49 protein-coding genes, 1 tRNA gene and 2 pseudogenes (2 of these 52 running past the window's edge) are annotated in these 57,671 nt (G+C 58.7%); 24 read left to right on the top strand and 28 right to left on the bottom strand.

Going from position 1 to position 57,671, the window contains the following annotated elements:
* The 10 genes from E2K80_RS11310 to E2K80_RS11265 all read right to left on the bottom strand — a co-directional run.
* Nucleotides 1-6, bottom strand: the beginning of a protein-coding gene (locus E2K80_RS11310) for a peptidoglycan-binding domain-containing protein (protein WP_135375102.1). Its footprint begins 690 nt before the window's first position; the window shows 6 of its 696 coding nt (coding positions 1-6); the start codon lies at nt 4-6; the stop codon falls past the left edge of the window.
* Nucleotides 3-1,340, bottom strand: coding sequence for a DUF3131 domain-containing protein (locus E2K80_RS11305; RefSeq protein WP_238475503.1), 1,338 nt, complete (start codon nt 1,338-1,340; stop codon nt 3-5). Before E2K80_RS11305 ends, E2K80_RS11310 begins: the two co-directional genes overlap by 4 nt.
* Before the next feature lie 5 nt (nt 1,341-1,345).
* On the bottom strand, nt 1,346-3,172 hold the full coding sequence (locus tag E2K80_RS11300) for a glycosyltransferase family 2 protein (RefSeq protein ID WP_135375100.1): 1,827 nt from the start codon (nt 3,170-3,172) through the stop codon (nt 1,346-1,348).
* An 8-nt stretch (nt 3,173-3,180) separates the two neighbouring features.
* Nucleotides 3,181-4,329, bottom strand: coding sequence for an acyltransferase (locus E2K80_RS11295; RefSeq protein WP_135375099.1), 1,149 nt, complete (start codon nt 4,327-4,329; stop codon nt 3,181-3,183).
* Nucleotides 4,330-4,332: 3 nt separating this feature from the next.
* Nucleotides 4,333-6,066: a DUF3131 domain-containing protein gene (locus E2K80_RS11290; protein ID WP_238475502.1), complete on the bottom strand. Its 1,734-nt coding sequence runs from the start codon at nt 6,064-6,066 to the stop codon at nt 4,333-4,335.
* A 354-nt stretch (nt 6,067-6,420) separates the two neighbouring features.
* Nucleotides 6,421-6,837, bottom strand: coding sequence for an ATP-binding protein (locus E2K80_RS11285; protein WP_135375098.1), 417 nt, complete (start codon nt 6,835-6,837; stop codon nt 6,421-6,423).
* Nucleotides 6,837-7,181 carry an STAS domain-containing protein gene (locus E2K80_RS11280; protein ID WP_135375097.1) on the bottom strand — a complete coding sequence of 115 codons (345 nt, stop codon included), beginning with the start codon at nt 7,179-7,181 and terminating at the stop codon, nt 6,837-6,839. The genes E2K80_RS11285 and E2K80_RS11280 overlap by 1 nt, the downstream gene beginning before the upstream one ends.
* Nucleotides 7,178-8,350 carry a PP2C family protein-serine/threonine phosphatase gene (locus E2K80_RS11275; RefSeq protein ID WP_135375096.1) on the bottom strand — a complete coding sequence of 391 codons (1,173 nt, stop codon included), beginning with the start codon at nt 8,348-8,350 and terminating at the stop codon, nt 7,178-7,180. The genes E2K80_RS11280 and E2K80_RS11275 overlap by 4 nt, the downstream gene beginning before the upstream one ends.
* 155 nt (nt 8,351-8,505) lie before the next feature.
* A complete protein-coding gene (locus tag E2K80_RS11270) occupies nt 8,506-8,844 on the bottom strand; it encodes an Hpt domain-containing protein (protein WP_135375095.1) in 339 nt (112 codons plus the stop codon).
* Nucleotides 8,841-9,050: a hypothetical protein gene (locus E2K80_RS11265; RefSeq protein WP_135375094.1), complete on the bottom strand. Its 210-nt coding sequence runs from the start codon at nt 9,048-9,050 to the stop codon at nt 8,841-8,843. The genes E2K80_RS11270 and E2K80_RS11265 overlap by 4 nt, the downstream gene beginning before the upstream one ends.
* A gap of 476 nt (nt 9,051-9,526) precedes the next feature.
* On the opposite strand from E2K80_RS11265, the gene E2K80_RS11260 reads away from it, so the two are divergent.
* Nucleotides 9,527-11,974: a calcium-binding protein gene (locus E2K80_RS11260; RefSeq protein ID WP_168193167.1), complete on the top strand. Its 2,448-nt coding sequence runs from the start codon at nt 9,527-9,529 to the stop codon at nt 11,972-11,974.
* Between the two features lie 210 nt (nt 11,975-12,184).
* Here E2K80_RS11260 and E2K80_RS11255 read toward each other — a convergent pair whose 3' ends face one another.
* On the bottom strand, nt 12,185-16,219 hold the full coding sequence (locus E2K80_RS11255; protein ID WP_135375092.1) for an ExeM/NucH family extracellular endonuclease: 4,035 nt from the start codon (nt 16,217-16,219) through the stop codon (nt 12,185-12,187).
* 311 nt (nt 16,220-16,530) lie between these two features.
* Nucleotides 16,531-17,676, bottom strand: coding sequence for an alpha-D-ribose 1-methylphosphonate 5-triphosphate diphosphatase (locus tag E2K80_RS11250; protein WP_135376585.1), 1,146 nt, complete (start codon nt 17,674-17,676; stop codon nt 16,531-16,533).
* A 47-nt stretch (nt 17,677-17,723) separates the two neighbouring features.
* Here E2K80_RS11250 and E2K80_RS11245 point away from each other — a divergent pair, with 47 nt between their 5' ends.
* A complete protein-coding gene (locus E2K80_RS11245; protein WP_135375091.1) occupies nt 17,724-18,410 on the top strand; it encodes a DUF1045 domain-containing protein in 687 nt (228 codons plus the stop codon).
* A gap of 330 nt (nt 18,411-18,740) precedes the next feature.
* Here the strand turns inward: E2K80_RS11245 and E2K80_RS11240 are convergent, their stop codons facing one another.
* Together E2K80_RS11240 and E2K80_RS11235 are read right to left on the bottom strand one after the other, a co-directional pair.
* Nucleotides 18,741-19,964: an AGE family epimerase/isomerase gene (locus E2K80_RS11240; RefSeq protein ID WP_135375090.1), complete on the bottom strand. Its 1,224-nt coding sequence runs from the start codon at nt 19,962-19,964 to the stop codon at nt 18,741-18,743.
* An 11-nt stretch (nt 19,965-19,975) separates the two neighbouring features.
* Nucleotides 19,976-20,821 carry a sugar phosphate isomerase/epimerase family protein gene (locus tag E2K80_RS11235; protein WP_135375089.1) on the bottom strand — a complete coding sequence of 282 codons (846 nt, stop codon included), beginning with the start codon at nt 20,819-20,821 and terminating at the stop codon, nt 19,976-19,978.
* A gap of 205 nt (nt 20,822-21,026) precedes the next feature.
* Between E2K80_RS11235 and E2K80_RS11230 the strand changes: the two genes are divergently transcribed.
* From E2K80_RS11230 to E2K80_RS11200, 7 genes are all read left to right on the top strand, one after another.
* Nucleotides 21,027-22,280: an ABC transporter substrate-binding protein gene (locus E2K80_RS11230; protein WP_135375088.1), complete on the top strand. Its 1,254-nt coding sequence runs from the start codon at nt 21,027-21,029 to the stop codon at nt 22,278-22,280.
* 92 nt (nt 22,281-22,372) lie between these two features.
* Nucleotides 22,373-23,308 (top strand): carbohydrate ABC transporter permease, encoded by a 936-nt coding sequence (locus tag E2K80_RS11225; protein WP_135375087.1) that lies wholly within the window; start codon nt 22,373-22,375, stop codon nt 23,306-23,308.
* The gene (locus tag E2K80_RS11220; protein ID WP_135375086.1) at nt 23,301-24,155 is read left to right on the top strand and encodes a carbohydrate ABC transporter permease; all 855 of its coding nucleotides are present in this window, start codon (nt 23,301-23,303) and stop codon (nt 24,153-24,155) included. The genes E2K80_RS11225 and E2K80_RS11220 overlap by 8 nt, the downstream gene beginning before the upstream one ends.
* Before the next feature lie 4 nt (nt 24,156-24,159).
* Nucleotides 24,160-24,768: a DUF624 domain-containing protein gene (locus E2K80_RS11215; protein WP_135375085.1), complete on the top strand. Its 609-nt coding sequence runs from the start codon at nt 24,160-24,162 to the stop codon at nt 24,766-24,768.
* A complete protein-coding gene (locus E2K80_RS11210; protein ID WP_135375084.1) occupies nt 24,765-25,847 on the top strand; it encodes an ABC transporter ATP-binding protein in 1,083 nt (360 codons plus the stop codon). The genes E2K80_RS11215 and E2K80_RS11210 overlap by 4 nt, the downstream gene beginning before the upstream one ends.
* Nucleotides 25,848-25,911: 64 nt before the next feature.
* A complete protein-coding gene (locus tag E2K80_RS11205) occupies nt 25,912-26,454 on the top strand; it encodes a glycoside hydrolase family 2 protein (protein ID WP_135375083.1) in 543 nt (180 codons plus the stop codon).
* A complete protein-coding gene (locus tag E2K80_RS11200; RefSeq protein WP_135375082.1) occupies nt 26,447-27,466 on the top strand; it encodes a LacI family DNA-binding transcriptional regulator in 1,020 nt (339 codons plus the stop codon). Before E2K80_RS11205 ends, E2K80_RS11200 begins: the two co-directional genes overlap by 8 nt.
* A gap of 434 nt (nt 27,467-27,900) precedes the next feature.
* Here E2K80_RS11200 and E2K80_RS11195 read toward each other — a convergent pair whose 3' ends face one another.
* The 7 genes and pseudogenes from E2K80_RS11195 to E2K80_RS11165 form a co-directional block, all read right to left on the bottom strand.
* Entirely contained in the window at nt 27,901-28,644 is a 744-nt protein-coding gene (locus tag E2K80_RS11195; protein ID WP_135375081.1) for a ribonuclease activity regulator RraA, read from the bottom strand.
* Nucleotides 28,645-28,670: 26 nt separating this feature from the next.
* Nucleotides 28,671-29,636, bottom strand: coding sequence for a mannonate dehydratase (locus tag E2K80_RS11190; protein ID WP_135375080.1), 966 nt, complete (start codon nt 29,634-29,636; stop codon nt 28,671-28,673).
* Between the two features lie 527 nt (nt 29,637-30,163).
* Nucleotides 30,164-30,238, bottom strand: a tRNA-Glu gene (locus E2K80_RS11185).
* A 178-nt stretch (nt 30,239-30,416) separates the two neighbouring features.
* Nucleotides 30,417-32,161 (bottom strand): annotated as a pseudogene (gene recJ / locus E2K80_RS11180) (single-stranded-DNA-specific exonuclease RecJ).
* A gap of 372 nt (nt 32,162-32,533) precedes the next feature.
* On the bottom strand, nt 32,534-33,499 hold the full coding sequence (gene glpX, locus E2K80_RS11175; protein WP_135375079.1) for a class II fructose-bisphosphatase: 966 nt from the start codon (nt 33,497-33,499) through the stop codon (nt 32,534-32,536).
* A 205-nt stretch (nt 33,500-33,704) separates the two neighbouring features.
* Complete coding sequence (locus E2K80_RS11170) at nt 33,705-34,991, bottom strand: homoserine dehydrogenase (RefSeq protein WP_135375078.1); 1,287 nt, start codon at nt 34,989-34,991, stop codon at nt 33,705-33,707.
* Nucleotides 34,992-35,075: 84 nt separating this feature from the next.
* Nucleotides 35,076-35,402: a hypothetical protein gene (locus E2K80_RS11165; protein ID WP_238475501.1), complete on the bottom strand. Its 327-nt coding sequence runs from the start codon at nt 35,400-35,402 to the stop codon at nt 35,076-35,078.
* Between E2K80_RS11165 and E2K80_RS11160 the strand changes: the two genes are divergently transcribed.
* Nucleotides 35,403-35,987, top strand: coding sequence for a TetR/AcrR family transcriptional regulator (locus E2K80_RS11160; RefSeq protein ID WP_135375077.1), 585 nt, complete (start codon nt 35,403-35,405; stop codon nt 35,985-35,987).
* Nucleotides 35,988-36,383: 396 nt separating this feature from the next.
* Here E2K80_RS11160 and E2K80_RS11155 read toward each other — a convergent pair whose 3' ends face one another.
* Complete coding sequence (locus E2K80_RS11155) at nt 36,384-37,421, bottom strand: fatty acid desaturase (protein ID WP_135375076.1); 1,038 nt, start codon at nt 37,419-37,421, stop codon at nt 36,384-36,386.
* A gap of 235 nt (nt 37,422-37,656) precedes the next feature.
* Between E2K80_RS11155 and E2K80_RS11150 the strand changes: the two are divergent.
* Nucleotides 37,657-38,465, top strand: a pseudogene (locus tag E2K80_RS11150) (IS5 family transposase).
* On the opposite strand, the gene glyA reads toward E2K80_RS11150, so the two are convergent.
* Nucleotides 38,462-39,781, bottom strand: coding sequence for a serine hydroxymethyltransferase (gene glyA / locus E2K80_RS11145; protein WP_274379212.1), 1,320 nt, complete (start codon nt 39,779-39,781; stop codon nt 38,462-38,464). The pseudogene E2K80_RS11150 and the gene glyA sit on opposite strands and share 4 nt — an antisense overlap.
* Nucleotides 39,782-39,952: 171 nt before the next feature.
* Here glyA and E2K80_RS11140 point away from each other — a divergent pair, with 171 nt between their 5' ends.
* The 5 genes from E2K80_RS11140 (at nt 39,953) to E2K80_RS11120 (ending at nt 48,431) form a co-directional block, all read left to right on the top strand.
* Nucleotides 39,953-40,720, top strand: coding sequence for an NAD kinase (locus E2K80_RS11140; RefSeq protein WP_135375074.1), 768 nt, complete (start codon nt 39,953-39,955; stop codon nt 40,718-40,720).
* A 176-nt stretch (nt 40,721-40,896) separates the two neighbouring features.
* Complete coding sequence (locus E2K80_RS11135) at nt 40,897-43,176, top strand: NADP-dependent malic enzyme (RefSeq protein ID WP_135375073.1); 2,280 nt, start codon at nt 40,897-40,899, stop codon at nt 43,174-43,176.
* A gap of 126 nt (nt 43,177-43,302) precedes the next feature.
* Nucleotides 43,303-45,201, top strand: coding sequence for a propionyl-CoA synthetase (locus tag E2K80_RS11130; protein ID WP_135376583.1), 1,899 nt, complete (start codon nt 43,303-43,305; stop codon nt 45,199-45,201).
* 343 nt (nt 45,202-45,544) lie between these two features.
* Nucleotides 45,545-45,958 carry a DUF4864 domain-containing protein gene (locus tag E2K80_RS11125; RefSeq protein WP_135375072.1) on the top strand — a complete coding sequence of 138 codons (414 nt, stop codon included), beginning with the start codon at nt 45,545-45,547 and terminating at the stop codon, nt 45,956-45,958.
* 178 nt (nt 45,959-46,136) lie between these two features.
* Nucleotides 46,137-48,431 carry a glycosyl hydrolase family 28-related protein gene (locus tag E2K80_RS11120; protein ID WP_135375071.1) on the top strand — a complete coding sequence of 765 codons (2,295 nt, stop codon included), beginning with the start codon at nt 46,137-46,139 and terminating at the stop codon, nt 48,429-48,431.
* Nucleotides 48,432-48,499: 68 nt separating this feature from the next.
* Here the strand turns inward: E2K80_RS11120 and E2K80_RS11115 are convergent, their stop codons facing one another.
* Together E2K80_RS11115 and E2K80_RS11110 are read right to left on the bottom strand one after the other, a co-directional pair.
* The gene (locus tag E2K80_RS11115) at nt 48,500-48,997 is read right to left on the bottom strand and encodes a hypothetical protein (RefSeq protein ID WP_135375070.1); all 498 of its coding nucleotides are present in this window, start codon (nt 48,995-48,997) and stop codon (nt 48,500-48,502) included.
* 155 nt (nt 48,998-49,152) lie between these two features.
* Nucleotides 49,153-49,635, bottom strand: a complete 483-nt coding sequence (locus E2K80_RS11110) for a HugZ family pyridoxamine 5'-phosphate oxidase (protein ID WP_135375069.1) — start codon at nt 49,633-49,635, stop codon at nt 49,153-49,155.
* 321 nt (nt 49,636-49,956) lie between these two features.
* On the opposite strand from E2K80_RS11110, the gene E2K80_RS11105 reads away from it, so the two are divergent.
* The 5 genes from E2K80_RS11105 (at nt 49,957) to E2K80_RS11085 (ending at nt 52,632) form a co-directional block, all read left to right on the top strand.
* Nucleotides 49,957-50,799 (top strand): DUF6206 family protein, encoded by an 843-nt coding sequence (locus tag E2K80_RS11105; protein ID WP_135375068.1) that lies wholly within the window; start codon nt 49,957-49,959, stop codon nt 50,797-50,799.
* Nucleotides 50,792-51,265, top strand: coding sequence for a tRNA (cytidine(34)-2'-O)-methyltransferase (locus tag E2K80_RS11100; protein ID WP_238475500.1), 474 nt, complete (start codon nt 50,792-50,794; stop codon nt 51,263-51,265). The genes E2K80_RS11105 and E2K80_RS11100 overlap by 8 nt, the downstream gene beginning before the upstream one ends.
* A gap of 186 nt (nt 51,266-51,451) precedes the next feature.
* Nucleotides 51,452-51,922 (top strand): hypothetical protein, encoded by a 471-nt coding sequence (locus E2K80_RS11095; RefSeq protein WP_135375067.1) that lies wholly within the window; start codon nt 51,452-51,454, stop codon nt 51,920-51,922.
* A gap of 113 nt (nt 51,923-52,035) precedes the next feature.
* Complete coding sequence (locus E2K80_RS11090; RefSeq protein ID WP_135375066.1) at nt 52,036-52,359, top strand: antibiotic biosynthesis monooxygenase family protein; 324 nt, start codon at nt 52,036-52,038, stop codon at nt 52,357-52,359.
* A gap of 6 nt (nt 52,360-52,365) precedes the next feature.
* Nucleotides 52,366-52,632: a DUF5665 domain-containing protein gene (locus E2K80_RS11085; RefSeq protein WP_135375065.1), complete on the top strand. Its 267-nt coding sequence runs from the start codon at nt 52,366-52,368 to the stop codon at nt 52,630-52,632.
* Between the two features lie 21 nt (nt 52,633-52,653).
* Here E2K80_RS11085 and E2K80_RS11080 read toward each other — a convergent pair whose 3' ends face one another.
* Nucleotides 52,654-52,935: a hypothetical protein gene (locus E2K80_RS11080; protein ID WP_135375064.1), complete on the bottom strand. Its 282-nt coding sequence runs from the start codon at nt 52,933-52,935 to the stop codon at nt 52,654-52,656.
* Nucleotides 52,936-53,263: 328 nt separating this feature from the next.
* On the opposite strand from E2K80_RS11080, the gene E2K80_RS11075 reads away from it, so the two are divergent.
* On the top strand, nt 53,264-54,940 hold the full coding sequence (locus tag E2K80_RS11075; protein ID WP_135375063.1) for a formate--tetrahydrofolate ligase: 1,677 nt from the start codon (nt 53,264-53,266) through the stop codon (nt 54,938-54,940).
* Between the two features lie 72 nt (nt 54,941-55,012).
* Nucleotides 55,013-55,912 (top strand): bifunctional methylenetetrahydrofolate dehydrogenase/methenyltetrahydrofolate cyclohydrolase FolD, encoded by a 900-nt coding sequence (gene folD, locus E2K80_RS11070; protein ID WP_135375062.1) that lies wholly within the window; start codon nt 55,013-55,015, stop codon nt 55,910-55,912.
* Nucleotides 55,913-56,096: 184 nt separating this feature from the next.
* Here folD and E2K80_RS11065 read toward each other — a convergent pair whose 3' ends face one another.
* Entirely contained in the window at nt 56,097-56,513 is a 417-nt protein-coding gene (locus tag E2K80_RS11065; RefSeq protein ID WP_135375061.1) for a PaaI family thioesterase, read from the bottom strand.
* A 110-nt stretch (nt 56,514-56,623) separates the two neighbouring features.
* On the opposite strand from E2K80_RS11065, the gene E2K80_RS11060 reads away from it, so the two are divergent.
* The gene (locus tag E2K80_RS11060) at nt 56,624-57,397 is read left to right on the top strand and encodes a LytTR family DNA-binding domain-containing protein (protein ID WP_135375060.1); all 774 of its coding nucleotides are present in this window, start codon (nt 56,624-56,626) and stop codon (nt 57,395-57,397) included.
* On the opposite strand, the gene pdeM is transcribed toward E2K80_RS11060, so the two are convergent.
* Nucleotides 57,394-57,671 carry the end of a ligase-associated DNA damage response endonuclease PdeM gene (pdeM, locus tag E2K80_RS11055; RefSeq protein ID WP_135375059.1) on the bottom strand. Its footprint extends 385 nt past the window's final position, so the window shows 278 of its 663 coding nt (coding positions 386-663); its start codon lies beyond the right edge, outside the window; it ends in the stop codon at nt 57,394-57,396. The two genes, E2K80_RS11060 and pdeM, sit on opposite strands and share 4 nt — an antisense overlap.

The raw sequence follows: 57,671 nt of genomic DNA, 5'->3' as shown, positions 1-57,671 counted from the left end.
CCTCATGGTGCACGCATGAGAGGGCCGCTGGTTCTGAACGAGAGAGCCGCGAGGATCACCGCATTGGTATTGGCCGTGATCGAGTCATTAATGGTGCCACCCTGTTCATAGATACCCTCGGCCCAGCCTTGTTCCGGATCGCCTAAAACAGAAATGGCCTCAACCAGTTGCGCAGTGTATTCGGTTCCGAACAACGCATCCCAGCCGAAGGACGCTTTGGTGCTGATGGTGCGGCGGCTGTCGAGACGTTCGGCCTGAAAGCTGAGCACAGCCCATTCAGACCCACCGCCCCAGACCGAGGAATACGCGAAATAAGGCGGCTGGTTCAGGTGCCCCTCGCTGACGGCGGTCAATTGGCCGGTCCGCTCGAAACGTGCCTCCTGCGCGCCGTAGATTGTGCTGGCAAACCGCCAGGATCGCGCGTCAAATCCAAATTCAAGCCCGTCGAAAAGGTAGGGTTCGCTGACGACAAAGGCCGGTGTTGCGCCCCGGAACATGCGGCTATCCACCGGAATTGGCAGGCCTTCAACCTCGCGGATCATCACATTGTCTTCGATATTATAGGCGCGATACACGTCAAAACCGAACATCATCATCGCCCTTGCGGCATATTGTTCATAGCCGACCCGACCCTCCTGGTTCAGGCGTGTCTCACCATCGACGACATTGGTGCCGATCAACTCGCCATCATTGACCATCTGGTCAAGTTGCCAGATTTGCATCAACGCCTCCACTTCGGGAGCCAGTTCAGGATGATTGCGTTCCACAAGGGCAAAGCTTGCAATGATGCGCGCGACATCAAGCGCGGACCATCCAAGCCCCCGCTCGGAGGGTTGGTTGGAATAGTCGACAAGTTCCAGGGTTGCGGTGTGATACGCCTTGTTCGGCAACACCCCCTCAAAAAGCCGAAGCTGTGCAAGCGACGTCAGCACAGCCTCGATCCGATCCGTGCCCTCCTGCGCCTCGATAAGCCCCAGACGCTCGGCGGATAAGATCGCGACCAGGTAGGAGCCGGTCTCCCACATGGTGGTCGAGGGGTAGTTGTTCACGGAATTTACAAGACCGGTGTCGGGGTTCGTATTGTTGACAAAATAGGTCCACGCGATGTCTGCGTATTCAAGCTCCTGCGCGGTGGAGGGGCGCGGTTGGGTCAGTGGCAATGGTGTAAGATTTGCGAAAGCATCCATGGTTCCCGCCCCGGTGGCGACCTGTTCGCTCCCGGATGTTGTATCGACGATTGCGTCATTATCCAGCGTGTCGAGCCATCGCACTAGGAAGAAACCCGCAATAAGCGCCAGAAGAAAGATGATATGCCCGCGTGCGCGCACCAAATTCTGCATAAAACTCATGTGTCCTTCCCCTGATCTGACTCGGGCGGCTGCCAGAGAGCGGCGGCGACAATGCCTGACATTGCAATGCAGTTATTCAGCCCCCACAGCATATTGGTGACGACCGCCGTAAGCTCATGCCCGGTGCCGCCGATGGCCAGCGCGCCCAGTGCCCAGACTGACCCGATAACTGTCAGTCCGATCACCGCAAGCTGTGGGCGAACAAGCCGCAGGAACTTGCCCGTTTGGCGTGTCTTTGGGGTGACGGGAAACGCAATCTTCTTGCCGCGCAACACCGTGAAGAACGCCCGAATGCCAAGCGGGAAGAACGACAGGTAACTCGCCTTTGCCGCATATCCTGATATCCCCCAGGTGCCGACCATCATAGCCAGTTCCAGTAAAATTAGGAACGGCAGAATGTGAATAAAAAAAGCTGCGGAATAGGCTGAAACAGGTGAAATGCCGAGAAAGAGATAGAGAACAGGTGCCGCGAGGAAAATCACATTCCACAGCGAACCAAGATAGGAATAGAATGTCGCGCCATACATCATCCGCTGTGAAAATGTCAGGCCGCGGCGGAACAACGGGTTGTCATGGATCAGGATGTCGAAGCTGCCACCTGCGTATTTGAAACGCTGTATCTGCCAGGTCAGAAGATCCTGGGGCGACAGCATCCGCGATTCGACAAACGGATGCTGCACCGATTTCCAGCCGCGCGCGCGGTCGGAATGCAAAACGATGGAGGTGTAAATATCCTCGGAGACGTGAAACCGGTAGGGTGTCAGGATTTCAGTGGTCACGGCCTCCGTTCTGATTGCCTCCAGAAGGGCCGGGGCCACCTGCCTTTCCTTGCTTTCAAGCGTGATCTCTTCCTCGGTCGCCAGGACACGCTTTTCGACGGATAATCCAAAGGCGCGCAGCGCGGCTTCCAGCACAGCCTCCCTCCGGTGGATCGAGCCTGCACCGCAACAGAAGGCCGCATTGGCGTGGTTTCGGCGGCGCTGGATCACGTCGTAGAACATTTGCGGATCATTGACGAAAGGATCCTGGCCGAAGCGTACCGGGCCGGTCACCTTTTCAATCGCCGCCGCGATCTTGCCTGCCATGGGGCCGAAACGGCGCAGGGCGCGGTCGGTCAACCGCTCGCCTTCTGGCAGGTCATAGAACCATTGGGGGGTTTGCACCCAGGCAACCTTCGGGTCGCGGAAATGGCCAAGCGTGCGGGCCAGCAAGGTCGGAAAGGGCCGCGTGTCGGCGTCACAGATCACGATGAAGCTGCCGGAGGTCTGTTCCATAGCGTGCCGCAGGTTACCGGCCTTGAAACCCTCATTCGTCATCCGCGTTATGTAGTTGACACCCTCCGCTTCGGCGAGGGCCCGCATATCGTCCCGTCGCCCGTCGTCAAGCACATGAATCCGCACATCAATTGGATAGGGATAGTCGAGCGCTTTGGCGTCCTTGATGCCAAGGCGGACCAGTTCAGGCTCTTCGTCATAGGTGGTGAACATCACATCAACGCTGAGGGGAAAATCCCCCTCTGGCGAGATCGGATCCACGTCGCCTATATTCTCTGGCGGATCGGGTATTGTGACGGGCTGATCCTGCCACAGGTTCACCACGAAAAGTATCAGGCCCAGATATGCCAGCGTTTCCGCTGTCACCAGGGGCAGCGCGAACCACATCGCATCGGGGTTAAGCGAATACTGCCAGCGCCATGCAAGATACCATGCGCCGATCACGAGGGTCAGGGTGGCAAGGAACTGCCACAGCATTTCACGCGGGATAGAATAGGTCAGGGGCGCGGGGGGGCGACGGTTCTCAAACCGGCTAAAGTAATCGCTCATGATGTCCCTCAGTTCGCCGCGCTGCGGGAGGATTTCCCCCAGGTCCAGGGTGCGGGGCCAAGGCCGATTGTCCAGGCCAAAAGCCGTATCCGGCTGATCGCGACTGTCACGCCGAACGTGGCGGGCAAAACGATCACATAGCGCAATATGACAATGGCGGTGGGCGACATGCCCGAGGCCGCCCCCGATTGTGCAAGCGCGATGTCGTAGAGATCAATCAAAATCGGATGCAGAAGATAGACCCCGAAGGAATATTTCGCCAATTCCGACCAGCGCGGCGACCAGGTGAAATGCTGTCCGCCAAGGAACAGGCAGAACATGAATACCGGCATCAGAAAATGACCGAAATAGCTCCAATCCGCGCGCACACCCCAGCCGCCAGAGAAAAGAGCCGCCCCGAAAAAGGGAAGTGTGGCGACATAGGCCATCGCTGCAAAATAAAGCGCACCTCGCTGGATCAGGCGGGATTCACCGCGCGGGATACCGTCTTTCCACAGGCTGTAAAGTGCGAAGGCGGCAAAGCCGTAGCCGACATATCCCATGACCTTGATCGCGCGGATCAGGTAATCAAGCAGATCGCCGTTGATTGGCAGGGACCATAAATAGCCCTGCGCATGTTCCATCGCGCCCAGGGTCGCGAAAAGGGTCAGCCCAAGGATCGGATAGCGCAGCGCCAGGCGCATGACCGGATAAAACAGGAAAAGCAGAAACAGGGTTGGCAGGAAGTGCATGTGATATTGTGATTTCCCAAGCACGAAATAGCCGATCCATGTCTGCCAGTCTGTCAGCTGTTCCAGATACTGGGGCGCATAGTTGAATGTGCCCGCCTTCAGCAGTCGGAAGAAGGCGTAGAAAACCGTCCAGAACGCAAAGGGCACCAGAAGGCGCTGGGCTTGCGAGGCGATGGCCGCGCCATAGGTCGGGCGGCCGCGGTCGATGCGCATTGCCATCAGGAAAAGCGAGAAAAGAAAGAACATCTCGGAGCCGGAGAACTCCGCGATTGAGCGAAGAAATACCGGGATGGCGCGATCCGCAACAGATGCGTCAGGAAACGCCCCGCCGTTGAAGTCGGCGGTTGAGTGGATCAGGACGACGCCAAGTGCTGCGCAGACACGGTTGGCGTCAAACCAGACGAGACGTGGTTTGGAGGCGGCCAAGGCTTAGCCGCCCGGGCGCCGGCACGATTGCGGCAGCACTGGTTGTGGGGTGGGAAGCTGGAAGCTCTGAACCTCAAGGCCGCATTGCGTGGCGGCGATGCCATGTTCCGTCTGGATCGGGCGGCAATATTGGAAATCGGCCATGCCGACGGTTGGTTCCGGCTGAACCAGTTCATTGCAGGCGCAGCATGCCACTTCTTCGGCCATGGGTTCCGGCAGGCATCGGTTGACGCGGATGTCGCTGCCGGAATAGGCCATGTCCCAGTGCTGCGTATTGCTGTTCAGATGTTGTAGAATAGGTCCATGCGCCCGGTACAATAATGCCGCGAGGATAATCCCGTTATTGTTCGCGGTCTGAAGCGGGATTGCACCATTGCCGTTCTCGTAAACGCCCTCGTAGAACCCTCCCACCTCCGCCGAGAGGTCGGCGACCGTCTCAAAAAGCAGATCGGTATAGGGCGTATCCCAAAGGGCCCACATGCCAATCGCTGCCTTGGCTGAAACAGCGGCGCGGTCGGGTTGGTAGGTGCCGCTGGGATCAAGTGTGTTCCATGCATACCCATTGGCGAAAATCGCATCATAGACGAAATAGGGCACCCCCTCGACCTGATGCTCGGACCTGGCTGTGATGATACCGGTCTGCTCAAAACGGCGCTGTTGGACAAGGAAGATGCGATGCGCAAATTCTGCGCGCCAGCCCCGGCTTGCAACCCCAGGCGCGCCATCCGCGTATTGCGGCAGGTCCCAGCCGAGTTCGAGCCCCTCAAGCAGGTAGCTTTCTGTCAGAACGTAGTTTTGGGCATGGTAGACCCGCGGGTCGCGCCCATCATAAGGAACGTCCACGCCATAGATCGGGGTATAAAGCAGCGGTTCAGGCTCGGATGCGCGGGCCACGTCAAAGCCCCAGAGCGCAAAACCGTTCGCAGCATATTCCTCGTAGCCAAGGCGGCCTTCTTGCAGGTCGCGCACTTCGCCCTCGCCATTCAGGCTGGCCCCGAAAAGACGCCCGTCTTCCGAGACCATATTGCAGAAATTCCAGCGCATCGGGATATTATCGACAGAGTTCGCAAGATAGGGATAGCGCTGTTTGAGGACTTGCAACCAGATCAGCAGCCGCCCAAGATCAAGCGCCGAATAGCCCACTTCGCCCGGCTCGTTGGCATAATTCACGATTGCGCCCGTCGTGGTGTCATAGACCTTGTTGGGCGCAATGCTGCGGAACAGTTCGAGATTGCGCAGAGTGCCGAGGAGTTGATAGGCACGCCGGTCGAATTCGCGTTTGTCGATGATCTCCAGTTCATAGGCGGCAACAAGGGCACTTATGTAGGATGCAGTGTCCCACATCGTGGTCGACGGATAGTTGCCAACGGCGTTGACCAAGCCAGTGTCGGGCTGCAAATACTCCACGAAATAGGACCAGGCCGTCTCGGCCATCTCGTGTTCGCGGTCGCTCAACGGACCGCTCCGACCAAAGAATGGCGAGAGCTCTTCACCCGGATAGAACGTGGTTTCACTGTCAGCATGTCCTGCCAACACATCCAGTGCCTCGGCAGGGTTCACAGAGGCGTCCGGCAGCTCTGCCTCTGTGTTCTGACCGAAGGCTGCGGTTCCAAACAAGACAGTGGCAATCATTGCAACAAAAGGGCCAAGTGCTTTTGAATTCAATGTAATCAACGGCTTACTTTCAGATAATTGGGTGTGGCGAGGATTGGGCTTGAATTGTTGCGGATTGCGCATCAATGCGTAGGTTCACCTTAACATTTTACTTTAAAATAGGCCAAAGTATGACGGCAGGAAACAGGCGTTGTGGCTTCTGAGACACGGCTTAATTTAGAGTGAAATCGTTTTATTCTGTACCATCGCTTATCGGAATTCGCGTTCGAGATCAGTATTTTGCTGACCCGGAGGCGACGAATTTCGATTCAGATTACAGCATGCTGCCTTACACCTGAGACATCGCTTATCACAAATGTCCCGAGAACGCGAAGCATGGCAGGGCATTTGTGATGCAAGTTTCAGGCAGGGCGCTTTAGGATCAGGACCTCTTAAATCCATACCGTCACCGCCGATTTCACGACATATCAGCGGCCTTTACGGAACGGGGAAGCAAAACGTTAGAATCAGGCGATTGCCATCCACTGAAGGCGTGTAGGCGACCGCATCCGCATGGTGCCGGATCAAGGCCAAACCGCGACCGCTTTCTTCCATGAAATCAATCTCGTCGAGAGACGGGCCCGTTTCAAAAAGATCGGCAGGGCCGGGGGTGCCGTGATCAATAATCGTCAGGCGCAAGACCTGCCCGTCTGTGTCTAACTGGACAGACACAGTTTTACCGCCCTGTATGCCTTCATACCCATGCACAACGATATTCGTGAGCGCCTCTGACACGGCAACTTCAAAGCATGACGCCTGTTCCGGTTCGAGAACGGGCTCGACCAACGCGCGCAGTGCTTGCACCGCCTTGTCAACTTCGTCGAGTTGAGGTGGCAGATCGAAGCTGTGATGCATCACAACGCCTCTTTGAGGGCCGCGACAGCTGCCATGCGATCGGGATACTCGGCGAAGATACGGTTCATCCGTGTCAACTCAAACATCTGCCGTACACCGTCGGCCAGGCTGCATACGACGATATCCCCGCGATTTCCGATGCGCTTGAGCACACCGACCAACGCACCAAGCCCGGCGGAATCGACAAACGAGACGCCTGACATATCGATGATCAATCGCGCCTTGCCGCTATCGACAAGGGCCACGACCTGCTCTTTGAACTGGGTCGCATTGACCGCTGTCAGACGCTCGGTATCGGGGGTGATGACAGAGATGTCGGTGTCAGTGGTATCAATCTTGATCATTCTGGAAGTCTCCTTTGGCAGACGAGAACCGTTAAATCATCATCAAGCGAGCGTTGGCCGCGCCACGCCCTGAGGGCCGAGACGATGGCATCCGGGATCGAGGTCACATCGCGGGCGCGCGCGGCTTCGATCACCTGGCTCAGCCGCTCCTGACCGAATGCAACGCTGTGCGCGTCTTCGGCCTCCGTCGCACCGTCAGAGAACAGCACCAAAGTCTCATCCACCGCCAGCGCCACCCTGCTTGAGATAAAGTCGACATCGGGCAGAAGCGCGACAGGATAGCCCCCGTCGCCGATCTCATGGATGGTGCCGCCCGGCGACACGACCATCGGCGACGGGTAGCCCGCCTGGCAGAAATGCAGCATTTGCGTTTCATGATCCAGGATGGCGCAGAAAAAGGTAAAGTAATCTTCGCTGTCGTCGTGAAAGAAACGATCATTCAGCGTTTTGGCAAGACGTGCGGGATCGGGCGTGCCGTCATCATCGATGCTGTGGCGCGCAAAGTATTCCGTTGTCACCAGATGCCCGATTGCGACGGATAAAAGCGCTGCGGAAACGCCGTGCCCGGATACGTCCATTGCGTAAAAGCCGGTCCGCCCGTCTGGCAGTTGAAAGGTCGCAAACATATCACCCGAGACGTAGGATGACGGCACGAAAGCTGAAAAAAAGCTGCAATGCGGCCCATTTATGCGTGGCGCGGGCAGCAAACGCTGTTGGGCCTGCGCGGCGGCTTTCAGATCCTGCTCGATAATGCGCTGGGCCTCTTCCAGAATGCGGTTCTTTTCCTGAATAAGCTCTTCGTGCTGCACCAGCCGCTCTGTCGTTGAAATACGCGCGTTCAGGGTTGCCGCTTCGATGGGTTTGCCCATGAATTCATCAACGCCCAGTTGCAGCGCGTGGTGGCGCACGGATTTCTGGTCGTGACCGGTGACCATGATGATATGCACATACCGGTCACGGATCGTTGCCCGCACCTTTTGTGTCAGTGCATTTCCATCCATGCCCGGCATGTTGAGATCGCAGACCAGAATGGACGCGTTGTGTTCACACAGCAGATCAAACGCCTGAGCGCCGTCGCTGGCCTCAATCGGGCTATGCCCGATCCGTGTCAACGCCGCCGACAGGATCGCGCGCTGCAGGTCGTCGTCGTCGGCAATGATGACTTTCATGGCAAACCCCGCATTCCCGTGTCCCGTCCCGTCAGGTCAAACACCCGCATTGATCGCTGAAATGTCCTTCGTGCCGCAAGCCGTATAATGCGCCTGTGCGGCCTGCAAGAGGGCCATATCTGCGGCTTCGGGCGCAAATGACGTGACCCCATATCTTACTTAATGCTCCTGAAGGCGCGCAGCGTCTCTGCCCAGACATCTGTGATACTGCGTGTCGCGTCCGCCAGTTCGGTCATCTTGGTAGCAGTGTCCGACTGGGCCACTTGTTCGGTGGCCAGCAGCGTCCGTCGCAATTCGCTGGCGCCGTAGATGCCTGCACTGGATGCAAGCGTGTGGCACCTCAAAGCGATTTCATCTGCAGCCGGGGTGGGCGTAGCGTCAAGCCACGCGACAAACTCGTCAAACTCAACTTCGAGGCGTTGCAGGAACATGGCAAATGTTTCTTCACCCAGAAGACTGCGGGTCTCGTCGATTCTGGCCTGGTCCAGCATCATTGCGCAATTGTCCTGTGGCGACGGGGCAGGGCAGCTTCGGCACCCCGTACCGTGTTTGCCTTAAGCGCCTTGGCCCTCAGAAATACCCGGGCGGCCATCTCAGGGCTGACCGTCGGCAACCCGTTTTCGCAATTCGATGTCCTGATGCAGGGGGCGATGCGATCTGCGGCGTCGGCAAAAGCCGTGGGGGATCGGCGGTTTTTCATGATCTCTCTCTGATTGCCTGGCAGAGGTTATGCCATCAACATTCCGAAAAGTCATGACGCGAGAGCGGCGAAGGCGTGACAGGATATTGGCCAGTCAGATTCAAGGCGTTTCCCTCAAGGAAAACGGTATGGAAAACTGGAGTTTTCCCATTCGGAATTCTGCAGAATTCCGAATATCTGAGACACGGCACATCACATAACACTTTGAAATCTTTGATTTCAGGCAGCGTTATATGCTGAAGGTCAAATGCAAACCGCTTCAAGGCTGGAATTTTTGAGCCGCTGACGCGTACCTATACGCTTTTTTGGGCGTAACCTATCCTTTTGGATACTGTCTTATCCCTTTGCACTTTTGCTTCGGCGGACTTCGTTTGCGAAACAAAGATCAGATTTTAACTCGGAGCTGAAACAGGACCAACGACCTGAAAGTCGCAAAACCTGTCACGTTCTTGTCCTTGAAAATGATCGGAAAAATTATGACCAGCGAAGAACGTAACACTGTCTACACGACCATCGGAACCCAAGCAGACGACACCATCGCGATCTTTGACCAGACCGACGCCAACGCGTCATCCGGGGAAGACGCCTTTGAAGCCACGAAGGTCAACGGCCTGGAAGGCGACGATACAATTTCCACGGCGCAGACGGATGACCTCGCGGCGGGCGACATGGTCGGAGACGAATGGACCTATGTTAATGGCAAATGGGTTTACAACGCAGATGCGGTTGTCGTCTCGGCCTATGGTGCCGATAAATCCTATAACGACATTATCACAACCGGCGAAGGCAATGACGTGCTGCTGGGCAATGGCGGCGATGACAGCCTTTACGCAGGTTCGGGCGATGACATCGTGAATGCCGGGCGCGGTAATGACCTGGCTTTCGGCGGTCATGGTGATGACGTGATCAACCTTGAAGACGGAAATGACCTGACCGAAGCCGGTTACGGCGATGACACGGTGAATGCAGGGAATGGCGACGATGTCGTTTATGGCGACGTCAAAGGCGACAATCTGCTGGAAGAAGACGCGTCAAGCGCATCGACCTTCGAAGACATGGCCCAGAACGGCGCCTGGACGATGGTTGATTCCCATGGGGAAGCGTCGATCGCTCAATCTGTGGAAACGGTTGCGGGTGAAACGTACACGATTTCCTTTGATCTTGCAGCAAACCTCGCAGGCGGTCACGCAACTGGTAAAGTCGAAGTGCTTTGGAATGGCGATGTTATTGACACTGTCGAAGCCACATCCGGTGCGTTCGAGACTTTCCAGGTCGATGTTGTCAGCACTGGCAATGAAGGCGAGCTGACATTCCGCGCGCTTACACCGGAAGACAGCACCCAATACAATTTTGACGGTCCAATCATCTCCTATGACAAGACGATGTCGATCGGCGGGTCTGATGTGGATGTGGCGGCTTTCGCGGCTGGCCAAGCCAAGCTTTATCAGGTCATCGATGGCCAACTGAACGTTTTTGACGTCAATGAAAAAGAATACATCGCGGTTGGCGATCAACCCGATTTCCGGATCAACGCCGTTGGCTTCAACATCGAAGAGGACATGATTTACGGTGTTGCCAAGTCATCCGGTTTCGATACCGCAGGCAATGCTGTGGCCAGCTCTGACATCGTCATGATCGACGCTGCGGGCGACACATACCGCATCGGTGAGGGGTTCTACGGTGATTACGTTGGCGACTTTGACGACAGCGGCAATCTCTGGACTTTCCATACCTCCATGAACCGCGTCAGCGTCGTGGACGTGAATGAATTTGATGCCGATGGCAACCCGGTCATCAGCCACTATAACCTGCCAAACAACCTGTTCAACGACCGCACCTATGACGTGGCGTTCAATGGCAAAGACGGGAATTTCTATGCGGTTGTTCCCCCGAAAACCAACGGAGGAGATGGCAAAGTTGTCAAGATCGACATGAGCATGCTGGAGAATGGCGGCATGCCGACATTCACAGAAATCACCATCACAGGCACATTGTATGGTGACACAATGGATGCCGGGATGGCCAAAGGCGCCTTCGGTGCTGTGTTCCTGGACGGAGAAGGCAACCTGTATTACGGCCTGAACAAGGGCGACCACGATCTGGATGCCTCGACTGACGTAGAGGGCGCGATCTTCAAGGTCAACATGGACTGGGATGCGGGCCAGGCCTACGCGGAGTTCATGTCCGAGGCCCCGTCGACCGGTTCCAATGACGGTGCAGTTGACCCGCGTTCAACTGACGCGTTCACCGAAATTGATGCGGATGCGGCGGTTCTTATCCGTGAGCCTGAATTGACACTTGTCGACGGCGGCAACGACGTCCTGAATGGCGGAGCGGGCAATGATGAAATGCACGGGAACGCCGGGTCCGACACTCTGAACGGTGGCGAGGGTGAAGATGCTCTGTATGGCGATCAGGGCAACGACATCATCAATGCAGGTCAGGATGACGACTGGGCATCCGGCGGCATCGGCGACGACAAGATGCGCGGCGAAAGCGGCAATGATGTCCTGTTCGGTGACGAAGGCAAAGACTATCTTCACGGCGGATCCGGCAATGACCAGCTTAACGGCGGCAGCGGCATCGACAAAATCGTCGGTGGTACTGGCTCTGACACAATCGACGGGGGCGCCGGAAACGATCACCTCTGGGGTGGTGAATGGTCCAAAGATGACAGTGCCGACACGTTCGTCTTCGGTTTCGGCACTGGCAAAGACTATGTGCATGATTTCGAAGCCGATCATGATGTGATCGACCTCTCCAGCTTCAAGACCAATCTGGAGGATGTTGCCGCCGTTACCACCGATCTTGGCTGGGCCACGGTTATTGACCTGCAGCAATTGGATGGTGGCCTTGATGGTGATCGCCTGGTTCTGAAGTCGGTGGAAGCCAGCAGCCTCGACGTCGACAGTTTCGTGTTCTGATAAGCGAGTAACACGTAAGAGACCAACACAAGGCGGCCCAGTCACAAGCGCGTTGATTGGGCCGCCTTCATGTGTGCGCATCATGCCGGTGCTTTGCTGACCTCTGTCCACTGTCGCCACTGGCGTTACGCAGGATTGGCGGTCACAAAACAAAGCCTGCGCTGGGACGCGCGCCCCAAGCCAAGTCAGCCTTCTTCGATTTCCCCCGCCTCAGCCAAGCAGCAGCGTGTCCGGGTTGACCCCGTCCAGGGTTATATCGACGATCGCAGGATCATGGTCAGAAGAGGCAAAGGCGTCGGCTGAATAGAAGCGCGGATCGTTGAAGGAATTATCGTAGTTCAGCAAATCCGGCTCATCGGCATTGATATGCCATTCGAAAACCCCTTGAACATCCGCCCCCAGACCGGAGGACGAGATGACCTGATCCAACGCGCCGCGCTGACCATTGAAAACAAAACTATAGGCATCCGCACCGACAAACTCGGCCAGAAGATCATCCGTATCGGCCTGATCCGTGATCGCCTGCACCGGGTCTTCCTGACTATAGGCGTTGAAATCGCCGGTGATCAGGTAGTTCTGGGTGCCAAGTTGGGTGCCATCTCCGAAGACGTCATATTGCGCTGTGAGGAAGCTGTAAGCCTCGGACGCGGCATCGGCGCGGACCTGGTTCCAGAACCCCTGACCATCGCCCTGATCATAGTTCGGATCGGCCAGAAGCGCCGTGATGGCGTCATTGATCGTGTCTTTCTGCATTTGGGTCAGCGTGGCGTCATTGGCCAGCAGGAATGCTTCTGCATCTTCAACCAGATCCTCAAGCCCGCTATCGCCTTTGGATTTGAAATGGACCGAGGCCACAGAGAAGACCTCGCCCGTTGCCTTATCCTCGAAACTGGCCGTCACCATCGGGCGGTTGCGTTGGAAATCCCCGACCGGATTTTCAAATCCGGGGCCAAGCAGGGCCGCCAGATCTTCGGTAAGGCTGAATGTTGTGGCAGCAGAGCTTTCGGCGAAGACCAGAGCTTCGGAATGCACCAGATTGACCGCGCGTGTGTCATAGATGATCCCGGTACTGATCGCGTCGGTCCCGATCAGACCACCGGTATCGCCCGGGGCGGTCACGCCTGTGGGGTTTACAAAGGCGTAAGGGCCTGTTGCGCCCACCCCGTTCAGCCCCTCGTTCAAAGCGTCCGTCAGGGTATCAATGGCTGATCCCTCGGCGAAGCCGCCATTCTCAATCTCCTGCAGCGCGAAAATCTCAACCTCGGACCCCAGAAGTGCATCGACCAGCTTGTCGGTCTGGCGCACCAGTTCATCGGGGTTGTCCGCACCACGGGGGCGCAGACCGCCAAGTGTTGTGGGGCCGCTATTGCCGCCATCAATCGTGGTGAAATAATTCAGGACGTTGAAGGCCCCGATCTGCATATCGCCGGTATATTCCGATGCCGGAGATGCGGGCCGTGCGCCCTCATTGGTTGCCGGATCAATATTGAGCGTGCCATCGACCAGCATCGTGTATTCATCAAAGACCTGACGCATCACACCTGTGGTCGGCCCGTCGATTTCCGCCCCAAGGCGAACGGTCGGTCCTGCGGCGCCAAATGTATCTTCGGCATCAAGAATGCCATCCCCGTCATCGCCGGGACCGGTATTGGCGATATAGCCGAATTCACTTGGGTTCTGCCCGCCAGCCCCATCATCGATGATCAGCCGGTTGGCGGCGTTATCCGCGATGGTCTGTTGCACATCGGCCTGTTGGGTTTGTGCATCGAAAAGCTGCGTCGCCTGGGTTTGCACCCCGGCACTGACCAGGATTTCGCCGAACCGGTCGAAATTGAAGTTTTCGATAATCGTGATCTCTTCGCTTTGCACACCGCTGGACAGATTGAAAAGCATGCCTTCCAGAGCTTCCATCTGCTCTTCCGTGGTCATCGGTGACAGGCCCAGTTCACCGGGCGTTGGCATCGCATTACCAGCGCTGACAATTGTGACGCTTGCATTGCTGAGTTGTGTTTCGGTGTCGGTGGAGCCGTTTGCGCCGAATTCCGTCACGATGCCGGTGACATCCGCAAGATCGCCGACCGCAACCGTTGGCGCGCCGCCGGTAAAGACAAAAATCCCGTCCGATGTGCCCAGATCGCCATCTGCATCCGCATCCTCTTCCTGAAGGAAGAAGCCGTTGCCAAGGATATAGGTCACAACCGCACTGACCGTCACCTGTTGGCCGGTGAACTGGCTGCTGTTGCCGCTGCCCTGAATCTCCCAGACCGCCAGATTCTGGATGCCGCCGGTGTTTTCGGCTCCGGGCGTGCCCAGGTCACCATCTCCGAACGCATCGGTTGCGGTGGTCCAATTGGCGCCGACATCATTGTCGAGATCTGTGGCGATCAATTCCATCGAGGCACCGGTCGGGTCGGGGAAATCCGGTCCGCCATCATATGCGACGCGGTCAATCTCGACCCCGTCGCCATCGGTCAGGATGATCTCGTCATCGCCATTGGCCAGAGTGACGCCGCTATACTCGTAATCCACCGCAACGCCGCCATTGCTTGCCTGATCGGAATTGGCACCCAGGACCAGATATTCGCCCGGGGCGATGGTCAGCGGGCCGCCATTGTCGATCATATGATTGTCCGATCCCGCATCAGAGATTGTCCAGCCATTGATATCCACGCTTGATGCGCCGGCATTGAAAATCTCGAAATATTCGCCATTCGCATCACTGACCGCCGATGGGTTCTGCATGATCTCGGTGATCACAAGTTCAGGTGCCGGAGGTGTGTTTTCGGCCCCACGTGTTTCCAGCTCAGGGCCGCGCCAGGTGCCATCCTCGTTGCGCTGAAGCGATTGGCCGACGGGTGTGTCGCCGGGCTCAAAAACGCCGATATCGGTAGAGGTCACACCTGTGGCAGTGCCTTCTGTGGCGGTCAGCGTGCCTTCATAACTCAGAAGCTCGATCACTGCGCCGTTCTGCGACAGGGCGATCCCGTCCGCCGCGCCATTCTGAATCCCGTTGGTGGGCCGTTCGATCAGGTAGTAATCGAACGCATCATCACTGCTGGCGGGGGTCGCAGGCAGGCTTGCACTGTCATAGACCGTGCCGCTATCGCGGTAGAATTCGACCAGAAGACCCGAAGCATCCTGCCCGGCACCAACACGGATTTCCACAAATTCACCGACATCGCCGCCGTCATTGTCATAATGGATTTCATTGATCCGTGCGTCGATCTCTTCGACATCTGCAACCGTCACGGCGACCGCAACGCTTTGCGGGTCGGTCCCGTCGGTGACACCGACAACCACATCATAGATATTGTCCTGCCCGGCATCGGCGGGGGCCTCGAAATCAGGGGCGGTGATGAAACCCAACTCACCGGTCATCGCATTGATCTGAAACAGCGCGGCATCGGCGCCGCCTGCGATGGAAAAGGTCAGCGTGTCATTCACATCTGCGTCGCTGGCCGTGATATTGGCGGGGATAACAGTGGTGTTTTCGTCGATGGTTATATCCGTGTCGGCGGTCAGAAGGGGGGCGTCATTCTGGCCGGTGACCGTCACTGTGACCGTCGCCGTATCGGCGCCGCCGCGCCCGTCATCGACGGTGTAGGTGAAAGTGTCTGTTGCCGTTTCACCGGTTCCCAGACCCTGGAACAAAAGGCCCGGATCATATGTGACCTGCCCATCCGACAGCGTTACCGCGGCGCCTGCTGCGCTTGTGGTTGAGACGTCGATGATGTCCAACATATCACCATCAAATTCCTGGTCATTGCCCAGAAGCTCCGCAGCCGCCAGCACCAGTGTGGCGTCTTCATCGGTTGTCACCGCGTCATCCCCGGCGAGCACCGCATTGTTCCGGCCATTCAGAAACAGCGTGTAATCATCTTCGGCAAAGTAAAGCGCCTCAACCCGCGTCAGCACGTCTCTCCCGGCATCCGGCAGATCGGTCGTCAGCGAGGTGACCGTGACCCGCTGAAAGAAGCCCCAACCGGTCTGGTCAATCTGATAGTCGTCGATGCCGCCTTCATAGGTCACGAGCTCAAACCCGCGCCCGCCATCAATGAAATCATCACCCTCGCTGCCCGCAACCGTGTCGTTGCCGCTGCCTGCAAAGACCGTATCATTTCCAGCCGATGGGTTGATTAAATCATCGCCCCTGAACCCGAAAATGATGTCGCGGCCAGATGATCCGTCAATATCATCATGCCGCCAGCTGCCCAAAAACGGGTTAACGCGCCAGAAAAGGCCCATGTCGAATGCTCCCAGATGAAAAAGAGTTATGTTAAGCCAAATGGGCCATATATCTGTAACAGCTTAAAGACCGAAACCGTAATATCACCGGCTTGAGCGGTTTTATTCCGGTTGAAATAATTCAGCCATTCATAATTGTATCAGACATCGTCGTTTTCACGGAACGCGCCGGCCATCATTCACCAACGCATTATAGGGGGCGAGATAGCCGGAAGTGAAGTTCAGGCCGGCGCATACCAGAATATGGCCGTCCATATCCGCGAGGCTTTCGAGCGGAATGAAACGATTTCGCTGCAGATGCCGCCCGCCACTCAGGCGACACGCTGGCCTTCCGACCACACGGCTTGCAGCAAAGGAACCCCATCGGACAGGCGGAAGCGCAGCAGATCCGCACGCATCCCCTCAGCGATTTGCCCCCGGTCGAAAAGCCCGGCAGCCTTTGCCGGGGCTGTTGTGACCGTGGCCATGGCGCGTGCCATATCGCCCCAGATCTCCCCCAGTCTGACGGCAGAATAAAGCAGCGCCGAGGGAACGTAATCGGAAGATATCACATCCAGCAGCCCCGCACGGGCCAGATCGCCCGCCGCGACATTGCCGGAATGGGAGCCGCCACGGATCAGGTTCGGCGCCCCCATCATGACCGCGATGCCGTTCTGATGACAGGCGCGGGCCGCCTCTTGCGTGGTGGGAAATTCTGCCAGCGCAATGCCATGACCGGCCGAGCGTATAACATGGTCCACGGTGGTGTCGTCATGGCTTACCAGCACCGCGCCGAAACGTTGCGCGGCCTCGACGGCGGCCTGTTCGTGAATGTCCCGCACCCGCGCGCCCAAAGCCTGCCGGGTTGCAACATGTTCTGCAAAAATATCATCGCTCAGACCATGCTTTCCCTTCATATAGGTTTCGTATTGGCCGATATCGGCAAACTGGCGTTGTCCGGGCGTATGATCCATGATCGAGACGATGCCCACGCGGTCTTCCGGGCCAAACTGGTCAAGTTCGTCAATCAGCGAATCCGAACAAATCTCGGCCCGCAGATGCAGGTGATGGCTGATCTTGAGCGCGCCCGAGCTGCGCATGGCCAGGACCTCATCGGCCAGATCGCGCGCATAGCGCGACCAGCCGACCCCACCCTTGCCCTGGATAGACCCTACCCGGATCGCATCGAAAACCGTTGTGATCCCGCAGCCCGCAAGTTCCGCGTCATGGGCGACAATGGCGGGTTTATGGGGCCAATGGGCCGAGGGGCGGGGCCGAAGGTGACGTTCAAGATTGTCGGTATGAAGTTCCACAAGACCCGGCGTCACCAGATCGCCATCACAATCTATGGCACCCGGGGGCACCATGTCGCCCTCGGCTATGTCGGTGATTTCGCCCCCCTCAAATGTAAGACGGCCCCGCATTTCGCCGCCCGGAAGGATCAGGCATGCATTGGCAAGTGTCACGGTTTCAAGCATCACGGTATGGTTCTTGGGCATAGGCGGTCCCGGTCAGGAAGGTTTGCATGAGCATCTACAAAAGGTTCGGCATTTACGTGGTCCCGCAGGGCGCGTTCTATGACGCAGGCGCGGCGTGGCTCGGCTGGGACAGTGCGGCGGGGCGGCGCCGGGCGCAACCCCAACTGCCGGGCCTGCCCGAGACGGTGGAGCGGTTGACACAGACAGCCCGCAAATACGGGTTTCACGGGACCGTCAAACCCCCCTTCCGGCTTGCGGAGGGTAAATCTGCGGCCGGGCTTGGTGAGGCCGTCGCGGCATTTTGCGCGACGCAGCCATCCGTTACGATCCCGCATATCGCCCTGCACCGGCTTGGCCGGTTTCTGGCCCTCGTCCCGGCCACATCCTGCGCCGCGCTCTCCGATCTTGCGGCCGCGACTGTGCAAGGGCTCGACGGGTTTCGGGCACCGCTTGATGATGCGGAACTGGCCAGGCGTCGCAAATCCGGCCTGACCGATCAGCAGGAGCGTTTGCTTTCGGATTGGGGTTACCCCTATGTGATGGATCAGTTCCGCTTTCACATGACGCTGACAGGGCCGCTCGCCCCTGCAATCGCCGCGCCGGTCGAAGAGAGCCTGACAGCCTTTTTTGCCCCGCATCTCGACCAGCCGCTTGTCATCGACAGCCTCGCGCTGTTGGGTGAGGCCGGGGATGGGTCTTTTCACCTGCTGCATCGCTATACCCTCTCGGGGTAGAGCAGGGCACCGGCCCGGCGCAGGGCGTGTTCAAATGTGCCGGAATTGTCGATCCCGAAAACCGAAAGCCCATCAGGCAATGATGGCGTCGGGCGCGCAAGACGCCGTGCGATTTCGCCATGGCTTTCCCTTCCGCGTGCGCGCAGCCGGTCGGCCTGCTGTAACTTTTGCTCAGCGACTGAACATCCAGAAGCGGGGTCATATCGCGCTCCATTCTGTTGGGGGCTGATCATGCCGCCGCGCCGCGCAATCATCGGTGTCGGAACACACAAACATGCGCCCGCCCCGTGTCATCGGTGATGACTTCATCCAGATATGTGTCTTCAGGTGCTACTCCGCGAGGAGGTTGCTGAATACGTCGGGCTGTGTCATCGCAATTGTCGGGATTTGTGGGAACAGTTCGGCTTGCAGACCGTGGTAGACGTCCGGCTTTCCGACAAACTGGGTCTCGCTTGGGCGACCTGCGGCGTCGATCTCGGGGTGCCAGCCGCCATGTGCGTGGTCCAGAAAGTGGGCGTCACAAAATGCCCAAAGCCGATGGTACCAGTCTTTCAGCACATCGTCGTTTTCGACCTTGAGCAGCGCTGCGACCACTCCGATCGCCTCGGTTGTAGGCCACCAGTAGCGATCTTTGATATGCGGTGCGCCGGATGGCGTGAGCGTATAGTAGATCCCTCCGTGGTCCGGGCACCACGCATCATCAAAGGCGCGATCGGTGATGGCACGGGCCAGTTGCACCGACCCGTCATCCGGGCGCCCTGTGCCGTCCCAATATTGTAAAAGAAGGCGCGCCATCTCAAACGAATGACCTGGCGTTGTTCCGGCGGGACGAAACATGGGGTTCTCGGAATAGGCCCAATCGGGATCCCAGGTTTCCGTGTAATGTTCGGGCAGGCGATGGTTGTTTTTCGGGGCAACCTGACGCAGGAAAAAGCGTATGATATGGTCCGCTTTCTCTAGATATGCGGCATCACCAGTGGCCTCATACGCGTTCAAAAGCGCCTCTGTTCCGTGCATGTTGGAGTTCATGCCGCGATATGTTGAAAACGCGGACCATTCACGGGTGAATTCATCTGCAAAAAGCGCAGGCCCAGACTCCCAAAACCGGGTGTTCAGAACATCGGTGATGTCATCAATCATGCGGTCCGCATCTGGATGTCCGGCCTTTTTGGCACTGCTTGCGGCCAGCAAAACGAACACATGCCCATAGTTCAGCTTACGGCCATCGGATGGTTCAGCGCCGTCCACAGACCAAAAATAGCCGCCATGTTCATGGTCACGGAATGTCGACCAGAGATACGTCATCCCCTGGTCAATCATGTCTCCGCAGTTCGACACCCCGGACAAATGCCCCAACGCATAGGAATGCACCATTCTGGTCACATAGTGGATTTCCTGCTTGGTCTCATCCAGGGGCGTGCCAGCCCTGTCGAGGGTATAAAATCCGCCGCTTGGCCGAAGGCTGCGACGGAAGACATCGAGATGTTTGCGTGCGAGCCCCTTGAGCCAAGCCATGTGTTGTGCGGATTGGAAGTCGTATTTCGGGTTGTTCATGGACGGATCTCTTATGCTTCGGTGTGCGTTTTTGTGGCTTCATAGACTTGGCTGCGGAGGAAGACAAAGGCGTCGTCATAGGCCTGCTCGGATGGCAGATGTTCAAGCATGATCGGGATTTCCGGGTTCACGTTGCGCACGCAGTCTATAAAGGTTGTGTAGTCCAAAACGCCAGTGCCGGGCGGACATTCTGACAGGTGAACCGTCAGGTCGTTGTGAAGGTGGATGTCCTTGGCGTGGCAGCTTACGATTTGTGGCCCCAGAAGATCGAAGCACTCTCGCAGAAATCCGGAGGTGTTATAGGCAATCGCCGGTGTGATGATCATGTTGACGGGATCCATATGTATACCAAAGGCCTTGCGGTCGATTGCCTTCACCAATCGCAGATATTCTTCGGGTGTGGATGGGAAAATCCAGGGCATCGTCTCAAGGGCGAAGACTGCCGTCTTGGGCGAAACAGTATCGATGATGTCTCTGGTAATGTGCACGATCCTGTCGAATGTGTTCTGATCAAAGTTATTGGGGTGGGGGCCGTCCCATTGCTGACCATTGCACGAGCCGGCGATATTGACGCTGCACAGCGCGCCCAGATCGTCGGCAAGTTGAAGCGACGCGCAGCACTTTTCGAATGCCGCCTTTGCGACGGCAGGATTAGGATCAAGAGGGTTCGACCAGGCCCCGACTTCCGCGATGACGATGTCATTGGCGATCGCGCTGTCTCGATATTCCTTGCGGGTAGCCATGTCCGATGACGTGTCTACAGGCGCATAGGCCGCAGTGTATCCTTTGCTCTTCACAAACTGAATCCAGTCATCTGCCGAAGCAAATTTTCGCTCAATCGGTGCGCCGTATCGCATGGTTTTCTCCTTGGGCGGGTCGCGCAATTTCACCGGAACATAGCAACTGACCTCACATGGCGTCAGCTTTGCGTTCTCAACTTCTGACAAAAGATTCCCATATATTGGACTACGTGTAGTCTGCTGCTTTACGGAAGTACATCGTTGTAGTAGCGCACTACAACGATGTACTTTTGCGTCATGTTGGATATTGGAGGAGGAATCCATGCACGGTCTGTTCAAAGCAGCGATGACAACAGCGATCATTGCGACGTCATCAACTTCGTTCGCGCAAAGCTATGATCCCGATAGGGTTCAGGGTGAAATCACCTTCTACACGCATTTTGGAAACCTGGTGGATTCGGGGGATTGGCAGCGTTGGGCGGATGAGTTCGCAGAGGCATTCCCGGGCGCGTCGGTCGACGTTGTTCCCGTCAGCGAGTATCGACGTGAAATGGGCGTCCGCATTGCGACGGGTGACTATGGGGATGTTCTGAACGTTCTCGATTCGCTGCCGCCGGCTGATTACCACCAGTTCTACGCGCCGATTGTGGGGTCGACCCTTGAGGACGACTACCAGTTCGTTGACCGCTACACGGTCGATGGGGACATCTACGGATATGTATACGGCGTTGTCGCTGAGGCGATCATCTACAACAGAACGTCGTTTGAGCGTGCCGGCATCGAGGAAATTCCGACAACTCTGACGGAGTTTATGGAGGTGTGTAGCCAGCTTCAGGATGCTGGAATTACGCCGATGTCCATCAATATGGGTGCCGGTTGGCCGATGCAGCAGTGGGAAAAAGTCCCGCTCATGCTGACGGGTGATGGTGCCTTTTACGAAACGATGTTGTCGGACCCGGCGCCGTTTAACGCCGACAGGCCTTTTGGCCAGTCGATCGCTCTGCTGCGGCAGCTCTTTGAAGCTGGTTGTACTGAGCCCGACTACACTGCTGATAACTGGGCGAATTCCCGGACGCTGACGGCGGCAGGCGAGTCTGCCATGATGTTCTTCGGCAACTGGGCGGTTCCGCAGATCGCTGCTGCTGGTGATGTCATCGGCGTAGATGCGTATGATGATTTGGGCATGTTCCCGTTCCCCGTCGATGACAGCGGTGTGCTGAGCGTTATGGTCGGGCCGGATTGGGCACTTGGCGTTGCGAGCAACTCCGACAACCCTGATACGGCGAATGCCTGGATCGAATTCCTGTTCAGTTCGACTGACGTTGCCGAAACCGCCGGCTTCATTCCGGGTCCGGTTTCAGCGACGCACGACATTGCGGCCGTCAATGAGCTTTACGGGTACGAACCCCGCCTGGTGTTCCAGGAAACGCCGAGCTCTGAATTCAAGCAGGCGATGGCTGATGCACGGTTCGACTTCCAGTACGGAGCCTACATCCGTGATGTCATCCTTGCCGATGACTATGACGCCGCGATCGCCGATCTGAACGCGCGTTGGGCGGCGGCGACCGGCCAGTAAAGATCAGACATCCGGGCGCGCCGTGAAAGCGGCGCGCCCTTCGCTCTTCTGAGAGGGCAGAAGAGTGTTCTGGCACATAAGGGGAGAGGACGATGGTCACAGCCACGCCTGAGACGGTTAATGGTGATCTATCACGGAGCGTAACCAGCCGTGAGCAAGCCAAACGACATCGCAAATTTGTCATTATCGGCTTTCTTGTCATCCCGCTTTCTTTGATGACACTGTTCAGTGTTTATCCATTTCTGCAACTGATCTACTTCTCCATGACGGATTGGGATGGTCTGTCGCCTGACAGTAACTTTGTCGGACTGGACAACTACCATAGCCTCTTGGTTGAAGGCCGTGGTCTGCTCTTGCCGATGGTTAATTCCCTGTACTATTTCGCGGGCTCGCTCATGCAGCTGGCGCTTGCGACCTACTTTGCCGTCATCCTCAATAGGGGCATGCCCGGGTCATCTATGTACCGACTGGTGCTGTTCCTGCCCTTCGTTCTGAATTCGGTCGCGGTGTCGATCATTTTCCGGGACTTTCTGCAGATCGGCGGCGGTATTGATGCGGTGTTTGAGGTCCTGGGTCTGGGTGCGTTCAAGCAGCAGTGGGTACAGGACCCCGACCTTGTGAAGTGGTCGCTCGTTTTTGCCTCTGTCTGGCGGTACATGGGGTTCCAGCTTCTGATCACCTACGGCGCGCTTCAGGCCGTGCCGACCGACCAATACGAGGCCGCCCGCATCGAGGGCGCGTCGGAGTGGCAGCAGTTCTGGTACATCACATTTCCCAGCATCAAGATGATCCTGGGCCTGCAGATCATCCTGTCGACGGTCGGATCGCTGGAGGTTTTCGAAGTGCCGTTCCTGATTACCGGCGGGGCCAACGGAACCAAGACGTTCATCATGGCCGCGATCGAAGAGGCCTTTAACTTCAGGCGGTTGGGCATGGCCTCGGCGATGTCGATGGTCCTGATCATGATTGTAATCGTGGTCATCACAATCCAGCGTCTGTTCATGAACCGGGGGAAGAACGATGCGTAAAATGCGTCGCCTCACCCCCCGCAAGATCTTCTGGAATTCGGTGCATTACACAGTCCTGACGGTCGCGTCGTTTCTGGTGATCACACCACTGGTCCTGTCGTTCTTCACATCGCTGAAAACCCCGATCGAGGCCTTGCGCGGATCGAAAACGGATCTTCCGGCCGATTGGTTCAATTATGCGAACTTTGTGACCTATCTGGATGGCCGCCCGGTTGGATTGGCGTTCTACAATACGCTGTTCGTGCTGGTCTTCTCGTTGCTGATTGCAATCACCATTGGCACGATGGCGGCCTATGCACTGGACCGCTTTCGCTTTCGCGGGCGTGGCGCGATCTTGTTCACATTCATTCTGTTGATGGCTGTGCCCGGGATTACGACACAGGTTTCAACATTCCAGGTCATGTCCTTCCTGGGGCTCGTCGGCTCGAAATGGTCGCTGATTTTGCTCTACTCCGGGGCGGATGTGGTCACACTCTATATCTTCATGCAGTTCATCAATGGGATCAGCAGGGAGATCGACGAAAGCGCGCGGATTGAGGGGGCAGGTTATTTTACGATCTTCTTCAAGATCATCCTGCCGCTGCTGACGCCCGCGATTTCGACAATCGTGATCCTGCGGACCATTCACATCTACAACGACTTTGTCTTGCCCTATCTGTACACTCCGCGGGTCGAGCAAAGCACGGTGTCGATGCTGTTGTACCGCTCCCAGGACATGATGTCTGCGGCGTCCGAAGGGGCGCTGATGGCGGGCATCATGATGGTGATCGTACCGTCGATTGTCGTCTTCCTGTTGCTGCAACGTCAAATCGTATCCGGTGTGATGCGTGGCGCGGTGAAGGGGTAGATTGATGGTACAGAATGCAATCATCAAATCCTGCAATGTGATCTGGCGCTACTGTGCGGTGAACCTGATGGTGCTCGCCCTGACGCTGGCGGGGGGCGTCGTTCTTGGGCTCGCGCCGGCGATTGCGGCGAGCTATTGGGCGATGGCCCGGCCAGAGATGCCGCTCGGTCAGATCGCCAAGGGCATGTTTGCCGAGTGGCGCTGTGAGTTCCTGCGCACGAATGCACTGATGGTGCCAATGGTAATCCTTGCTGTGGGGCTCTCTCAACTGCCCCAGGCCGCGTTCGTGCCGGTACCGGTCGCAGTCATTGCGCTGGTGCTGGTGACTGAGTGGACAATTGCAGCGCTTTACTCGGTGTCTTTCTCGCGGGCGACACTGCGCGAGACCGCAACGAATGCGATGCTGATCATCGGGGGCCGCCCGGTGCGCCTTCTAATCGCAACGCTTGCGGCGCCTGTGCTGGTCCTTTTGGCCACATGGCAATCGCTTTTGGTGCCGTATGGCCTTTTTTCAATTCACGCCGCGATTGTGGTCGGTTTGCTGGGGTCCATGCGTGACCCGTCTAGCCGGCCCCTCGCGCTACCTACTCGGACCCTGGAGGCTCAATCATGACCGGTGGTGTCAGCATCAAAAACCTGAACAAATCCTTTGGCGCGATCACTGTGCTGCATGATATCGAACTTGAGGTGGAGCCAGGCGAATTCGTGGTTCTCTTGGGCGAATCCGGCTGTGGGAAATCTACATTGCTGCGGCTTGTGTCCGGCCTTGAAGAAGATCACGAGGGTGAGGTCTGGATCGCTGACCGCGACGTGACCTATAGCGACCCCAAGGACCGCAGCATCGCCATGGTGTTCCAGTCCTATGCGCTGTACCCGCATATGAGTGTTTTCGATAACATTGCCTTTGGCATGAAAGTCCGCAAAACGCCCAAGGCCGAGATTGCGGAGCGCGTGACCCGGGCCGCCGAAGTCCTGAAACTGGATCATCTTCTCGACCGCAAACCGGGCCAGCTTTCGGGCGGTCAGCGCCAGCGTGTCGCGATCGGGCGCGCGATGGTGCGCGATCCGGAAGTGTTTCTGTTTGACGAACCCCTGTCCAATCTGGACGCCAAGCTGCGCGGCGAGATGCGGGCCGAAATCAAGCGCATCCACCAGACATTGCAGGCCACGATCCTCTATGTGACCCATGACCAGATCGAGGCCATGACCCTGGCTGACAAGATCGTCTTGCTGAACGAAGGCCGGATCGAGCAGCTTGGAAGTCCGATCTCGCTTTATTCCGATCCTGACACGCTGTTTGCGGCGCGGTTTATCGGAACGCCGGAAATCAATACGCTTCCGGTCAAGCTATCGGTCAAGGACGACGCGGTCTCAACGGTTGTGAACGGTGTCGAGTTCCAGCTTCCCCGCAACCGCATTCGCGGGCGCGTGCGCGATGGTATGCCCGCCATGCTGGCGATACGTCCCGAGTTTCTGGACCTCAACCGCGACGGGGCGGTCACAACCGAACACAAGGTGATCATGTGCGAGCCCACCGGGTCGGAAACCTATGTCGCGCTCCAGCAGGATGAAAGCCAGATACGCCTGAAAATCCCCGGACTGGCAACTGTTCCCGTCGGCAGTATGCAACGGGTCGCCTGGGATCCCAATGAGGTTCTGCTGTTCGATCCAGGGTCGGGATACCGTCTTTGACCCGACGGCCCAACATCATCCTATGCGTGGCCGAGGTTGAGAAATTCCTGTCGCAGCAGGGTGTATGTTGGATGCGTTTGAGGCGAACGGGCTGAAGGAGAATATTATCGTGCTCTTCCTCTCGCTCTCGGATCATGGGGAAAATCTCGGCAGCCATGGCCTTACGCTTGCCGTGCAAAATACCCATGGCGGTGGCCGTACGCTTGAGACCCAGTCGGTTGTTTTGCCCTATCTACAGGCCACCGAAATCGCACGGATTGGCGCTGATACACTCGGTGCAGATGAGTTTCTGCATCTGCAATGGCCGGATATTGAGAAAGAATATGTCGGTGAAAACACCTGTTTCTCAAAGCATGACAAGGCTTGTGATTTGCCCTCGGCAATGATCAAACAGAATTGGGTAAAGCAAGGTGATGCGGTTGCCCTTGAGCTTTCGACAGACGTGCCGGTATCTATTGTTTCCGCTGATCTCGATGGCGACCTGGTTTTCTCAGATAGTGGATTTCTTTTGCTTCCTGATGCGCCTAAGACTCTCTTGAACGACGGGCAGCCCAGTACGGATCAGCCCGCATATATCCAGTGTCTGAATAACACGCGCCATGAATAAATCAGTTACACTAAAGTCGATAGCTGCCCACTTGAATGTCTCCGTCTCGACCGTTGCCAAGTCTCTTAAGAATGGTGAGGGAATAGGGGCGGAAACCGTCGCATTGGTGCGCGCAACAGCGGATGAGCTGGGGTATGTGCGCAATCTTGACGGGGTTAAGCTGCGCACCGGAAACTCTTTTGTTCTGATGGCGCATTTGGGGATGCCCAGCAGCGATGACGTCGGCGATGCGGGTGCAATTGGTTTGTTGCAGGGCATCCATAGGCGTCTTCAACACACGGATTATTCAGTGCGCGCGGCGCCTGTTTTCTATGGTGATAAGGCGATAGATCAACTCAAGCGGGTCGTGTCTGGTCGTGCAGCAGACGGGTTTATTCTTGATCAGATCAAATGTGACGATGAGCGTGTCGATTTCCTGCTCGATAGCAATATCCCTTTCGTGACCTTTGGGCGGGACAACCGCTGTAGCGAGCATCCGTATTTCGACCTCGACAATGAACGGGCGGCCTATGACACAACATGCGCCATGATCGATGCTGGCTGCCGACGTATCAGTTTGCTGGAAGGGGACCCGACCTTTCAATACGTCGTTCAACGGCGTGCCGGATATCGCAAGGCGTTGTCCGATCACGGGATTGATTTCAATGCTGATTTGGTCGTGCAGATTGATCTGGATGCGCCAAGCGCCTATGCGGCGACGCAGGCGCTCATCAAGGATCACGGCGCAGACGCCGTCAATTGTTTGAACCAACCGACGCTGCTGGGTGCACACAATGCGACGCAGGCCCACGGTCAAACTGGAAACAGAAGTGTCCGTCTTGCAAGTGTAACAAGTTCGAATATTGGCCAATATCTGGGCATAGACCTACATGCCAGTCACTATCCGCGCGTCGATGCCGGCTGGTGTCTTGCGGACGCCTTATTGGCCAATCTTGATGGCAAACCGACCCACTTGACCCAGAGAACAGAACCGATGACGCTCATGACCTATAAGCGTGGTCAGGTTGTGTGAGGCATGCACGAACCTTCTGAGCGCGGGAGTTATGCGAGACTGAGCGGGTTGGGCCAAGTATGCTTCGGGAACAGTTCGGACAAAGTCGCGGTCATGTCGGGCGCCAGGATGACCTCGGTATTCAAGTTTTGCCGAAATGTGCCTTAGAGCAGAAATCGTTTAATCTGAATCAAGATTCTCTGCCTCCGGGTCAGCAAGTTGCTGATCTCGAACGCGAATTCCGATGAGCGATGGTGCAGATTAAAGCACCCTGCCTTAAACTTGAATCACAAATACCCTGCCACGCTTCGCGTTCCCGGGACATTTGTGATGCGCGATGTCTCAGGTTTAAAGCAGCATGCTGTAAAACGATTTCGCTCTAGAAATTCCCGGCAGTGCCCGCAAGGCGGCAAACGTTTCATGCTCAACCGTTAAGCCGCTGACCGGTCGGGTTGTCACCTCACAGACGTATCTTTTTCTGCGCGCCATGCCTGGTATTCTGGCTGAGCACCCTCTGACAACGGATAATACTTGCGAAGATCACCGCCTTGCGACAGGCGCAGGCGCGAAAACTCTTCCCACTCATCATGGGCGCTGGCGTGGTCCAGTGCCGCCTCGGCCATCGCGATCGGCACCAAGACTGCGCCATCGTCATCGGCAACCACGATGTCACCGGGGACCACGTACACGCCGCCACATCCAATGGGCACGTTGACGGCGGCTGCGACCAATTCGGTCTGTGTGTCGAAATTGGGCGTGGACCCGCGCACCCAGATGCCCAGGTCACGCTTGCGCGCATTGCGGCTGTCCCGAATGCAACCATCCACAACGATGCCCGCACCGCCGCGGCCCTCCAGATAGGTCAGCATCATGTCACCGAAGATGCCCGAATTCATGTTTCCGCGTGCATCCACGATAACAACATCGCCTTCTTCGACCTGATACAGGACATGACGGTGCAATTGATCCTCGACATCGTCGTACTCGCCGCGTGTGTGCAGATCCTCGCGCTTGGGCAGGTACTGCAACGTCAGCAATGGGCCTGCCATCGTGCGACCGGTATTCATCGCCACGGGCCCACGGATATGGCTGTTGCGCACACCCATGTGGAACAACGACCCGGACAGGGTGGCAGCACCGACCTTGGCAAGACCCTCGACCAGATCTTTGGAGGGGCGGGAGATTGTGGGGATTTTCATCTCAGTGGTCCATTATCAGTAGTCGTTTAGGGGTTCGACGTTGGCGTCATTCCCTCGATCAGCCCCTTCATGTAGCCGACGGCAAAGATGCGACCCAATCCCTGATAGCCGGGCTTTGTGTTCTCTTCTCCATACATCACAGGGGCATGATCTGGTCGTATTGCCCCGGCAAAGCCAATGTCATGATAGGCTTGCATGGAGGCGCGCATGTCGGTTTTGCCGTCGTCGTGGAAGCGTTCTTCAATGTGATATGCATCGCCTTCGATGTCGCGGAAATGGGCAAAATGGATGCGACCATCGCGCCCCAATTGGCGGATCGCCGCAGGCACGTCCGCGTTCATGGCCGCGAAATTGCCTTGGCACATCGTGATGCCGTTTGATGGGCTTGGAGACAGGGCCAGCAAACGTTCAAAGGCCTCCATGCTGCCCATGATCCGTTCGACATCGAATATGCGTTCGAGTGGCGGGTCGTCGGGGTGCATGGCCAGCTTGACCCCCTCGGCCTCACAGATCGGCAGGACCTGGTCCAAAAAGCGTTCCAGTGTGCTCCACAAATCCACCGCGCGAACTTCCGGGGGCAGTTTGGCCTCGGGGGAGGCTTCGGAAACCCGGTGGTCATAGATCGTGGTCAAAGCCCCGCCGCGCGTCACCGCGTCCACCTGTGTTCGTTTCCAGCCAATATTGGCCATCCAGTTGTAACAATAGACCTCGATCCCCTGTGCCGCGAAATTGCGGATTGTCTGGATGAAACGCCCGGTTTGCAGCGCGGCCAGCGGCCCCCCCGTTTTGATGTCGTTCAGGTCCAGCCATCCTTCGAACGTGGACACCTGAAAGCCAAAATCTGTGTAGAGCTTTTTGTAACGCGCCAACGTTCCCATGTCCCATAGCGCAATGCCTGCATCGCTGATCGCTACGGCCTCAGTAACGCCCATTTGCAAGGCGTAGTGCCATTTGGGGCTTACCTCTGGTTCAAGACACATCGCGATTTTCATAGGGAACAACTTCGTTTCATATTTGAGTCAATAAAGCACCCTGCCTTAAACTTGAATCACAAATACCCTGCCACGCTTCGCGTTCTCGGGACATTTGTGATGAGCGATGTCTCAGATTTAAGGCAGCCTGCTGTAGCATTCTATATTCGGAAACTTGTTATGAATTCCAAACGCAGGGTCAAGCTATTGTCTTGACGTGCTCCCCTGAACTGTCCTTGATTTGAGGGGTCCTGACCCTAAAGCACCCTGCCTGAAACTTGACTCACAAATGCCCTGCCACGCTTCGCGTTCCCGGGACATTTGTGATGCACGATGTCTTAGGTTTAAGGCAGCATGCTATAGGGAGACAGACGATGAAGGGAAGTCGTTTCAGCTCAATCTCAGGCAAAAGCCGAAGAATAAGCGCGCTTCAGAAGCTTGCGAAACGGCGCGATGAGGCAAGCAGTGCCCTACTTTCTGAACTCAAACAGAGCGGTGGGACAATTCGGCCCCATAAGCGTCTGACAACACGAAAAATTTCTGGGAAATGGCAGCCCGTAGGGGAATCGAACCCCTCTTTCCAGGTTGAAAACCTGGCGTCCTAACCGATAGACGAACGGGCCACGTTTGGCGTGGGCGGTTTCTAGGCAAAGCGCCGCGTTCGCGCAAGGGGATTCTTTGCTTTGCTACATGCGAAAATTTCGTGGGTTCTGCCGGTTACAGGAAAGGATGGATCTTCCGGGTCGGGCGAAAGGGGCAAACCGCGAAACCGGCACGGGTTTGACCCGGAAAGACAGGAATTCAATCAGCCCAGGCTGCATCTTCCAGCCGCAATTGCACCCGCTGCCGGCCTTGCCAATGGTTGATCTCGACCCGGCCGGCCAGATGCACCTGCCGCCCGTTATGGTCCTGCAGGGCGGGGCCAAGCCCGGATTGCATCGCGTTGAAGCAGATCGCGTCAAGCGTGACCGGGCCGCCATCGGTGAAGCTGAGTTTCAGATGCCCGTCACCCACCGGTTTGGTGAAGGCGATGCGCATGGCGGGAAACACGAAACGGGGGGCAGGGGCGCCGGCGCCGAACGGGCCGGCGGTTTCCAGTTTTTCGATCAGTTCCACTGTGGCGCCTGCGGGCATCAGCAGCCCGTCCAGGCGCAGATCGGCGGGGCCGGCATCTGCCGCGCCCTGTTTGCCCAGAAGCTCTGACAGGCGCGCCATGGCGTCTTCCAACTGCTCCCGGCTGACGCTGAGGCCTGCGGCCATTCTATGGCCGCCGCCCCGGCTCAGCAGGCCTTCGGTCACCAGCCGTTGCACCGAGGCCCCGAGATCGACGCCCGAGACCGACCGGCCCGACCCTTTGCCCTCATCGCCGTCAAACCCGATCACCACAGCGGGGCGGTTGGTGGCGTCTTTCAGGCGGCTGGCGACGATGCCGACAACGCCGGGATGCCAGCCATCGGCGGCGGCCCAGACCAGCGGCCCGTCCAGCCCCCGGTCTTCGGCCTGGGCGAGGGCGGCATCGCGGACCTGCGCCTCGATCTCGCGGCGATCGGTGTTCAGATCCTCCAGACGTCTGGCCAGCGCATCGGCCTCTGACGGGTCCCGGCTGGACAGCAGTCTTGCCCCCAGATCGGCCTGGCCGATGCGCCCCCCGGCATTGACCCGCGGGCCAAAGACAAAGCCCAGATGGTATGCGCCTGCTGCGCGGTCCAGCCGGGCGACATCGGCCAGGGCCACAAGCCCCGGGCGCGTGCGGCGGGCCATCACCGTCAGGCCCTGCCGCACGAAGGCCCGGTTGACGCCGGTCAGCTGCGCGACATCGGCCACCGTGGCCAGCGCAACCAGATCCAGCATCGCCATCAGGTCCGGCCCGGTGATCCCTGCCACCCGCTGGCGTCGGTTCAGTTCCACCAGCAGCAGAAAGACCACGGCGGCGGCGCAAAGATGGCCCAGATCGCCGGTTTCATCCTGCCGGTTCGGGTTCACCACGGCCACACAATCGGGCAGGTCCGCATTGGCAAGGTGATGGTCCAGCACCACCACATCCGCCGCCTGTGCCGCCGCAATCGGCCCATGGCTGAGCGTGCCGCAATCGACGCAGATGATCAGGTCATGATGTTCTGCCAGATCGGCCATGGCGGCCTCGTTCGGGCCATAGCCTTCCTCGATCCGGTCGGGCACATAAAGCGTGGCATCCTGCCCGCTTTGACGCAGCCAGTCGAGCAGCAGCGCGGCAGAGGCGCCGCCATCCACGTCGTAATCGGCAAAAACCGCGATTTTCTCCTGTTTTTCCAGAGCGGTCAGAAGCCGCTCCGCTGCGGGGGCCATATCGCGCAGGCTCATCGGGTCCGGCAGCATATCGCGCAGGGCGGGGGCCAGAAAGCTGTTTGCCTCTTCCGGCGCAACGCCGCGCCGGGCCAGAACCTGGGCCAGCGCCGGGGCAGGTCCGCGCGCTGGCGCAGCGCCTCGGCCAGGCGGTCCTGCTCGGTATCGGGGCCGATCCAGCGGCGCCCGGTCAGGGATGTCTCGACCTCCAGAAACGCGGTCATGGAGTTTGGGCCAGCAGGGTGGCTACAGCAGGCTGCCTTAAATCTGAGACATCGCTCATCACAAATGTCCCGGGAACGCGAAGCGTGGCAGGGTATTTGTGATTCAAGTTTAAGGCAGGGTGGTTTATAGCTTTGGCCTGAAATTCCGCACCACACCACACCATGTTCCCACCCGGCGGCACCGCCGGGCAGCGTCTGAGCCGCCCCCACGGGGCGGACGCTTCTCGCCCACCCCTCGGCTCAGACGCTGCCCTCTGCGCAATGCATATGCGTTGCAGGTTAAATGGACGATGCTTTAGGTCCAGAGCCCGGGCAAATGCCACAAGCAGGTGTGAAATGACGCTCTGATGGATTTGTTCGGCTGTCATTCCCTCAGCGTGTCGGATTGCGATAGCTCATCCGCCGGACCGACCCGGTTTTGGAGCGCATCAGGATGGTCTCGGCTGTCAGATAGCCCACCTCGCGTTTGATCCCCGGCACAATCGAGCCGTCGGTGACACCGGTGGCAGCAAAAATCACATCCTGGGTGACCATGTCATCGCGGGTATAGACCCGGTCAAGATTGGTGATCCCGGCCTGTCTGGCGCGGCCCGCTTCATCCTCGTTGCGGAACAGCAATTTTCCGAACATCTGCCCGCCCATGCATTTCAGGGCTGCGGCGGCCAGCACGCCCTCGGGGGCACCGCCTTCGCCCATATACATGTCGATGCCGGTTATCCCGGCCTCGGCGCAATGGATCACACCGGCCACATCGCCATCCGTGATCAGACGGATCGCACAGCCGGTGCTGCGCAATTCCTCGATCATCGTCTCGTGGCGCGGGCGTTCCAGCACGCAGACGGTGATGTTCCCGGTGGAACATCCCTTGGCGGCGGCCAGCGCACTGACCCGTTCGGCGGGGGACATATCCAGCGTTACCACGCCCGGGCGATAGCCGGGGCCGATGGCCAGCTTGTCCATATAGACGTCAGGCGCGTGCAGCATCGACCCGCGCGGCCCCATGGCGATGACCGTCAGGGCGTTCGGCATATCCTTGGCGGTCAGGGTTGTGCCTTCCAGCGGGTCCAGCGCGATATCCACCGCCGGGCCCTTCCCATTGCCGACCTCTTCACCGATATAAAGCATCGGCGCCTCGTCGCGTTCACCTTCGCCGATCACCACGACACCCTGAATATCCAGCTTGTTCAATTGTTCGCGCATGGCATTCACAGCGGCCTGATCGGCGGCTTTTTCGTCGCCATGGCCGATCAGCCGGGCCGAGGCCATGGCGGCGGCTTCAGACACCCGGGCAAGCCCGAGGGACAGCATGCGGTCGTTGAAATCTTTTGGCGCGTTCATGGCGGACCTTCCGGGGCAGCGGTAAATGTATTAACCCCCGTGGTAGCGATGCAGGGCCAGAGGGGCAAGGATGGGTGTGGGGCAACGGGTCGGTTTGTTGCAGGCCCGTGTTGTTGCAGGCCCGTGTTATTCAGGCCCGTGATTCAGGCCCGCGCGTCTGCCGCGCCCTGTGGGCCGGTGTGGCCTTGTGTGACCCTGTGGCCGGTCAGACGTCTTCGATCCGCAGCGCGACGGGCAGGCCTGTGACCACACCGGTGGCGGGCAGGGCGGCCAGGGCCGCGTCAAGAGACGGGCGTGCGGTCACATGGGTGACGATCAGAACCGGCACATCCTGATCGTCGTGTTTGTATTGGCGCATCCGGTCGATCGAGATGCCGTTATCGCCGAGAGCCGTGGCCACCTTGGCCAGCGCGCCGGGTTTGTCCTTCAGGGTCAGGCGCAGGTAATAGGGCGCGGGCGAGGCGGCAGAGGCGGGCGGGGCGGCCTCCAGACCGGCGGCGGGCTGGCCGAAAGTGGGCAGGCGGATGCCCCGGGCGATATCGCAGATATCCGACAGAACCGCGCTGGCGGTGGGGCCTTCGCCCGCACCTGCACCCCGCAGGACGATCTGGCCGACACTGTCGCCTTCCAGGATCACCATATTGGTGCCGCCATCCAGCTGACCCAGGGGGGAGCCGACAGGCACAAGGCAGGGCGTCATCCGCTGTTCCAGCCCCCGACCGGTCATCTGGGCTACGCCCAACAGTTTGATTTTATAGCCCATATCGGCCGCGCGGTCGATATCCTGAAGGGTGATCGACTGGATGCCCTGAAGTGCGACCGCGCCGAAATCCACCTGGGTGCCAAAGGCGATGGAGGCCAGAAGCGCCAGTTTATGGCCCGCATCAATACCGCCCACATCAAGGGTCGGATCTGCCTCCAGATAGCCAAGCCGTCCGCATTCCTCGAACAGGGCATTATACCCCTGCCGGGTTGCCTCCATCCGGGTCAGAATATAGTTGCAGGTGCCGTTCATCACACCCATCACACGGGTGATCCGGTTCCCGGCCAGCCCTTCGGTCAGCGCCTTGATCACCGGGATGCCGCCTGCGACGGCGGCCTCATAGCGCAGCACGGTCCCTCCGGCCTCCGCAGCACAGGCAAGGGGTTGACCATGAAGCGCCAGAAGCGCCTTATTGGCGGTCACCACATCCTTGCCCGCGGCAATCGCGGCCTCGGTCGCGGCTTTGGCAGGTCCGTCGCTGCCGCCCATCAGTTCCACAAACACATCCACATCATCGCGGCTGGCAAGGGCGACGGGGTCTGTCTCCCACGCGTAGCCGGACAGAGGCACGCCGCGATCCTTGTCGCGGGACCGGGCGGAAACCGCCGTGATCTCAAGCTTTTTGCCTGTACGCGCGGTCAAAAGCCCGGCCTCGCGGCGGAGGATTTTCACCACACCGGCGCCCACGGTTCCAAGCCCGGCGATGCCAAGGCGCAGGGTCTCCGTCATAAGCTGGCTCCTTCGGAAAGCACGAGACTGGGTTCGGCGCCCCTGTTAGCTTCTATCGCGGGCCCGCGCAACGCGGCAGGCAGGCTATGTCAGGGGCATTCGCCGCAATCTGTCGGCGCGCCATCGCAAACTGGCGGCACGGGCTTCCAGATTGCGGCCTTCTTCCTCCGCATCGCGGGGCAAAAGCGTATCTGTCCCGGCCAGAAGCGGGCCGAGGGGCACAAGCTCAGGATAGCTTGCATCGCGTGCCGTATCGCTGAGCGGGGCGTCCAGATCGGGCAGGGCGCTGCCGCAGGCGGCAAGAAGAAAGGGCAGGGCAAGAAACCGGCGCATGGGGCATGGGTAGCGCAAGTGCCGCAGGGCGTCCAGCATGCGGGTTGAACTGAACAGATGTTCAGATACTGTGTGCATATGGCGCGCAAACAGGGCTCACATGCGGATATAACCGGCCCGAAAGTGCGGCAGGCGGCGCTGGCGCTGTTCGCGCGGCACGGGTTCGCGGCCGTCTCCATGCGCCGGATCGCCAGTGAGGTGGGCGTGCAGGCGGGCGCGCTTTACCTCTACACGCCGGACAAACAGACGCTTCTGTTCGATCTGATGCGGGCGCATCTGGTGGAATTGCTGGCCGACTGGCAGGTGCCGGATGGCTGTGCCACCGCGGCGCTGGAGGCGTTTACCCGCCATCATATCCGGTTTCATCTGGACCGGTCCGATCTGGTCTTCATCGCCTATATGGAATTGCGCAATCTGGAACCGGAGAATTTCAGGGTGATCGAAGGCTTGCGGAAAATCTATGAGGATCAACTGGAGAGCATTCTGAAACGCGGTGTGGCGGCAGGGGATTTCGCGGTGCCCGATACCAAACTGGCAACGCTGGCCATCATCGCGATGCTGAATGGGGTCACAACCTGGTTCCGAGAGGGCGGACGGCTGGACCGGGGGGCGGTGGAAGGCATCTATTGGGATATGGTGCGCAAAGCGGTGGCGCTGGAATAGGGCCGGGCGCTGTCGGGCGTGAGGATGAGGCGCTTTCATTCGATAGAGTGCCAGACCATAATTCTGCAACGCTTATGGATTGCGCAGAGGGCATCGCCCGAACCGAGGGGTGGGCGAGAAGCGCCCGCCCCGTGGGGGCGGTTCGGGCGCTGCCCGGCGGTGCCGCCGGGCGGGAGAGTGGTGCGGAATTCCAGTCCGAATCTATAGATTATAGCTTTTCGGCTTTAACCTGAAACAAACGGTATCGAAAACGCGTTCGAGCCAAAGGCGAGAGGCAGCTTTTTTCGATTCAAGGCTTATCCGAAACGCTTTAGCCGGTGAAATACCCGGTCAGGCCGGATGCCTCCGGCGGGCGTATTTCAGACAAGAAGAAAGTCCGGGGCCTGATCCCGGCAGTTATTCCGCCGGGGTAAGGTTCGATCGGGTAGCGCGTTTGGGATAGGGCACCAGCCGCTCGGCCTGTTCATCCCAGAGTTTCAGGGTGAAACTGCGGATCGCCTCGGGCCAGCGGATCGTCTGCACATCGTATTTTTCGCGCAGGGCCCGATGGCATTTGCGCAATCTGTAGCTGGGGATATTGGCGTTGAAATGGTGGATGTCGTGATAGGTGATATTGGCCACTGCCAGATCCCACCACCAGCCCAGGTCCAGCGCGGAAGATCCCTGAAGGGCAGCGCGCGCCGGGTTCAGCTCGGGCTTGCGGTCCCAGTAGGTGTCTTCGAAATTATGCTGCAGATAGACCAGAAACACGCCGATGCAGCCCGCGACGAAAACGGTGCCGCCATAGATGATCAGCCCGGGCAGGCCCGCCAGCAGCCAGATCATCCCGACCCAGGCAGCAAGGCCCAGATTATGGGCCAGAACCATGGCCGCGCCGGTTCGGGTGGAATTCTTGGGCCAGCGATACGCCAGCACATAGGTGAACAATCCGCCAATCGGGATCATAATGAACGGGTTGCGGTACAGCCGGTACCACAGACGTTTCAAAGCCGGGGCATCCTGCCATTCGGCCAGCGTCATGGTGAAAATCTCGGTCGTATCACGTTCATCCAGATTGCCCAGATGGGAATGATGTGCGTTGTGATTGAACTGCATCACCCGATAGGGCGTCAGCGTGAAGACCGAAAGCCCGTGGCCCGCAAGGTCATTGTGATGTTTCTTGGCAAATAACGAGGCATGCCCGCAATCATGTTGCAGCACGTAAAGACGCACGCCGGCAAAAGCGTTGAGCAGAACCAGCGGGATCACCAGCAGCGGATTGGGCCAGGACAGAACCGCAAGGGCCAGGGTCAGGAAATAGGCCGCGAATGTGCCAAGATAGCTGGCCAGGGCAATACGGTCATCCCGGTCTGTCCAGCCCCGGGTAAAGGCGCGAATCTCGCGTTCCGCCTCGCGCCGATAGGCGGGTGTGATCTGTAGGGGCGATGCAGTCATAATGTATACGTCTCTGGGCCGTTAAAACCGGACAGGGGGAAATATTTGGCTATCGCCGCCTTAAATTGCCATTGGATGCCGACAAGGGCAAGCCCCGGGCAAAGCAGGTAAATCAGCGATAAAATCTCTTCGGCATGGTTTTGCCGAAGAGGGAAGCCAAGACATCCGGTTTCTCACGTTGAGACGTACACTCTAGGCAGCGTACTTACAAAGAGCTTCACGTTTCCAGCCTGTTATGATTCATTTCCCGCAAGACAATATGCGGAGCAGTGGAATGGCGCGGTCAGATTTGAGCGATTTGGAGTGGGAGTTCATCAAAGCAGTGCTCCCAAATAACAGCCGAGGGGTTAAGCGTGTCGATGATCGGCGTGTGATCAATGGCATCTTCTATGTCTTGCGCACAGGCATCCCGTGGCGCGATTTGCCCGATCAATACGGCCCCTACACAACGATCTACAACCGTTTCAACCGATGGACTTATGCGGGCATTTGGGATCGGGTAATGGAGGCGGTCGCCGATGCGCACAATATCGACACCGTGATGGTGGATGGCACATCGGTTCGGGTTCACCATTCTGCAGCGACGCTCAAAAAAACGACCCGCGTCGTTGCATGGGCCGGTCGCGGGGTGGGTTAACCACGAAAATACATGCACTTACCAATCAGGACGGGTTGCCGATCCGCTATGAACTGACGCCGGGCCAAGCCCACGATGCACCCCCATGCGAACAGCTTTTGGACGGGCTGCAACCTGGCCAATACGTTCTGGCTGACAAGGCATATGACGCGGATTGGATCCGCAAGATGATCTGGGAACAGGGCGCCATCGACGTCATCCCGTCCAAATCCAACCGCAAACTGCCCGCCGAGTTCGACGTCGATATCTATCGCGAGCGCAACAAGATCGAGCGGTTCTTTGGCCGCCTCAAAGCTTCCTTCCGCCGTATAGCCACCCGATACGAAAAGACATCTGCCAACTTCTTGGCGATGATCAAACTCGCATCCGTCAGGCTATGGTGCCAGTTTTATGAGTCCGCTGCCTAGATGTTCGGATAGATCGGGAAGCGGGCGCAAAGGGCCAGAACCTCGTCGCGAATGCGGGTTTCGATTTCTGCATTGCCTTCGGCGCCATATGCGGCAAGCCCATCCACAACATCCACGATCCAACCTGCGATCTGGCGGAATTCCGGGTCGCCGAAGCCGCGTGTCGTCCCGGCCGGGGAGCCCAGACGAATGCCCGAGGTCACAAACGGTTTTTCCGGGTCGAAGGGCACGCCGTTCTTGTTGCAGGTGATATATGCGCGGCCAAGCGCGGCCTCGGCGGCCTTGCCGGTCACGCCTTTGGGCCGCAGATCGGCCAGGACCAGATGGTTGTCGGTCCCGCCCGAGACGACATCAATCCCGCCCGACATCAACGCATCGCCCATGGCCTGGGCATTTTTCACCACTTGTGCGGCATAGTTTTTGAACTCGGGGCGCAGGGCTTCGCCAAAGGCCACGGCCTTGGCGGCAATCGCATGCATAAGCGGGCCGCCCTGAAGGCCGGGGAAGACCGCAGAATTGACCTTCTTGGCGATCCCCTCGTCATTGGTCAGGATCAGACCGCCCCTTGGCCCGCGCAGGCTTTTATGGGTGGTGGTGGTCACCACATGGGCATGGGGCAGGGGCGAAGGATGCACGCCACCGGCCACCAGACCTGCGATATGGGCCATATCGACCATCAGATACGCGCCCACCTCATCGGCAATGGCGCGGAACGCGGCCCAGTCCCAGACCCTGCTGTAGGCGGTGCCGCCGGCCAGGATCAGTTTCGGCTTGTGTTCCAGCGCTTTGGCGCGGATGTCATCAAGATCAAGCAATTGATCCTGCTGGCGCACACCATAACTGACCACATTGAACCATTTGCCCGACATATTGACCGGGCTGCCATGGGTCAGGTGCCCACCGGAATTGAGGTCAAGCCCCATGAATGTGTCGCCCGGCTGCAAAAGCGCCAGAAACACCGCCTGGTTCATCTGGCTGCCGGAATTGGGCTGCACATTGGCGAAACCGCAGTCAAAAAGCTGTTTTGCGCGGTCAATCGCGAGGTTTTCGGCAATGTCCACATATTGGCAACCACCATAATACCGCCGACCCGGATAGCCCTCGGCGTATTTGTTGGTCAGTACCGAGCCCTGTGCCTCCAGCACGGCGGCGGAGACGATGTTTTCCGAGGCAATCAACTCGATCTCGTCACGCTGGCGACCCAGTTCCGAGCGGATCGCGGCAAAAATCTCCGTGTCCCGGCTGGCAAGATCTTCGGTGAAAAATCCGTCATCGCGATGGGGGCATTCATGGCCATGGCTCCTGGCAGGGTGCAAATCTGGCGCTGGTTTAGGGCAACACAGCATGCCGGGAAAGGGCGATTATGTCTCAATCCGCGTTTTGAGGGCTGTTTGAACGCGTCGACATGGCCTTAAGTGCGCAAACCCATTGTATTTCAGGGCGGCGCGGGCAAAGACTTGGGTCCGGTTCTGAAAAAGAGGATTTAGATGCCCGCTGCGCGTAATATTGCCTTTGTTGCCAGTGATGTGCCCATCGCCCAGGATGCGATGGCGCGGCTGTCGGCACTTTACGGGCAACATGACCCCCGGGATGCGGATGTGATCGTGGCGCTGGGCGGTGACGGGTTCATGCTGGGCACGCTGCATGCGACCCAGGCGCTGGCGATGCCAGTTTACGGCATGAACCGGGGCACTGTCGGGTTTTTGATGAATGATTACGGGGAAGAGGGGCTGATCCAGCGTTTGGAAGCCGCCGAGGAAACCGTGATCAACCCGTTGCATATGCGCGCAGTGGCCCGGGACGGGCAGGTGACCGAAGCGCTGGCCATCAATGAGGTGAGCCTGTTGCGCGCGGGGCCGCAGGCCGCACAATTGCGGATCTGGGTCGATGGCATCCTGCGGATGGAGGATCTGGTCTGCGATGGTGCGCTGGTCTGCACACCGGCGGGATCGACGGCCTATAATTATTCCGCCCACGGGCCGATCCTGCCGATCGGGTCTGACGCGCTGGCGATCACGGCGGTTGCGGCGTTTCGGCCACGGCGCTGGCGGGGGGCGTTGGTGCCGAACCGCGCGGTGGTGAAAATCGAGGTGACCGACCCGGATAAACGCCCGGTGATGGCCGATGCAGACAGCCGCTCGGTCGCCAATGTGGTGTCGGTCGAGATCAGGTCAGAGCCTGAGGTGGCGCATCGGATGTTGTTCGATCCGGGTCACGGGCTGGAGGAACGGTTGATCAGCGAGCAGTTTGAGTGACGAATGCGTTTCGGCTTTACACTGATGCAGAGACAATTGCTTTCGCGTTTGAACCGAAGGCGGAAGGCAGCGAAAGGCGTTTCAACAGTAAGTCGAAACGCTTTATTGGGCGGCAGTCTGACCCGGTTGCCGCGCGGTGTTGAGCGCGCAATTATTCAGTCCGAAGGGGAAGTGCCATGAGTGAGGACAAACCGGACAGCCTGCGCGCGGCGGCGCTGTCATATCACGAATATCCGAAACCCGGGAAACTGGAAATCCGGGCGACAAAACCCCTGGCAAATGGCCGCGATCTCAGCCGGGCCTATTCCCCCGGCGTGGCCGAGGCCTGTCTTGAGATCAAGAAGACCCCATCAGATGCAGCACGTTACACTGCGCGGGGCAATCTGGTGGCGGTTGTCTCGAACGGATCGGCGGTGCTGGGGCTGGGCAATATCGGGGCGCTGGCCTCCAAACCGGTGATGGAAGGCAAGGCGGTTCTGTTCAAGAAATTCGCCGATATCGACTGTTTCGATATCGAGCTGGATGAAAGCGACCCGGAAAAGCTGGCCGATATCGTCTGCGCGCTGGAGCCGAGCTTTGGCGCGATCAATCTGGAGGATATCAAGGCACCGGATTGTTTTATCGTTGAACGATTGTGTCAGGAGCGGATGAATATCCCCGTCTTCCATGATGATCAGCACGGCACCGCGATTGTGGTGGGGGCGGCGGCCACCAATGCGCTCAAAGTGGTGGGCAAGGCATTTGCGGATATCAAGGTTGTCTCGACCGGTGGCGGTGCGGCGGGCATTGCCTGTCTGAACATGCTGCTGAAACTGGGGGTAAAGCGCGAAAACGTCTGGCTCTGCGATATTGACGGGCTGATCTATGAGGGCCGTGACACGCAGATGACGCCGCAAAAGGCGGAATATGCGCAAGGCCAGACACCGGCAACGCTGGATGATGTGATCACCGATGCGGATCTGTTTCTTGGCCTGTCCGGTCCCGGTGTTCTGAGCCAGGATATGGTCAGGAAAATGGCGGACGAACCGATCATCTTTGCCCTGGCCAACCCGACGCCGGAAATCCTGCCCGATCTGGTGCGCGAGGTTGCCCCCGACGCGGTGATGGCCACGGGGCGCAGCGATTTCCCCAATCAGGTCAACAATGTGCTGTGTTTCCCCTTCATCTTTCGGGGCGCGCTGGATGTGGGCGCAACGGAAATCAACGACGCGATGCAACTGGCCTGTATCGACGGGATCGCCGCCATGGCGCGGGTCACGACCAGCGCCGAGGCCGCCGCGATCTATCGCGGCGAGCAACTGACCTTCGGGCGCGATTATCTGATCCCGAAACCTTTTGACCCAAGGCTGATGGGTGTGGTCGCCGGTGCCGTGGCCAAGGCGGCGATGGACAGTGGCGTGGCAACCCGCCCGCTGGAGGATCTGGAGGTTTACAAGGCGAAACTGAACCAGTCCGTGTTCAAATCCGCCCTGATCATGCGCCCGGTTTTCGAGGCCGCTGCCACCACAACCCGGCGCATTGTGTTCTGCGAAGGCGAAGATGAACGGGTGCTGCGCGCGGCCCAGGCGATGCTGGAGGACACAACGGACAAGCCGATCCTGATCGGCCGCCCCGAAGTGGTTGAGGCGCGGGCGGAACGCGCCGGTCTCGACATTCGCCCGATGCGCGATTTCGTACTGGTGAACCCGGAAAACGACCCGCGCTACCGCGATTACTGGACAACCTATCACGAGGTGATGCAGCGGCGCGGGGTAACGCCTGATCTGGCCCGCGCGATCATGCGCACGAATACCACAGCAATCGGCGCGGTCATGGTCTATCGTGAAGAGGCCGACAGCCTGATCTGCGGCACGTTCGGGCAATATCTGTGGCATCTGAATTATGTGCAGCAATTGCTGGGCACGCCTGCGTTGCATCCGGCCGGTGCGCTGAGCCTGATGGTGCTGGAAGATGGGCCGTTATTCATCGCCGACACCCATGTCCATGCGCAGCCGACACCGGAACAGATTGCCGAGACGGTGGTCTCCACCGCCCGGCATGTGCGGCGGTTTGGTGTGGATCCGAAAGTGGCGCTCTGTTCAGGTTCGCAATTCGGCAATCTCGACAGCGATAGCGGCCGGCGGATGCGCGACGCGATGATCCTTCTGAATGACCGGGCCCCTGATTTCCCCTATGAGGGCGAGATGCATATCGACAGCGCGCTGGACCCTGAGTTGCGGGCCCGGATTTTCCCCAATTCGCAGATGGAGGGGGCGGCGAATGCGCTGGTCTTTTCCAACACCGATGCCGCAGGTGCGGCCCGCAACATCCTGAAAATGAAAGCCAACGGGCTGGAGGTTGGCCCGGTTCTGATGGGGATGGGCAACCGTGCCCATATCGTGACGCCCGCGATCACCGCGCGGGGCCTGTTGAATATGAGTGCGCTGGCCGGAACCCCGGTTGGGCTTTATGGTTGAGCGCAGGTCAGGTTTCATATCGCGGGTCCGGCGGGGCGGTGTTACCGCTGCCAGTGACGCCCTGTCGCTTTGCGGGGGTCCTGCTATCCCGGCTATGAGACAGACCAGGTTAAGGGAGGGAGTATGATGGGATATTCGGAGATCTATAAGCAGTCGCAGGCCGATCCGAACCGGTTCTGGATGGCAGCCGCCGAGACGATCGACTGGGATCACCCCCCTTCCAAGGCGCTGTTTGAGGAAAATGCGCCGCTTTACGAATGGTATGCCGATGGTCTGGTCAACACCTGCTGGAACGCGGTGGACCGCCATGTGGAGGCAGGCCATGGCGGGCGTATCGCCATCATTCATGACAGCCCGGTCACCCATACCAAACATGAGATTACCTATGCGGAATTGCAGGAGCGCGTGGCCAGTCTGGCCGGGGCGCTGGCCGCCAAGGGGGTGACCAAGGGCGACCGGGTGATCATCTATATGCCGATGGTCCCCGAAGCGGTGGAGGCGATGCTGGCCTGTGCCCGTCTGGGGGCGATCCATTGCGTGGTCTTTGGCGGGTTCGCCTCCAATGAGCTGGCGGTGCGGATCGACGATTGCACGCCGAAATGCATCATCGCGGCCTCCTGCGGGATCGAGCCGGGGCGCGTGGTGCAGTATAAGCCGCTGCTGGACGGGGCGCTGGAACTGTCCACGCATCAGCCGGAATTCTGCGTGATCTTTCAGCGCGAGCAACAGGTTGCCCATCTGGAAGAGGGGCGCGATGTGGCCTGGCATGCGTTTCAATACGGGGTGGAACCTGCCGCCTGCATTCCGGTGGAAGGCAACCACCCGGCCTATATTCTCTATACCAGCGGCACGACCGGGCAACCCAAAGGCGTGGTGCGCCACACCGCCGGGCATCTGGTGGCGCTGAACTGGTCGATGCGCAATCTCTATGACATGAACCCGGGCGAGGTGTTCTGGGCGGCCTCCGATGTCGGCTGGGTTGTGGGCCATTCCTATATCTGTTACGCGCCGCTGATCTTCGGCTGCTCCACCATCGTGTTCGAGGGCAAACCGGTGGGCACGCCCGATGCGGGCACGTTCTGGCGGGTTATTCAGGATCACAAGGTGAAATGCCTGTTCACGGCGCCCACGGCCTTCCGAGCCATCAAACGCGATGATCCGGGCGGGGCGCTGGTGGGGGATTACAACCTGAAAAGCCTTGAAAGCCTGTTTCTTGCGGGCGAACGGGCCGACCCGGATACGATTGAATGGGCGATCGACAAGCTGGGTGTGGCGGTGATTGACCATTGGTGGCAGACTGAAACCGGCTGGGCGATTGCGGGCAACCCGATCGGGATCGAACATCTGCCGGTGAAAATCGGCTCTCCCGCCGTGCCGATGCCGGGATATGACGTGCAGATTCTGGATGAGGGCGGGCATGAGATGGCGCCGGGCGATCTGGGCGCGATTGCGGTCAAACTGCCGCTGCCGCCGGGCACTTTTCCAACCCTCTGGAAGGCCGAAGCGCGCTATCTGAAAAGCTATCTGGAGCATTTCCCCGGATATTATGAAACCGGCGATGCGGGTTATAAGGACGAGGACGGATATCTCTATATCATGGCGCGTACCGATGATGTGATCAATGTCGCGGGCCATCGCCTGTCAACCGGTGCGATGGAAGAGGTGCTGGCCAGCCATCCCGAGGTTGCGGAATGCGCGGTGATCGGGGTGGGCGATACACTGAAAGGCCAGTTGCCGCTGGGGTTTCTGTGTCTCAATTCCGGCAGTGCCGCAACGCCCGAGGAGGTGATCTCCGAATCCGTGAAACTGGTGCGTCAGAAGATCGGACCGGTTGCAGCCTTCAAACTGGCCCTGGTGGTGGACCGGCTGCCCAAAACAAGATCCGGCAAGATATTGCGCGGCACGATGGTGAAGATCGCCGATGGTGAGGATTTCAAGATGCCCGCAACCATCGACGACCCTGTCATTCTGGATGAGATTGCAGAAGCGCTGACATCCATCGGCTATCCGCAGGGACAGGCGTGACAGAATACCCATGGTTGCAGGGGTCTCTTGGACTTGGCGCCTATGTCATCACGTTTCGCGTTCGACCGGAGGGAGAGGCAGCGAATAAGTGATTCATGTTTAACTCGAACCGCTTATTTTATAATTTTTCCGGTTTGCTCCGGCGGTGACCGGATCGTCATAGGCTTGGTCACGAGGGCCGCTTTATAGTGGGACTAAACACCTAACATGCTTGTCAAAAAAGGTCGAAAATGGTCCCCAAACTTCCTTGATCAAGACGGATACTATAGGTGCTTTTCATTGACCGGGGGCTGCGGCGATCTATCGTTTCCTGCATGGGATGAGTTTGCGGAAAGGATACGCAATGCGGCGGATATGTCTGACACTGACGATGATCTGGGCGGCGGCATGGGCCTTTGCACAAGAGGTATTGCCGCCCGATCCGGCCATTGAACGCACCATCCAGAACCAGTTCGAGGCGTTTCTGGCCGATGATCTGGACGGGGCATGGGCCTATGCCAGCCCGAATATCCAAAGCCTGTTTCAGACGCCGGAGCGGTTCGGGCGGATGGTGCGCGACGGCTATCCCATGGTCTGGCGGCCCGGGCAGATCGACTATCTTGATCTGCAGACCCTTGGCGGGCTGATCGTGCAGCGGGTGCAGGTGACCGATCGGCAGGGCGTGGTGCATGTTCTGGGCTACCAGATGATCGAGACCGGGGCGGGATGGCAGATCAACGGGGTCCGGTTGTTACAGGCCCCGCAGGTCGGGGCCTGACCGGCCTTTCTGCCGTTAAACCCGCCTTAACCTTTCTGCGCTACCTCTGACATGTATATCCGGCCCTCTGTGATGGCTGGTCTCTCCGAACATTTGAACAATTGAGGTTGCCTTTCAGGGCCCCTGGCCCTGCGGGGCCAAAGGCGTGTGCGTGTGACGTGCAGGAAAGGGTTTTGATATGAACAAGGTGATCACCGACGGGCTGGTACTGATGCCACCGGCGTTTGGCGACGGGCTTGGGGTCTGGTCACGTGAGGATGGCACACCGGGCACCGACACATATGCAACCGACCCCAATGCCGCCCTTGTCCCCGCAGATCAGGATTTCGGAACCACCCTGGAAATTCTGAAAGCCGACAGTGTCACAACACTGCGATATATGGGCGAAACCCCGATGCTGCCGGGGATGTATCTGCGCATTTCTGCGCGGATCAAGGCGGTGTCGGGCAATCTGCCGGATGTGCGGATCGGGGCCTGGGCGGGCAATGCCGCACATACCAATGTTGCAGGCGTGCCGCAGACCGGCCCGTCAACCACCCTGACAAGCTATGGTGAGGTGGTCACGGTGTCGGCGATTGTCGGTATCGGCGATCGCGGCGGCGTTGACATGCCCTGGGGCGAAACCGCCAGCTACGGTCATTTTGGTCTGGATCTGACCGGTCCGAATGGCGGCACGGTCCGGGTGGAGAGCATTCGGATCGAAGATGTAACCCATGTCTTTTACCGCAAGCTGATGGATTGGGTTGATGTGAAGGATTTCGGGGCGGTCGGGGATGGTTCCACCGATGATCACGCGGCGTTTCAGGCGGCGGATGCGGCGGCTGACGGGCGCGAGGTTCTGGTCTCGGAGGGGGAATATCGCATCGCCGACAATCTGACGATGAACAGCCCGGTACGTTTCGAGGGCCGGTTGATCATGGATGATACGGATCGTCTGGCCCTGACAAGGAATTTCGACCTCGACGCCTATTCCGACGCGTTTGGCGATGATGTGATCGGGCTCAAGAAGGGCCTTCAGACATTGTTCAACCAGTCCGATCATGAGGCATTTGACCTGGTCGGGCGGCGGGTTCTGCTGTCCGAACCGATTGATGTGCAGGCCGTGGTCGATAACAAGACCAGCTATGCCAACCGGCGGCTGATCAGAAATGGCCAGATCAGCGCTGCCGACAGCAGCAGCTGGGATGACGATGTGCAGAGTTCTACCGGCACCTGGGTTGTCAGCAACCCGTCCGAGTTGTCGGATGTGGCCGATGTGGCCAATATCGAGATCGGATCACTGGTCACGGCGCCACAGGGTGTGGGGCGTGAGGTGTATGTGTCAGGCAAGAACGTCGCTGCCGGCAAGGTTTTTCTGTCGCATTCGCTTGGGGTGCCGCCGCAAAGCCAGACCTATACGTTCCGGCGGTTCAAATACCTGCTGGATTTTATCGGCTTCCAGAATCTGCAGCGCTTTGTGATCAGCAATGTGGAGTTCCTGTGTTCCGGCCGGTCCAGCGCGGTGATGCTGCCGATCAATGGTCTGACCTTGCAGTTCAGCGATTGCTTTTTCACCAAGCCAAAAGACCGGGGCATCACGTCGGCTGACAGTGGCTGTCAGGGGTTGCAGGTTGATCGCTGTCAATTCCTGTCGAATGAACAGGCTATCCGGGTACAGGACCGGGTGACCATCGCGATGAACGTCAACCGCAATGACCCCAAGATCCGTGACAATCGCGCGGTGCGATTCAAGCATTTCGCGGTGTTGAGCGGGACCGGCAATATCATCCTCGGCAACCATTATTTTCAGGGGGATACGGAAACCGACGGGTTGCGCAGCGCGGGCATCATTCTGACCAAGACCAATGCGAAAACAACCATCACCGGGAATTACATCGACAATAATTTCGTGGAATGGGTGAATGAACATGATGCCCATCCCGAACTGGATGGCGAGTTCAGCTTTGGGGGGCTGACGATCAACGGCAATATCTTCATGTCAAGCGGCGCCGCGCCCTGGACCCGCTTCATCGTGATCAAACCCATGGGACCGGATCATTACATCAATGGTCTGACGATCAATGACAATGTGTTCAAGCAGATAAATGGTCAGGCGCTGGATCGGGTCGATGGCGTGGATGACAGCGTGGCAACGCTGGACGGCAGCCGGACATCGGAGTTTCTGATGCAGGGCAACACGTTTCACGGGGTTCAGCATAAGGCGCAGAACCCGATCACCGTGAAGATGACCGAAAACACCGCCGCCCAGGTGTGGGAGCAGGATTTGCGCGACTGGCTGCCCTTTGACACCGAGGCGCGGGTGGTGACATCGGCCGTGCCGGAGGGGGCCGTGCGGTCAAGCTCGAATGTGGCGATCTACACCATGCCCTATGCCACCACACGGCACGGTGTCGGGCAAGGGTCGATCCGGTTGAACTGGTCACAGCCGGTGAAAGGGTCGGTGCAGATGACGGCCCGCTGCGATACGCCCTGACGGGGGGCGCGTTTCCGGCGTTGAACAGGATGGATTGCGGGTTTCTGAACCGGCGCAACCGGTGCCGGTCAGGGCCTGCGATAGGTGGCGCGTTTTTCCCAACTGTCCGGGTCCAGCAGGGTCCAGACCCCGTCTTCGACCGTATAGCCGTATTGCGCGGGCCCGGTCCCGATCAGGTTAAACACGACCTGTGCGCCATCCGTTGTCAACTCTGCCAGTTTCTCGCGAATCCACAAGGCGCCCCCATTGTCGCGCAGGGCCCAGATGCCGGTACTGGCCGGGTCATCCTTGCCCCATCGCACCTGATACTGCCCATTGGCGGAAAACACCCAGTGTTCGGTGCTGTCGCGTCTGGTCCAGCGTCCTTCGACACCGGCGCCATTCGCGCTCGCGCTTTGCCGGTCGAAAACCTGAGCGCCCCAGGTCATTTCCGCAGCATCGGAGGAAAATGACAGGGGTGCGGCGGGCGGCGCCACATGATAGCTGCCATCATTCAGAACTTCGTAGGTGAACAGTTCTCCGGGCACAATCCAGATGCCGGGCAGGTTGGGGTCAATCATAGTCATAGACATTAGCATGCCATAAAAATGCAGCGTCGCCTAGATGTTAGGGGAAGTCTGCCTAAAATTGTCAGATTTAAGTCTGCACAGTGAGTCCGTACCGTGTCTGCATGAGAACAGAGGGCATTTGACGGAGCGGGCGATGCAGGCCACGCCGCGTTTCAGCCCGGGGCGACAAGATCATCAGAGGTCAGCAGAAAGGCCTTGCCGAAACCGCCATTCAGCAGGGCATGGCTGGCCTGCAATCGCATCATCCGGAAATCGGCGAAATCATAGTAAAGTTGCGCCTTGGGATAGAGGGTCAGGTAATGTTCGCGCAGGGTGGTCTTATCCGTCGGCTGCGCGATGCATTGCAGGGTGATCCGCGGGTGGGTCAACGGATCACCCCGGGGGCCGGGCTCCCCCAAAAGCAGGGAACAGGCAGGATTGGCGGCAAGCGCCGCGCTGTGGCCGGACAGATCCGAGATCAGCGTCAGGGGGGCGCCATCCGGTCCGGGCACCACGGCGATGCGGGTGACCATGGGCGCGCCGGTTTCGGGGTCGGTCACGCCAAGCGCGCCGAACCGGGCAGCCCCGATCAGGCCCCGTGCCTGGGTGCGGGCCGCGTCATCCGTATCACGGATCGGGTTGGGGGCATCGGCCATGGAGTGCGGGATAACACGGGCCGGCCATCTCTGCCAGAATGCCCGGTCCGGTGTATGCCTGCCGCGAATTCGAGACCGGATTAAAGCCGGGCACTTAAGGTATTTTCCTCAAGGAAAACGGCAGGGAAAACTCCAGTTTTCCCATTCGGAATTCTACAGAATTCCGAATGGCTGAGACAAGGCATGTAACATAACGCGTTGAAATCCCTGATGCCAGGCAGCAAATTTCGACAAGCGATGGTGCAGAATAAAACGATTTCGCTATAGCCTTGCGCATGAAGGCGCCGCGCCCTAACCACATCGACAATGGAAGGGGCCGATATGAATGACAATGATTTCAGCCGCGCGGTGCGTGACGCCCTGGCCGAAAGCGGTGAGCCGGTCAGCCGGCTGGGATATTTCTGTGCGCCCTTCCGCCCGTCTTCCGGCCCGCTTGCCGATAAGGTCATCAAAACCTATCGCGGTGGTCGTGACCGGGACGTGCTGGCGTTGCTGGCAACACGTCATGAGGCCTATGTCACCTGCCTGCGCGAAGCAGGCGTTGACCTGCCCGAGACGCGGTTCCTGCTGTTGGAGGAGGCCGGGTTTCAGCGCCCGGTCATTGTGCAACAGGCCCTGCCGCCGCAGACAATGTTGCGTGACATGCTGCTGGCTGCCGATATAGACCGCGCGATTGTCCTGCTGGATCAGGCGGCGATCAGCATCGCGGCGTTCTGGAGCGCGGTTGCGGACCGGCCAGAGCGTATCGGCTATCATCCGTCGATCCGCAATTTTGCAATCGGTCCTGACGGGCCGGTCTTCTTCGATACATTCCCGCCGCTGATCGGTTATAACCGGGCGGAGATGGGCAAACTGCTGCTGCGGTTTTCGGAATCACCTCTGATCCGGCGTGTCGGCCCGGTCCTGCCCGGAAAAATCCGTGCTATTCAGGATGAATGGTATTCCCCCGCCGGAACGATTGTGGGCCTGATCGGCAGCGCGGTGCGCCTGCGCCCCGAGGATGGCCCGGCGCTGCTGAACTGGGGGCGGGGTTTTGCCGAGACCCATCTGTCGGGCCCGATGAAAGAGGAGGTTCTGGCCGATCTGGCCAGCCCCCCGCGCCTGCCTGCGATCTGGACCACCACAAGGCGCATTCTGGGGCTGGAAGGCAAACCGAATGTCTGACAGCGGCGGGATGAAGGTCGTGCTTGTCACGCCTGAAATCCCCGGCAATACCGGCACCATCGGGCGCACCTGCGTGGCGCTGGATCTGGAACTGATCCTGATCAAGCCCTACGGGTTCGATATTTCAGAGAAATCCGTGCGCCGGGCCGGGCTGGATTACTGGCAGCATGTGCGGCTCAGCGAATATGACAGCTGGCCCGGTTTTCTTGAGGCGCGGCACCCGCGCCGCGAGCAGTTGTTCTTCTTCGAAAATGACGGGGCGCAATCGGTTTATGACCCGGACTACCCGGAGGATGCCTATCTGATATTCGGGCGGGAAACCAAGGGCTTGCAGGCTGAAATACTGGAAGACATGGGCGATCGTATCTTTCATCTGCCGATGAGAAGCCCGCATATCCGATCGCTGAACCTGGCCAATGCGGCCACGGCGGTTGTGTATCAGGCCCTGCGCGGCAGTTTTCTCTGATGTTCCGTGTGAAAAGAGCACAGGGATGCCTTGGCCCTGGCACGGGTCCGCCGCAGATCGGTCGTATTTTAAGATCAATGTCCGGGTTGCGGCACGGATTGGCAGGGTTTGCATCTGATGTGACCTGTCCGCACTGCTGCTGTTGCCCGGTCGGTCGACCGAAAATCGCTATGGAAGGAAAGAACTGTGTCCACCCCTTACGGAAGAACATTCCTGCAAGATGAACAAGGCGCCGTCACTGTGGATTGGGTTGTTCTGACCGCAGCAATTGTTGGCCTTGGGCTTGCAACGATGACCGCCGTATCCGGCGGTGTCGGAGGTCTGAGTGGCGAGATCGCGACCGAGTTGGCAGAGATGGACGTGGTGGATTCCCCGTTTGCCGGTGCCTCGGCAGGCAGCAATTGGGGGTCAAACCCCTTGCTCAATACCTCGGGCGTGACCGCAGAAAGATATGCAAGCTGGACATCGGGATATTCGGATGCGGAACTGGTTGAGGTTTATGAAGCCTATCACAATGGCGCGCATCCAACGATGCTGGACCCGGGCGACCGGGTTGATTCCATTGGCGCGCTTGAGGCCGATATGATCAGCCGGGGTGTCGATATCCCGTCGGGCAACCCGTCTTATAATGATATGTATGACGCGTATACCGGCTGATACGGGCGGTGGTACAGATGTGAAACCGGGCCGCACCTTCCGCGCGGTCGCTTTTCTTTTGCCCCGGGGCAGGGCGCGGCGGTATCCTTCGACACCAGAAGAAGGACAGCCTGATGCCATCCATTGCCAAGGGTGCGGCCCTGCAAACCGTGATCACCACATTTGAAACCAATCCCGGCAATTGCCGCGACCTGATCGAGGCGCTGACATCTGCCTATGATCAGTTCATCGCGCATCAGCCGGGGTTCATCGGCGCCGGGTTGCATGTGAATGATGCCCAGACACGGGTTGCGAATTATTCCCAATGGGACCGGCGCGAGGATTTTCAGGCGATGCTGCGCAGCGACGAGATGGTCAGGCGCAACAAAGCCATCACCGAGATGTGCCGCAGTTTCGAGCCGGTGATGTATGATGTCTCTGCCGTGTTTGACAGGTAGGAGCCGATGGATAACGAGATGAAGGATGAACTGCGCGCGTTGCGCAGCGAGGTTGCCATGCTGAACGGGCATCGCTTTTTGCGGTTGCACAATTCGGTGTGGCGGTTGCTGCTGTTCAACTTTGCCCGCGGGCTGGCTTTTGGTCTGGGCACGGTTCTGGGCGCGTCATTGTTGTTGTCGCTGCTGGTCTGGTCGCTTGCGCAGATCGAATTTCTGCCGATCATCGGCGAATGGGCGGCCGAGATTGCCCGGCTGATGGCCGAGAACCGCTGACCCGTCCGGGCACGCGTGTCGTTATCGCCGCCGTGCCGGGCAGATGATGACCTGCTGGTCTGTGCAATTGGCATCGGTGCAGGCGATATGTTCCACCACCATGCCCCGGCGCAGGCGGACCTCTCCACCGGTGGGCACGATCCTGACCTCGCAGCTGCGGTTGCTGCGTGGGGCGGCGGTATGAAGGCTTAACGAGACCGGGCCGTCGGACACCCCGATCCCGAAGCCGAAATTCTGTGCGATGGCCGGGCCGGTAAAGGCCAGTTGGCCGATGGTGCAAATCAGTGGGATGAGGCGGCGCATGGCATGCTTCCTGAAAGGATTGTTCAGGGATGTGTCGGGTCCGGGCGCAGGCGGGTTCAAATTTGCATTGCCGGGTTGATCTGCTGCGGTGATGGGTTGTGGGGCTGTGCGGGCAGATGCGGGCACGCCGCCCGACACTGTGCCATCATCTTTTATCGTGACTGGACTCATGAAGCATAAGGCCAGGAAAGACAGGCGCTTGACCAGAGTAACCTGAAAATCTGACGGCAGCAGGGGCGAAAATGTCGGAAATGCCCCTGTGCATATGAAACAGAGGCGTTATAGGCGAAAGGGACACGTATAGAGACCGCCGCAGGGAACCCATATCATGGCCTTCAAAACCGACATCGAGATTGCCCGCGAAGCCAACAAGCGCCCGATTCAGGAGATCGGGTCGAAGCTTGGCATCCCGGCCGAGGACCTGCTGCCCTATGGTCATGACAAGGCCAAGATCAGCCAGTCATTCATCGACGGGGTGCAGGCCCGCAAAGACGGCAGGTTGATCCTGGTGACCGCGATCAACCCGACCCCTGCGGGCGAGGGCAAGACCACCACCACTGTGGGGCTTGGCGACGGGTTGAACCGGATCGGCAAGAATGCCGCGATCTGTATCCGCGAAGCCTCGCTTGGGCCCTGTTTCGGCATGAAGGGCGGGGCAGCCGGGGGCGGCTATGCCCAGGTGGTGCCGATGGAGGAGATGAACCTGCATTTCACCGGCGATTTCCATGCGATCACCAGCGCCCATAACCTGCTGTCCGCGATGATCGACAACCACATCTATTGGGGCAATGCGCTTGAGATCGACGAGCGTCGCGTGGTCTGGCGCCGGGTGCTTGACATGAATGACCGGGCGCTGCGCGATACGGTCACCTCGCTTGGCGGCGTGGCCAACGGGTTCCCACGGCAGACCGGGTTTGACATCACGGTCGCCTCGGAGGTGATGGCGATCCTCTGTCTGGCCACGGGGCTGGAGGATTTGCAGAAACGTCTGGGCGATATCATCGTCGCCTATACCCGCGCGCGCAAACCGATCTATGCCCGTGATATCAAGGCCGATGGCGCGATGACGGTATTGCTGAAAGACGCGATGCAGCCCAATCTGGTGCAGACACTGGAAAACAACCCCGCCTTTGTCCATGGCGGGCCGTTTGCCAATATCGCCCATGGCTGCAATTCGGTGATTGCCACAACCACGGCGTTGAAACTGGCCGATTACGTGGTGACCGAGGCCGGGTTCGGCGCCGATCTGGGGGCCGAGAAATTCATGAATATCAAATGCCGGAAGGCTGGCATTGCACCGGATGCGGTTGTGATTGTTGCCACGGTTCGGGCGATGAAAATGAATGGCGGCGTTGCCAAAGCCGATCTGGCCGCCGAAAATGTGGCGGCGGTTGAGGCGGGTTGCGCCAATCTGGGCCGTCATATCGGCAATGTCACATCCTTCGGGGTGCCGGTGGTGGTTGCGATCAACCATTTTGCCGGAGACAGCGAGGCCGAGATCGCCGCCGTGCAGGCCTATGTCGCCACGCAGGGTTCCGAGGCTGTGCTGTGCAAGCATTGGGCCGATGGCTCTGCCGGGACCGAGGCGCTGGCCCATAAAGTGGTTGAAATCGCAGAAAGCGATGCCGCCGGTTTCGCGCCGATCTATCCCGATGAGATGCCGCTGTTTGAAAAGATCGAAACCATTGCCACGTCAATCTACCATGCCGATGGTGTGGTGGCCGACAGCAAGATCCGGGCGCAGTTGAAAACCTGGGAAGAGGCAGGATATGGCAATCTGCCGGTCTGCATGGCCAAGACGCAGTATTCCTTTACCACCGATCCGGGCGCGCGCGGTGCGCCTACGGGCTTTACCATCCCCGTGCGTGAGGTGCGCCTGTCTGCCGGGGCCGGGTTTATCGTTGCCATCTGCGGAGAGATCATGACCATGCCCGGCCTGCCGCGTGTGCCCTCGGCCGAACAGATCATGCTGAACGCGGCAGGGAATATCGAAGGCCTGTTCTGAGACTGCATGCCGGAATAAACTTATAGAAGATTTATGCGTCCCGCCGACGGGATTCTGTGAAAGGGTGATGCGATGACGGCGACGATCATAGACGGGAAAGCCTTTGCCGCGACGGTACGGGCCAGGGTTGCGACCCATGTGGCGGCTTTGAAATCCGATCATGATCTGACGCCGGGGCTGGCGGTGGTTCTGGTGGGCGAGGACCCGGCCAGCCAGGTCTATGTGCGCAACAAGGGCAAGCAGACCGCCGAGGCCGGTATGGCCAGTTTCGAACATAAACTGGATGTGGCGACGTCCCAGAAAGATATCCTCAGCCTTGTGGATCAGCTGAACGCCGATCCGGAAGTTCACGGCATTCTCGTGCAGTTACCGCTGCCGGATCATGTGGACAGTGCAGAGGTTATCAACAGGATATCCCCGGCAAAGGATGTGGACGGCTTTCATATTTCCAATGTGGGCCTGTTGGGGACCGGACAGAAATCCATGGTGCCCTGCACGCCGCTGGGTTGTCTGATGATGCTGCGCGATCATCACGGGTCGCTTTCCGGTCTGAACGCGGTGGTTGTGGGCCGGTCCAACATTGTCGGCAAACCCATGGCGCAATTGCTGCTTGGGGAAAGCTGCACGGTCACCATCGCCCATTCGCGCACCAAAGATCTGGCGGATGTGTGTCGCGGGGCGGATATTCTGGTTGCTGCGGTCGGGCGCCCGGAAATGGTGCCGGGCGACTGGGTGAAACCGGGCGCAACCGTCATTGACGTGGGTGTCAACCGCATCCCGCATCCCGAAAAGCCGGGGAAAACAAAGCTGGTCGGGGATGTGGATTTCGCCAGCGCTTCGGCGGTTGCGGGCGCGATCACACCGGTGCCGGGGGGGGTGGGCCCGATGACCATTGCCTGCCTTCTGGCCAATACGGTCACTGCCTGTTGCCGCGCAAACGGCTTGCCTGAACCCGAAGGGCTGACCGCCTGAGCCGCGTGCGGTTGCTGCTTATAGCGCCGGATTGAAATTCTGAATCATATATAGATTGTGCGGAGGGCATCGCCCGCCCCATGGGGTCGGTCGGGCGCTGCCCGGCGGTGCTGCCGGGCGGGAGGGTGGTGCGGGGTGGTGAAGGATTTCAGGCGGAAACTATAGAAAAACCGCGCCGTGCTGTTCAGACCGGGATCATCGTGCCCTGCAACAGGGCCACATCCCGGCGGCTGCCATCGGGGCGTTCAACCTCGACCGTGCAGCGGGTGACAAACAGCCGACGCCCGGGTTTCACAACCTCACCATGGGCCCAAAGCCGCAAACCGTCACCCGGCGCAATCAGGTTGATCTTCATCTCAACTGTCATCACTTCGGCGCCCTCGGCCATCTGGGTCAGCGCGGCATAGCCCGACGCGCTGTCGCCAAGCGCGAAGGTCAGGCCCGCATGGGCAAACCCGTGCTGTTGCGAGCTTGCGGCGGTGATCGGAGCAGAGAGAAGGACACGCCCGGAAGAAACCTGTTCAAGACGCGCGCCAAAGCTGTCCATCAACCCCTGCCGCGCAAAACTATCCCTGATGCGTGCATCAGTTATACCTGTCACATTTTCGCCTTTTTTTCTCAAATGCCTAGCCAGGTCCTGATTTTATCGTATCATCATTTATCGGGGGAGGTAAAATCTCCGTAATGTGAAGATGTAACAGCTTGGGGCAAATGCAGACCAATTCCTCTGATCTGCGTGTGGCTTTCATCCACCGGTTTGGATCATCATCGTTTTCAGTCTGGGTTGCGGCAAGTGTTCTGGCAACTCTGCTTGGACCGTTCGGAACCTATTCCGCCATGTCGCTTCTGGATCGCGGTATCTATTGGGGCGGGTTGATTGGCGTCTCGATTCTGTTTGCGGGCGGGATCAAGGCAATGGTTCAACAGGTCTTTCCGGCAAAATCCTTTGCGGTCGACCTGCTGAGCAGCGGGATCATGGCTGTCGTTCTGGGCATGTTGATCTGGGCGTATAATCATTTCGTCTATGGCGTTCCGAGCGAAAGCCTACCAAGCATATTTGCGCATATGATTGTGGTTTTGATGATTTGCCTGACACTGGTTCTGATCCGGATGTATCTGGAACAGGAAAGCGAAGACAGCGCAGCAGACAACGCATCCGATGCGGCAGAGGAGGTTGCGTTTCTGCGCCGCCTGCCGCCGGAACTGGGCCGCGATCTGATGCATATTTCCGCCGATGGCCATTATCTGGAAGTGGTCACCAGCCAGGGGGAAGACCGTCTTTTGCTGCGCTTCTCTGACGCGATGGACGAGCTTGACGGATATGACGGGGTGCGCATTCACAGGTCGCATTGGGTGGCGCTGAATGCAATTTCAGGGGTGGAGCAGAAGGGCCGGCGCACATTCATCATTCTGTCGCAGGGCATTCGCCTGCCCGTCAGCCAGGGCTATCAGGACGCGCTGATTGATCGCGGCATTCCGCTTTAACGGGGCATTGGCACGCAAAGCGGCGGATCGGTCAGCAGAATGGCCTGTGCATCTGCGGCCATCAGTCCCGACAGCGCCGGATCGCTGCTGCGCAACCCCCCGGTATAGGTGCCATAGGCGGGTAGGATCAGCCGCGCCTGATCCAGCAGGAAACAGGGCCGGGTGATCCGCCTGGCGCGGGTGGGAAGCTGCGCCTTGGGATGATAATGGCCCGAGATTTCGGCGCTGGCACCGGGCTTGGCAATATGTCGGAAGGTCAGTGGACCGGTCCGGT

Source organism: Rhodophyticola sp. CCM32, from assembly GCF_004751985.1.
In the GTDB taxonomy this organism is placed as follows: domain Bacteria; phylum Pseudomonadota; class Alphaproteobacteria; order Rhodobacterales; family Rhodobacteraceae; genus Rhodophyticola.
This window is presented reverse-complemented; position numbering and strand designations above follow the sequence as displayed.

Excerpts from the sequence above, each read along its gene's own strand:
- E2K80_RS11305 (WP_238475503.1), bottom strand. The coding sequence starts at position 1,340 with ATGCAGAATTTGGTGCGCGCACGCGGGCATATCATCTTTCTTCTGGCG.
- E2K80_RS11300 (WP_135375100.1), bottom strand. The coding sequence starts at position 3,172 with ATGAGCGATTACTTTAGCCGGTTTGAGAACCGTCGCCCCCCCGCGCCC.
- E2K80_RS11290 (WP_238475502.1), bottom strand. The coding sequence starts at position 6,066 with ATGCGCAATCCGCAACAATTCAAGCCCAATCCTCGCCACACCCAATTA.
- E2K80_RS11285 (WP_135375098.1), bottom strand. The coding sequence starts at position 6,837 with ATGCATCACAGCTTCGATCTGCCACCTCAACTCGACGAAGTTGACAAG.
- E2K80_RS11280 (WP_135375097.1), bottom strand. The coding sequence starts at position 7,181 with ATGATCAAGATTGATACCACTGACACCGACATCTCTGTCATCACCCCC.
- E2K80_RS11275 (WP_135375096.1), bottom strand. The coding sequence starts at position 8,350 with ATGAAAGTCATCATTGCCGACGACGACGACCTGCAGCGCGCGATCCTG.
- E2K80_RS11270 (WP_135375095.1), bottom strand. The coding sequence starts at position 8,844 with ATGATGCTGGACCAGGCCAGAATCGACGAGACCCGCAGTCTTCTGGGT.
- E2K80_RS11265 (WP_135375094.1), bottom strand. The coding sequence starts at position 9,050 with ATGAAAAACCGCCGATCCCCCACGGCTTTTGCCGACGCCGCAGATCGC.
- E2K80_RS11260 (WP_168193167.1), top strand. The coding sequence starts at position 9,527 with ATGACCAGCGAAGAACGTAACACTGTCTACACGACCATCGGAACCCAA.
- E2K80_RS11255 (WP_135375092.1), bottom strand. The coding sequence starts at position 16,219 with ATGGGCCTTTTCTGGCGCGTTAACCCGTTTTTGGGCAGCTGGCGGCAT.
- E2K80_RS11250 (WP_135376585.1), bottom strand. The coding sequence starts at position 17,676 with ATGCTTGAAACCGTGACACTTGCCAATGCATGCCTGATCCTTCCGGGC.
- E2K80_RS11245 (WP_135375091.1), top strand. The coding sequence starts at position 17,724 with ATGAGCATCTACAAAAGGTTCGGCATTTACGTGGTCCCGCAGGGCGCG.
- E2K80_RS11240 (WP_135375090.1), bottom strand. The coding sequence starts at position 19,964 with ATGAACAACCCGAAATACGACTTCCAATCCGCACAACACATGGCTTGG.
- E2K80_RS11235 (WP_135375089.1), bottom strand. The coding sequence starts at position 20,821 with ATGCGATACGGCGCACCGATTGAGCGAAAATTTGCTTCGGCAGATGAC.
- E2K80_RS11230 (WP_135375088.1), top strand. The coding sequence starts at position 21,027 with ATGCACGGTCTGTTCAAAGCAGCGATGACAACAGCGATCATTGCGACG.
- E2K80_RS11225 (WP_135375087.1), top strand. The coding sequence starts at position 22,373 with ATGGTCACAGCCACGCCTGAGACGGTTAATGGTGATCTATCACGGAGC.
- E2K80_RS11220 (WP_135375086.1), top strand. The coding sequence starts at position 23,301 with ATGCGTAAAATGCGTCGCCTCACCCCCCGCAAGATCTTCTGGAATTCG.
- E2K80_RS11215 (WP_135375085.1), top strand. The coding sequence starts at position 24,160 with ATGGTACAGAATGCAATCATCAAATCCTGCAATGTGATCTGGCGCTAC.
- E2K80_RS11210 (WP_135375084.1), top strand. The coding sequence starts at position 24,765 with ATGACCGGTGGTGTCAGCATCAAAAACCTGAACAAATCCTTTGGCGCG.
- E2K80_RS11205 (WP_135375083.1), top strand. The coding sequence starts at position 25,912 with ATGTTGGATGCGTTTGAGGCGAACGGGCTGAAGGAGAATATTATCGTG.
- E2K80_RS11200 (WP_135375082.1), top strand. The coding sequence starts at position 26,447 with ATGAATAAATCAGTTACACTAAAGTCGATAGCTGCCCACTTGAATGTC.
- E2K80_RS11195 (WP_135375081.1), bottom strand. The coding sequence starts at position 28,644 with ATGAAAATCCCCACAATCTCCCGCCCCTCCAAAGATCTGGTCGAGGGT.
- E2K80_RS11190 (WP_135375080.1), bottom strand. The coding sequence starts at position 29,636 with ATGAAAATCGCGATGTGTCTTGAACCAGAGGTAAGCCCCAAATGGCAC.
- glpX (WP_135375079.1), bottom strand. The coding sequence starts at position 33,499 with ATGAACGCGCCAAAAGATTTCAACGACCGCATGCTGTCCCTCGGGCTT.
- E2K80_RS11170 (WP_135375078.1), bottom strand. The coding sequence starts at position 34,991 with ATGACGGAGACCCTGCGCCTTGGCATCGCCGGGCTTGGAACCGTGGGC.
- E2K80_RS11165 (WP_238475501.1), bottom strand. The coding sequence starts at position 35,402 with ATGCACACAGTATCTGAACATCTGTTCAGTTCAACCCGCATGCTGGAC.
- E2K80_RS11160 (WP_135375077.1), top strand. The coding sequence starts at position 35,403 with ATGGCGCGCAAACAGGGCTCACATGCGGATATAACCGGCCCGAAAGTG.
- E2K80_RS11155 (WP_135375076.1), bottom strand. The coding sequence starts at position 37,421 with ATGACTGCATCGCCCCTACAGATCACACCCGCCTATCGGCGCGAGGCG.
- E2K80_RS11140 (WP_135375074.1), top strand. The coding sequence starts at position 39,953 with ATGCCCGCTGCGCGTAATATTGCCTTTGTTGCCAGTGATGTGCCCATC.
- E2K80_RS11135 (WP_135375073.1), top strand. The coding sequence starts at position 40,897 with ATGAGTGAGGACAAACCGGACAGCCTGCGCGCGGCGGCGCTGTCATAT.
- E2K80_RS11130 (WP_135376583.1), top strand. The coding sequence starts at position 43,303 with ATGGGATATTCGGAGATCTATAAGCAGTCGCAGGCCGATCCGAACCGG.
- E2K80_RS11125 (WP_135375072.1), top strand. The coding sequence starts at position 45,545 with ATGCGGCGGATATGTCTGACACTGACGATGATCTGGGCGGCGGCATGG.
- E2K80_RS11120 (WP_135375071.1), top strand. The coding sequence starts at position 46,137 with ATGAACAAGGTGATCACCGACGGGCTGGTACTGATGCCACCGGCGTTT.
- E2K80_RS11115 (WP_135375070.1), bottom strand. The coding sequence starts at position 48,997 with ATGACTATGATTGACCCCAACCTGCCCGGCATCTGGATTGTGCCCGGA.
- E2K80_RS11110 (WP_135375069.1), bottom strand. The coding sequence starts at position 49,635 with ATGGCCGATGCCCCCAACCCGATCCGTGATACGGATGACGCGGCCCGC.
- E2K80_RS11105 (WP_135375068.1), top strand. The coding sequence starts at position 49,957 with ATGAATGACAATGATTTCAGCCGCGCGGTGCGTGACGCCCTGGCCGAA.
- E2K80_RS11100 (WP_238475500.1), top strand. The coding sequence starts at position 50,792 with ATGTCTGACAGCGGCGGGATGAAGGTCGTGCTTGTCACGCCTGAAATC.
- E2K80_RS11090 (WP_135375066.1), top strand. The coding sequence starts at position 52,036 with ATGCCATCCATTGCCAAGGGTGCGGCCCTGCAAACCGTGATCACCACA.
- E2K80_RS11085 (WP_135375065.1), top strand. The coding sequence starts at position 52,366 with ATGGATAACGAGATGAAGGATGAACTGCGCGCGTTGCGCAGCGAGGTT.
- E2K80_RS11080 (WP_135375064.1), bottom strand. The coding sequence starts at position 52,935 with ATGCGCCGCCTCATCCCACTGATTTGCACCATCGGCCAACTGGCCTTT.
- E2K80_RS11075 (WP_135375063.1), top strand. The coding sequence starts at position 53,264 with ATGGCCTTCAAAACCGACATCGAGATTGCCCGCGAAGCCAACAAGCGC.
- folD (WP_135375062.1), top strand. The coding sequence starts at position 55,013 with ATGACGGCGACGATCATAGACGGGAAAGCCTTTGCCGCGACGGTACGG.
- E2K80_RS11060 (WP_135375060.1), top strand. The coding sequence starts at position 56,624 with ATGCAGACCAATTCCTCTGATCTGCGTGTGGCTTTCATCCACCGGTTT.